51 protein-coding genes and 4 pseudogenes (2 of these 55 only partly in view) are annotated in these 56,100 nt (G+C 70.5%); 25 read left to right on the top strand and 30 right to left on the bottom strand.

All coding sequences use genetic code 11. The features are described from left to right. Window positions 1-684, bottom strand: the 5' end (the start) of a protein-coding gene (locus tag ACFV7R_RS30475; protein ID WP_385269144.1) for a SpoIIE family protein phosphatase. It extends 1,383 nt beyond the left edge of the window; only the first 684 of its 2,067 coding nucleotides appear in the window; the start codon lies at window positions 682-684; its stop codon lies off the left edge, out of view. 208 nt (window positions 685-892) lie between these two features. Between ACFV7R_RS30475 and ACFV7R_RS30470 the strand changes: the two genes are divergently transcribed. Both ACFV7R_RS30470 and ACFV7R_RS30465 read left to right on the top strand, forming a co-directional pair. Further along, complete coding sequence (locus ACFV7R_RS30470) at window positions 893-3,376, top strand: SpoIIE family protein phosphatase (RefSeq protein ID WP_385269142.1); 2,484 nt, start codon at window positions 893-895, stop codon at window positions 3,374-3,376. Between the two features lie 139 nt (window positions 3,377-3,515). Further along, the gene (locus tag ACFV7R_RS30465) at window positions 3,516-4,259 is read left to right on the top strand and encodes a class E sortase (protein WP_385269140.1); all 744 of its coding nucleotides are present in this window, start codon (window positions 3,516-3,518) and stop codon (window positions 4,257-4,259) included. A gap of 183 nt (window positions 4,260-4,442) precedes the next feature. Here ACFV7R_RS30465 and ACFV7R_RS30460 read toward each other — a convergent pair whose 3' ends face one another. From ACFV7R_RS30460 to ACFV7R_RS30440, 5 genes are all read right to left on the bottom strand, one after another. After that, window positions 4,443-5,288, bottom strand: coding sequence for a GNAT family N-acetyltransferase (locus ACFV7R_RS30460; RefSeq protein ID WP_385269138.1), 846 nt, complete (start codon window positions 5,286-5,288; stop codon window positions 4,443-4,445). Window positions 5,289-5,390: 102 nt separating this feature from the next. Further along, window positions 5,391-5,720: an antibiotic biosynthesis monooxygenase family protein gene (locus ACFV7R_RS30455; RefSeq protein ID WP_385269136.1), complete on the bottom strand. Its 330-nt coding sequence runs from the start codon at window positions 5,718-5,720 to the stop codon at window positions 5,391-5,393. Between the two features lie 66 nt (window positions 5,721-5,786). After that, on the bottom strand, window positions 5,787-6,239 hold the full coding sequence (locus ACFV7R_RS30450; RefSeq protein ID WP_385269134.1) for a YbhB/YbcL family Raf kinase inhibitor-like protein: 453 nt from the start codon (window positions 6,237-6,239) through the stop codon (window positions 5,787-5,789). 64 nt (window positions 6,240-6,303) lie between these two features. Next, window positions 6,304-6,921 carry a hypothetical protein gene (locus ACFV7R_RS30445; protein WP_385269132.1) on the bottom strand — a complete coding sequence of 206 codons (618 nt, stop codon included), beginning with the start codon at window positions 6,919-6,921 and terminating at the stop codon, window positions 6,304-6,306. Further along, window positions 6,918-8,039 carry a CapA family protein gene (locus ACFV7R_RS30440; RefSeq protein ID WP_385269188.1) on the bottom strand — a complete coding sequence of 374 codons (1,122 nt, stop codon included), beginning with the start codon at window positions 8,037-8,039 and terminating at the stop codon, window positions 6,918-6,920. The genes ACFV7R_RS30445 and ACFV7R_RS30440 overlap by 4 nt, the downstream gene beginning before the upstream one ends. Window positions 8,040-8,182: 143 nt before the next feature. Here ACFV7R_RS30440 and ACFV7R_RS30435 point away from each other — a divergent pair, with 143 nt between their 5' ends. The 3 genes from ACFV7R_RS30435 (at window position 8,183) to ACFV7R_RS30425 (ending at window position 11,062) form a co-directional block, all read left to right on the top strand. Beyond that, window positions 8,183-8,854: a dienelactone hydrolase family protein gene (locus ACFV7R_RS30435; protein WP_385269130.1), complete on the top strand. Its 672-nt coding sequence runs from the start codon at window positions 8,183-8,185 to the stop codon at window positions 8,852-8,854. A 122-nt stretch (window positions 8,855-8,976) separates the two neighbouring features. Next, window positions 8,977-9,735: an IclR family transcriptional regulator gene (locus tag ACFV7R_RS30430; RefSeq protein WP_385269128.1), complete on the top strand. Its 759-nt coding sequence runs from the start codon at window positions 8,977-8,979 to the stop codon at window positions 9,733-9,735. Between the two features lie 208 nt (window positions 9,736-9,943). Next, complete coding sequence (locus ACFV7R_RS30425) at window positions 9,944-11,062, top strand: PP2C family protein-serine/threonine phosphatase (protein ID WP_385269126.1); 1,119 nt, start codon at window positions 9,944-9,946, stop codon at window positions 11,060-11,062. Here the strand turns inward: ACFV7R_RS30425 and ACFV7R_RS30420 are convergent, their stop codons facing one another. Continuing rightward, a complete protein-coding gene (locus tag ACFV7R_RS30420) occupies window positions 11,063-11,446 on the bottom strand; it encodes an ATP-binding protein (protein WP_385269186.1) in 384 nt (127 codons plus the stop codon). It lies immediately after the preceding gene. 238 nt (window positions 11,447-11,684) lie between these two features. Between ACFV7R_RS30420 and ACFV7R_RS30415 the strand changes: the two genes are divergently transcribed. Then, a complete protein-coding gene (locus ACFV7R_RS30415; RefSeq protein ID WP_385269124.1) occupies window positions 11,685-12,452 on the top strand; it encodes an IclR family transcriptional regulator in 768 nt (255 codons plus the stop codon). Window positions 12,453-12,491: 39 nt separating this feature from the next. After that, window positions 12,492-14,006: a glycerol kinase GlpK gene (gene glpK, locus ACFV7R_RS30410; RefSeq protein ID WP_385269122.1), complete on the top strand. Its 1,515-nt coding sequence runs from the start codon at window positions 12,492-12,494 to the stop codon at window positions 14,004-14,006. A 143-nt stretch (window positions 14,007-14,149) separates the two neighbouring features. Here the strand turns inward: glpK and ACFV7R_RS30405 are convergent, their stop codons facing one another. From ACFV7R_RS30405 to ACFV7R_RS30390, 4 genes are all read right to left on the bottom strand, one after another. Continuing rightward, a complete protein-coding gene (locus ACFV7R_RS30405) occupies window positions 14,150-15,502 on the bottom strand; it encodes an erythromycin esterase family protein (RefSeq protein WP_385269120.1) in 1,353 nt (450 codons plus the stop codon). A gap of 27 nt (window positions 15,503-15,529) precedes the next feature. Then, complete coding sequence (locus ACFV7R_RS30400; RefSeq protein WP_385269184.1) at window positions 15,530-16,510, bottom strand: sigma-70 family RNA polymerase sigma factor; 981 nt, start codon at window positions 16,508-16,510, stop codon at window positions 15,530-15,532. Between the two features lie 385 nt (window positions 16,511-16,895). Continuing rightward, entirely contained in the window at window positions 16,896-17,717 is an 822-nt protein-coding gene (locus tag ACFV7R_RS30395; RefSeq protein ID WP_385269118.1) for a hypothetical protein, read from the bottom strand. A 4-nt stretch (window positions 17,718-17,721) separates the two neighbouring features. Continuing rightward, window positions 17,722-18,621 (bottom strand): alpha/beta fold hydrolase, encoded by a 900-nt coding sequence (locus ACFV7R_RS30390; protein ID WP_385269116.1) that lies wholly within the window; start codon window positions 18,619-18,621, stop codon window positions 17,722-17,724. A 142-nt stretch (window positions 18,622-18,763) separates the two neighbouring features. Between ACFV7R_RS30390 and ACFV7R_RS30385 the strand changes: the two genes are divergently transcribed. The 9 genes from ACFV7R_RS30385 to ACFV7R_RS30345 all read left to right on the top strand — a co-directional run bounded on the left by ACFV7R_RS30385 (window position 18,764) and on the right by ACFV7R_RS30345 (window position 29,946). Further along, window positions 18,764-18,997 carry a hypothetical protein gene (locus ACFV7R_RS30385; RefSeq protein WP_385269114.1) on the top strand — a complete coding sequence of 78 codons (234 nt, stop codon included), beginning with the start codon at window positions 18,764-18,766 and terminating at the stop codon, window positions 18,995-18,997. A gap of 10 nt (window positions 18,998-19,007) precedes the next feature. Beyond that, entirely contained in the window at window positions 19,008-19,637 is a 630-nt protein-coding gene (locus tag ACFV7R_RS30380) for an HAD family hydrolase (protein ID WP_385269112.1), read from the top strand. 290 nt (window positions 19,638-19,927) lie between these two features. Next, the gene (locus ACFV7R_RS30375) at window positions 19,928-20,614 is read left to right on the top strand and encodes a TetR/AcrR family transcriptional regulator (RefSeq protein WP_385269110.1); all 687 of its coding nucleotides are present in this window, start codon (window positions 19,928-19,930) and stop codon (window positions 20,612-20,614) included. A gap of 197 nt (window positions 20,615-20,811) precedes the next feature. Then, complete coding sequence (locus ACFV7R_RS30370; protein WP_385269108.1) at window positions 20,812-21,630, top strand: SDR family oxidoreductase; 819 nt, start codon at window positions 20,812-20,814, stop codon at window positions 21,628-21,630. Beyond that, entirely contained in the window at window positions 21,627-22,127 is a 501-nt protein-coding gene (locus ACFV7R_RS30365) for an enoyl-CoA hydratase-related protein (RefSeq protein WP_385269106.1), read from the top strand. Before ACFV7R_RS30370 ends, ACFV7R_RS30365 begins: the two co-directional genes overlap by 4 nt. Next, the gene (locus tag ACFV7R_RS30360; RefSeq protein WP_385269104.1) at window positions 22,114-23,343 is read left to right on the top strand and encodes an acyl-CoA dehydrogenase family protein; all 1,230 of its coding nucleotides are present in this window, start codon (window positions 22,114-22,116) and stop codon (window positions 23,341-23,343) included. The genes ACFV7R_RS30365 and ACFV7R_RS30360 overlap by 14 nt, the downstream gene beginning before the upstream one ends. 731 nt (window positions 23,344-24,074) lie before the next feature. Next, the gene (locus ACFV7R_RS30355) at window positions 24,075-25,061 is read left to right on the top strand and encodes a hypothetical protein (RefSeq protein WP_385269102.1); all 987 of its coding nucleotides are present in this window, start codon (window positions 24,075-24,077) and stop codon (window positions 25,059-25,061) included. A gap of 86 nt (window positions 25,062-25,147) precedes the next feature. After that, complete coding sequence (locus tag ACFV7R_RS30350) at window positions 25,148-27,004, top strand: HSP90 family protein (RefSeq protein ID WP_385269100.1); 1,857 nt, start codon at window positions 25,148-25,150, stop codon at window positions 27,002-27,004. Window positions 27,005-27,006: 2 nt separating this feature from the next. Beyond that, complete coding sequence (locus ACFV7R_RS30345; RefSeq protein WP_385269098.1) at window positions 27,007-29,946, top strand: hypothetical protein; 2,940 nt, start codon at window positions 27,007-27,009, stop codon at window positions 29,944-29,946. A 420-nt stretch (window positions 29,947-30,366) separates the two neighbouring features. Here ACFV7R_RS30345 and ACFV7R_RS30340 read toward each other — a convergent pair. The 10 genes and pseudogenes from ACFV7R_RS30340 to ACFV7R_RS30295 form a co-directional block, all read right to left on the bottom strand. Then, window positions 30,367-30,696, bottom strand: a pseudogene (locus ACFV7R_RS30340) (Tn3 family transposase); the annotation flags it as partial. A gap of 657 nt (window positions 30,697-31,353) precedes the next feature. Further along, window positions 31,354-32,085, bottom strand: a complete 732-nt coding sequence (locus tag ACFV7R_RS30335; RefSeq protein ID WP_385269096.1) for a hypothetical protein — start codon at window positions 32,083-32,085, stop codon at window positions 31,354-31,356. Window positions 32,086-32,220: 135 nt separating this feature from the next. Then, window positions 32,221-33,039, bottom strand: coding sequence for an alpha/beta fold hydrolase (locus tag ACFV7R_RS30330; RefSeq protein ID WP_385269094.1), 819 nt, complete (start codon window positions 33,037-33,039; stop codon window positions 32,221-32,223). Between the two features lie 15 nt (window positions 33,040-33,054). Then, a complete protein-coding gene (locus ACFV7R_RS30325; RefSeq protein WP_385269182.1) occupies window positions 33,055-33,153 on the bottom strand; it encodes a hypothetical protein in 99 nt (32 codons plus the stop codon). Between the two features lie 78 nt (window positions 33,154-33,231). Then, window positions 33,232-33,411: pseudogene (locus ACFV7R_RS30320) on the bottom strand (3-oxoadipyl-CoA thiolase); the annotation flags it as partial. 55 nt (window positions 33,412-33,466) lie between these two features. Next, window positions 33,467-33,907: pseudogene (locus ACFV7R_RS30315) on the bottom strand (CoA transferase subunit A); the annotation flags it as partial. Next, a complete protein-coding gene (catC, locus tag ACFV7R_RS30310; RefSeq protein WP_385269092.1) occupies window positions 33,907-34,191 on the bottom strand; it encodes a muconolactone Delta-isomerase in 285 nt (94 codons plus the stop codon). The pseudogene ACFV7R_RS30315 and the gene catC, both read right to left, overlap by 1 nt. 6 nt (window positions 34,192-34,197) lie before the next feature. Further along, entirely contained in the window at window positions 34,198-35,052 is an 855-nt protein-coding gene (catA, locus tag ACFV7R_RS30305) for a catechol 1,2-dioxygenase (protein WP_385269090.1), read from the bottom strand. 50 nt (window positions 35,053-35,102) lie between these two features. After that, window positions 35,103-36,206, bottom strand: a complete 1,104-nt coding sequence (locus tag ACFV7R_RS30300; RefSeq protein WP_385269088.1) for a mandelate racemase/muconate lactonizing enzyme family protein — start codon at window positions 36,204-36,206, stop codon at window positions 35,103-35,105. Further along, the gene (locus tag ACFV7R_RS30295; protein ID WP_385269086.1) at window positions 36,203-37,111 is read right to left on the bottom strand and encodes a LysR substrate-binding domain-containing protein; all 909 of its coding nucleotides are present in this window, start codon (window positions 37,109-37,111) and stop codon (window positions 36,203-36,205) included. Before ACFV7R_RS30295 ends, ACFV7R_RS30300 begins: the two co-directional genes overlap by 4 nt. A gap of 167 nt (window positions 37,112-37,278) precedes the next feature. On the opposite strand from ACFV7R_RS30295, the gene benA reads away from it, so the two are divergent. From benA to ACFV7R_RS30255, 8 genes are all read left to right on the top strand, one after another. Then, window positions 37,279-38,700, top strand: a complete 1,422-nt coding sequence (gene benA / locus ACFV7R_RS30290) for a benzoate 1,2-dioxygenase large subunit (protein ID WP_385269084.1) — start codon at window positions 37,279-37,281, stop codon at window positions 38,698-38,700. Further along, complete coding sequence (benB, locus tag ACFV7R_RS30285; protein WP_385269082.1) at window positions 38,697-39,203, top strand: benzoate 1,2-dioxygenase small subunit; 507 nt, start codon at window positions 38,697-38,699, stop codon at window positions 39,201-39,203. The genes benA and benB overlap by 4 nt, the downstream gene beginning before the upstream one ends. A 10-nt stretch (window positions 39,204-39,213) precedes the next feature. After that, window positions 39,214-40,257, top strand: coding sequence for a benzoate 1,2-dioxygenase electron transfer component BenC (benC, locus tag ACFV7R_RS30280; RefSeq protein ID WP_385269081.1), 1,044 nt, complete (start codon window positions 39,214-39,216; stop codon window positions 40,255-40,257). After that, window positions 40,254-41,027: a 1,6-dihydroxycyclohexa-2,4-diene-1-carboxylate dehydrogenase gene (locus ACFV7R_RS30275; protein ID WP_385269079.1), complete on the top strand. Its 774-nt coding sequence runs from the start codon at window positions 40,254-40,256 to the stop codon at window positions 41,025-41,027. Before benC ends, ACFV7R_RS30275 begins: the two co-directional genes overlap by 4 nt. A gap of 104 nt (window positions 41,028-41,131) precedes the next feature. Beyond that, complete coding sequence (locus tag ACFV7R_RS30270) at window positions 41,132-42,520, top strand: MFS transporter (RefSeq protein WP_385269077.1); 1,389 nt, start codon at window positions 41,132-41,134, stop codon at window positions 42,518-42,520. After that, window positions 42,513-45,293 (top strand): AAA family ATPase, encoded by a 2,781-nt coding sequence (locus tag ACFV7R_RS30265; protein ID WP_385269075.1) that lies wholly within the window; start codon window positions 42,513-42,515, stop codon window positions 45,291-45,293. The genes ACFV7R_RS30270 and ACFV7R_RS30265 overlap by 8 nt, the downstream gene beginning before the upstream one ends. Before the next feature lie 306 nt (window positions 45,294-45,599). Then, a complete protein-coding gene (locus tag ACFV7R_RS30260; protein WP_385269073.1) occupies window positions 45,600-46,016 on the top strand; it encodes an amidohydrolase family protein in 417 nt (138 codons plus the stop codon). A gap of 137 nt (window positions 46,017-46,153) precedes the next feature. Then, a complete protein-coding gene (locus tag ACFV7R_RS30255) occupies window positions 46,154-46,873 on the top strand; it encodes a GntR family transcriptional regulator (RefSeq protein ID WP_385269071.1) in 720 nt (239 codons plus the stop codon). Here ACFV7R_RS30255 and ACFV7R_RS30250 read toward each other — a convergent pair. Continuing rightward, window positions 46,840-47,109 (bottom strand): hypothetical protein, encoded by a 270-nt coding sequence (locus ACFV7R_RS30250; RefSeq protein WP_385269069.1) that lies wholly within the window; start codon window positions 47,107-47,109, stop codon window positions 46,840-46,842. The two genes, ACFV7R_RS30255 and ACFV7R_RS30250, sit on opposite strands and share 34 nt — an antisense overlap. Before the next feature lie 131 nt (window positions 47,110-47,240). Between ACFV7R_RS30250 and ACFV7R_RS30245 the strand changes: the two genes are divergently transcribed. Then, window positions 47,241-47,900 carry a phosphatase PAP2 family protein gene (locus ACFV7R_RS30245; protein ID WP_385269067.1) on the top strand — a complete coding sequence of 220 codons (660 nt, stop codon included), beginning with the start codon at window positions 47,241-47,243 and terminating at the stop codon, window positions 47,898-47,900. A 7-nt stretch (window positions 47,901-47,907) separates the two neighbouring features. On the opposite strand, the gene ACFV7R_RS30240 is transcribed toward ACFV7R_RS30245, so the two are convergent. The 8 genes and pseudogenes from ACFV7R_RS30240 to ACFV7R_RS30205 form a co-directional block, all read right to left on the bottom strand. Continuing rightward, the gene (locus ACFV7R_RS30240) at window positions 47,908-49,227 is read right to left on the bottom strand and encodes a glutamate-1-semialdehyde 2,1-aminomutase (RefSeq protein ID WP_385269065.1); all 1,320 of its coding nucleotides are present in this window, start codon (window positions 49,225-49,227) and stop codon (window positions 47,908-47,910) included. Window positions 49,228-49,234: 7 nt separating this feature from the next. Then, entirely contained in the window at window positions 49,235-49,786 is a 552-nt protein-coding gene (gene rfbC / locus ACFV7R_RS30235) for a dTDP-4-dehydrorhamnose 3,5-epimerase (protein WP_385269063.1), read from the bottom strand. Continuing rightward, window positions 49,783-51,015: a polysaccharide pyruvyl transferase family protein gene (locus tag ACFV7R_RS30230; protein ID WP_385269061.1), complete on the bottom strand. Its 1,233-nt coding sequence runs from the start codon at window positions 51,013-51,015 to the stop codon at window positions 49,783-49,785. The genes rfbC and ACFV7R_RS30230 overlap by 4 nt, the downstream gene beginning before the upstream one ends. Beyond that, the gene (locus ACFV7R_RS30225; RefSeq protein ID WP_385269059.1) at window positions 51,012-51,959 is read right to left on the bottom strand and encodes a glycosyltransferase family 2 protein; all 948 of its coding nucleotides are present in this window, start codon (window positions 51,957-51,959) and stop codon (window positions 51,012-51,014) included. Before ACFV7R_RS30225 ends, ACFV7R_RS30230 begins: the two co-directional genes overlap by 4 nt. After that, window positions 51,956-53,253, bottom strand: a pseudogene (locus tag ACFV7R_RS30220) (hypothetical protein). The gene ACFV7R_RS30225 and the pseudogene ACFV7R_RS30220 overlap by 4 nt, the downstream one beginning before the upstream one ends. Then, window positions 53,250-54,533: a DUF4910 domain-containing protein gene (locus ACFV7R_RS30215; protein WP_385269057.1), complete on the bottom strand. Its 1,284-nt coding sequence runs from the start codon at window positions 54,531-54,533 to the stop codon at window positions 53,250-53,252. Before ACFV7R_RS30215 ends, ACFV7R_RS30220 begins: the two are co-directional and overlap by 4 nt. Then, window positions 54,521-55,546, bottom strand: coding sequence for an NAD-dependent epimerase/dehydratase family protein (locus ACFV7R_RS30210; RefSeq protein WP_385269055.1), 1,026 nt, complete (start codon window positions 55,544-55,546; stop codon window positions 54,521-54,523). The genes ACFV7R_RS30215 and ACFV7R_RS30210 overlap by 13 nt, the downstream gene beginning before the upstream one ends. A gap of 3 nt (window positions 55,547-55,549) precedes the next feature. Next, window positions 55,550-56,100, bottom strand: partial view of a PIG-L deacetylase family protein gene (locus ACFV7R_RS30205; protein ID WP_385269053.1) — the 3' portion only. It continues 97 nt past the right edge of the window; 551 of the gene's 648 nt are visible here — the last part of the coding sequence; its start codon lies beyond the right edge, outside the window; its stop codon occupies window positions 55,550-55,552.

Raw genomic sequence — 56,100 nt, 5'->3', positions numbered from 1 at the left:
GTGCTCGTGGTCGGGATCGCTCCGGGGGCGGCCCACGTGGTACTGGTCGAGCAGCGGGGTGCCGGTGGTGAGCACCTGACGCAGTGCGGACTCGATGGTGTCGATGTCCGGCAGGGGGAGTGTCTCCCGCAGATGACGGCCGACGTGGTCCTCGGCGGGGATGCCGTCGATGCGCTCCAGCGCCGGATTGACCAGGAGATACCGCAGGTCCGGGTCCATGAGGGCCAGACCGATCGGAGACTGGTTGATCAGCCGCTCGCACAGGGCCAGATCGGTCTCGACGCGCTGGAGCAGGCTGTGGTCGGCCGCGATGCCCAGCGCGTAGACATCTCCGACATCGTCCAGCAGCCGCATGTTGCGGAACTCCGTCAGGCGGGTGCTGCCGTCCTTGTGCCGGATCGGGAAGGAGCCTGCCCAGCTCCGGCCCGTCTTCAGCACCTCTTCGAACAGCTTCACCACGGACTGGAGATGCTCGGGGTGGACGAACAGCCGCGCCGCGTACGTGCCGAGAGCCTCTTCCGACGTGTAGCCGAAGAGTTCCTCGGCCTGCGGGGTCCAGAACACGATGCGCCCGTCGACGTCGAGGACCACCGCAGCCACGCTCAGCACATCCAGCAGGCCGGTCGGCCGGGGCTGCTCGGGGCCGTACCCGTCACTGCGGGACTGGAAGGATTCGGCTTTCATCCCTGATCCTCCTCCGTCGGCCGACAGGACGCGCGTGCCTCTGTCGGCGTCGCCGCGCATCTGGCTCTGATACCCGGACTTCCCTGCTGCCTTCGGCCCACACGCGTCGGCGATCAGCACATCCGGAAGGCCGGTCCGGCCATCAGCCGCCGGGATCGTGCACATCGGGCGGACAAGCAGGACCATAGTCATGAAGAGGATGGGGCCAATGGATTCTGTGCGAAAAGGTTCCGATGTGCGCACGTCCGCAGGGCCGCGCGAGCTGTTCGACGCGTCCACCGACGCGGCAGCGGTGGTCTCCGCCGACGGCATCGTGGTCGGCTGGACCCGGGGCGCCGAAGAACTCCTCGGCTACCCGGCGCCCGAGGTGGTCGGCGGCTCCGCCGCGCGGCTGCTGGCGGTGCCCGGGGACCCGGTACGTGTGACCGGCGTCGCCGAGCGGTGTCGCACCGGAATGGGGTGGAGCGGTCTCCTCCCCGTACGACGCCGCGACGGCGGCCGTATCGAGGTCGACCTGCGGGTCTCGGCATCCTTCCGCATCGGCGGCGACGAGTGCTTTCTGATCTCGGCACGGGAGCAGAAGCCGCAGTGGACGATGGGCGAGTCCGTCCTCGACGGATTCCTCACCCGCTCGCCGGTCGGCATGGCGGTGATGGACACGCAGCTGCGCTACGTGTGGCTGAACGACACCCTGGAACGCTTCGGCGGTGTGCCCCGTGAGCAGCGACTCGGGCGTCGCCTGAGCGAGCTGCTGCCCGGGCTGCAGGCGGACACCCTCGAGGGACTGATGCGCAAGGTGCTGGCGACCGGCGTCCCGGTGACCGACTACGAGTACGTGGGATGGAGCTGGGCCGACCCACACCGCCAGCACGCCTACTCCACGTCCTTCTTCCCGCTCGTGGACGCCGACGGCTCCGTGACCGGGGTCTGTTACATGGTCCTGGACGTCACCGAGCGGTGGAACGCCCGCCAGCTGTTGTCGCTGGTCAACGAAGCCGGGACCAGCATCGGCAGGACCCTCGACGTGATGCGGACGGCTCAGGAGCTGGCCGACTTCGTGGTTCCCCGCTTCGCGGACTTCGTCGTCGTCGATCTCCTGGAGCCCGTCCTGAGCACCGAGGGGCACGGCGCGTGGCTGACCGATGCGGGGCCCGCACCGGCAAAGCCGGTGATGCGCCGTGCCGGGATGAGTTCGGTGCGGGAGGGCTGTCCGGAGGCCGTGGCGCGGGTCGGGGACCGAGTCGACTTCCTCCCCCCGCCGCACGACGTGAATCTGCTGATCAGCGGTGAGCCGATCCTCATCCCGGTCCTCGACCCGTCCGACGCCCTGTGGGTTGCCGAACAGCCCGCGAGGACGGCCAGCATCCGCGAGTTCGGGCTGCACTCCCTGATCTCCGTGCCGATGCGGGCGCGGAACACCGTCCTGGGCCTCACCACGTTCGTACGGTCGCTCAATCCCGTCTCGTTCCAGCCCGACGACGTCCTGCTGGCCGGTGAGCTGGTGGCACGGGCGGCGCTGTGCGTGGACAACGCCCGTCGCTACACCCGGGAGCACACGGCAGCGGTCACTCTCCAGCGCAGCCTGCTGCCGCAGGCCCTGTCGGGCGGCACAGCGCTGGAGGTGGCCTCCTGCTATCTGCCGGCGGGTCCGACGGGCGGGGTCGGTGGCGACTGGTTCGACGTGATCCCGCTGTCCGGTGCCCGGGTGGGCCTCGTCGTCGGCGACGTGGTCGGACACGGCATCCCCGCCGCGGCGGCCATGGGCCGGCTGCGGACCGCGGTGCAGACCCTCGCCGACATGGAGATGCCTCCGGACGAACTGCTGGCTCACCTGGACGACCTCGTGCTCCGGCTCAGTGAGGAGAGGACCGACGGGGAGGCGGACAACCAGAGCGCGACCGTTTTCCTCGGAGCAACCTGCCTGTACGCCGTCTACGATCCCGTCACGAGGCGCTGCACGATGGCCCGGGCCGGGCATCCGCCACCTGTCGTGGTCGCACCCGACGGGCACGTCTCCTTCCCGGAGCTCCGCGCGGGTCCTCCGCTGGGGCTGGGCGGGATGGCGTTCGAGACCACCGAGATCGAGCTCGCCGAGAACAGTCTGCTCGGTCTCTTCACCGACGGTCTCGTCCTCTTCACCGACGGCCTCGTCGAGGGAGCCGACCGCGACATGGAACTGGGCATGTCCCGGCTCGGCGCCGTGCTCGCCCAGCCGGATCCCCACCTCGGAACGCTGTGCTCGTCCGCGGTGCAGCAGCTCGTGCCCGTTTCCCAGCCCGACGATGTCGCCCTCCTCCTGGCGCGCACACACGCGCTGGGGGCCGACCAGGTCGCCTCGTGGGACGTGCCGGTGAACCCGGCCGCCGTCGCTGACGTCCGCGCCCGCGCGACCCGCCGGGTGGAAGCCTGGGGCCTGGGGGAGCTGGCCATGACGACGGAGCTCATCGTCAGCGAGCTGGTCACCAACGCGATTCGCTATGCCGCACCGCCCATACGCCTGCGGCTGCTCCGCGACTCCCGCCTGACCTGCGAGGTCGCCGACGCCAGCAGCACCGCCCCACGGCTGCGGCACGCCCGCAGCACGGACGAGGGCGGCCGCGGCCTGTTTCTGGTGGCCCAGCTCGCCCATCGCTGGGGTGCCCGGTTCTCGGCCGGCGGAAAGATCATCTGGGCGGAACAGGAGATCCCGTGAGGGTGCTGAGGTTGCCGTCACGTGTCCTGCACCACGACCGCTGTCATGGGTGAGGAATATGCTCGATCGTCCAGCTGTCCATTCGCGGCGACATCGCCTTTGCGGTGTCGGTTGTGACCGAGCGCCGGTCGGGAGTGCCATGGCCCTCACACGTGCCGCCAGCACACCTCTGGCCTTCGGACTTCTCCTTCTCGTCACAGGATGTGCCGGCGCCGACACGCTCGGCACCTCCCCGCCCGTTCCCCACCATGCCCCGGCCCGTACGTCCTCGTCGCCGGCCGTGACGCCCGAGGCGGCAGCCCCGTCCTTGCCTTCGTCCAGTCCGCTGCCGGACGCCGATCCGCGCTCCGACTCCGCCTCGCTGAGCATCCCTGCCATCGGGGTGCGGGACCTGGAGGTCGTTCCGTACGAAGGAACGACGGACGACGCACCGGGGACGCGCATCCAGGACCGCGGCGTCGCCGCCAGCCCCTACGGTGACCAGGGCGGTGTCGGACCCGGCGAAACGGGCAACTACCTCGTCACCGCCCACCGCCTGAGCGCCGGCGGCCCGCTGCGCGAGCTGCTCGAACTCGACAACGGTGACACCGTACGCGTCGAGTTGGGGAGCACCGTCTACACGTACAAGATCACCGAGACCCGGTGGACGTCCTTCCGTTCGGCGCGCTCACTCGCCGAGCAGCGCGCCGCCGTACCCGGCTCGCCCGGCGAAGTGCCCACCCAAGCCATGATCACCGTATCGACGTGCGCCACCCCCGAGGACAACGCGGCGGGGAACTTCTGGCGCGACGACAGGAACAATCCCGAGCACCGCATAGACAAGATCGGCGTACTCGCGTCGGCGGAGCGGTCGGCGGGCAGCAGCTCCGCTCCGCGGGGCTAGGGCCTGTCCGGCGGATCAGGTCGCGGAGAAGTAACGGTGACTGATCAACGCAGGTGAGCGGGGTCTGGTGCGTCCGGCTGCAAGGCGGAGGAGGGCGTCGACGCGGAGCGTCGGCAACCGACGACAACGCCGCAGCCGGGCGTGCCAGACCCCGCGTCCGCGGCATGATCCGCCGGACAGGCCCTAGGACCGGGCGGGCTGATTGGCGATCAGAAGAGTGGTCCCGGCCGGGCGGAAGCCGAGGCGGGTGTAGATGCGGGCGACGGCATCCTCCGCGTAGGCGAGAAAGACAGTATCCACGCCGTGGTTCCGGGCGTGGATCGCCAGCGCCGCCGTGACGGCGGCTGCCAGTCCTTGGCGGCGAGCGGTGGGGAGGGTGCCCACACCGCCGATCTCGGTGGTGCCGTGAGCGGGGTGGTGGTGGCCGACGGCGATCGGAGTGCCGTCAGGGGAGAGAGCAGCGATGAGCGTTTTGTGCCCGGCGCGGATGGCGGGACGAGTTGTTGCCGACGCGCCGTCCGCGGTCACCTCTGCGGCCACCCTCGCCAGTTCCGCGCGGCCCGCCGAGCCCACCGAGGTGCCTGCCGCGGCGAAGGCGAGGCGGGGGAGAGCGAGGGCTGCGGGCAGAGCCGGGTCGTCGGCGGTCAGCTCGCGGATCGTGACGCCGTCCGGCAGCGGCTGCGGGCGCATGGGGGACTGCGGGTCGAGGGCCATCAGCGGGCGTTCTTGCACGGGGAGGCCGGCGGCCTCGATACGGGCGCGCAGCGTCGGTGCCGCCTCGGCGAGCCACTCGAAGGCTTCCGGTACGCCGAGTTCACGCTGCCGGGCGCGGACCCGGGCGATGTCGGCGGCGGTGACGGTCGCGGCTCCTGCGGTGGGCTGAGCGTGGCCGGGACCGCCGTAGTACGGCGTGCCTGGTTCTGTGCGCACAAACAGCCGCAGTGGTCCGAAGTCCTCGGCGCCGGCGAACAGAAGCGGCACGGTGGCGTAGTACTTCTCGATGCGGGCACGCAGCGCTGCAACGCTCATACGGCGCATCCCACCACGCAGCGGCCCGGTACCGCATCCGAGAATTCACGGTCCGGCACCGCTGTGCCGGGGGCGGACCCGGCACGGCAGTGCCTGCGTGATCTACGCGTTCTTCGGTGCTGCCTGTTGCACGACGTCGAAGGACCACAGGGTGGAGTGGGTTGCCGCAGGCTGGGGGCGTTCGCCGCTGTCCGCGCCGGTGCCCTGGTGGGCTGCCTTCATGGGTCCCTCCATCCAGGCCCGGAAGGACTCCTCGTCGCGCCACCGGGTGTAGACGAGGTAGGTGTCGGTGCCTTCGACCGGCCGCAGGAGTTCGAACCACTCGAACCCGTCGGAGTTCTCCACGGCGTGGGCACGGGCGGCGAAGCGCTTTTCCAGTGTCTCCCGCTGCTCGGCGGGAACGGTCAGTACGTTGATCTTGACTACGCTCATGCTCCTCATCCTGCCGCACGGCGGGCAGGCAGACGGGGAAGGGGTGAGGCCATGAGGGCCAGTGGGTCAGCGCTGGTACAGCCCCACGAGGGTGCCGCTGGCGAGCTGCCGCTTCTCGACGGCCTCGTGCACCTGGTCGGCGCTGGGCGCGTCGGGGAGGACGCATGGTTCTGCCAGGGCGTAGAGCCGGAAGAGGTAGTGGTGCGGGTTGTCTCCCGGCGGCGGATGCGGTCCGCCCCAGCCATGGTCGCCGTAGCCGTTGACGAGCTCGGTGCCACCGGGCGGGTGCTGTCCGGTGCCGACGCCGTCGCTGTGGGGATCGATGCCGACGACGGCCCAGTGCACGAAGGTGCCCGACGGGGCGTCGGGGTCTTCGCACAGCAGGACCAGCTCCGCCGCGTCGTCCGGCACGCCGCTCCAGGTCAGCGGAGGGGAGGCGTTGTCTCCCTCGTACGCGTAGCGGCGCGCGATGAAGGATTGGTCACTGAATGCGCTGCTCTTGAGGTCGATGCCAGCCATATGGCCCGGGGTACCCAGGCCGGGGCCGGACATGCGTGATCGTCGCGCGAGCCGGCCGGCCTGCTCATGTGAACGGCACCGCATAGGTGCGGCCCTCGACGCCCCACTCCCCGCTCGGCGGTTCCGCCCCGTCGTCGATCGCCCGCAGTGTGGGCCGGCCGATATGGGCGTAGACCAACCGCCGCACCCCGTGCCGTACGGCCTGCTCGGCAACGGTGTGCACGGGTGCGTGGCCGCCGACACCGCCTCGGAACCGTATCGGCCGGTCCCACGCGGCGGCCTCGGCGAACATCAGGACCGCCCCCACGGCCCAGTCCGGGAACTCCCGGAATTCCGGCGCCCACACCACCCTCACTGCCCCCGCTTCGATCCGGTAGCCGTATGCGGGATGCGAGGTGTGGACCACCGGACAGCACCGTACGTACACGTCGCCCAGGTCCAGGTCGCCGGAGCGCAGCCGGACGCCCCGTGCGGCTGCGCTCCGGCGCAGCGCGGCCCGCAGTTCCGACTGCTCGTCGGTGACCAGCCAGCCGTCGAGCCGCCCGGGCGGCGGTTCGGCGCCCGGCCCGCCGTCGAAGGCCACGCGGTGACCGGCGCAGCGCAGCAGCAGACCGGCGGGCCCGAACCGCGGCGAGTTCATCGCCCCGATGCCGAGCAACGTCAGCCGCAGCCGGCGGGTCATCGGCCGGTCCGCGTGCCGGGACGCAACACCAGTGTCTCGTCGGGCTGCAGCGCCACGTGCACGCCCGCACTGATCCGGTCGAGCGTCGCGCACAGCCATACGCGGTCCTGGCCGGCCGCGGGTTCCAGCCGCATCCGCCGGGCCTGCAGGGGCACCATGCGCAGGCCGGCCAGCCGTCCGGTGTCCGCCGCAACCGTCACGAAGTAGGCGAGGCGGAGATCGTCGCGGTACTCCTCGTAGCCGGAGATGCCTTCGTAGTCGTCGATGAAGTCGCCGCAGCCGTAGAGAATCAGCCGGTCCCGGTACACCTCCAGGGGACGCGGATGATGCGAGGAGTGGCCGTGGACAAGGTCCACGCCGCCGTCCACCAGGACGTGCGCGAAGCGGACCTGGTCCCGGGGAACGTGGTAGCCCCAGTTGGAGCCCCAGTGCACCGAGACGACGGCGATGTCGCCGGGCCGCCTGGCCCTTCGTACGCGCTCGACCACGGCGTCGGCGGAAGCCTGCGAGAAGCCGGCCACGTACGCGACACCGGGCAGGCCCGTGGTCGCCTCCCAGTCGGACGGAATGCCGCTCGACGCCGCTCCGAGGGCGAACACCAGCACGCGGCCGGCGCCGTCGAGGGGCACCACCGCGGGCGCGTACGCCTCGGTGGCGTCGCGTCCCGCGCCCGCCGTACGAAGTCCCGCACCGGCCAGGGCGTCCAGGGTCTCCGCCAGGCCGGGGCGACCGAAGTCCAGGACATGGTTGTTGGCCAGGACGCAGACGTCGGGGCGGGCCACTGCCAGGGCGGGCAGGTTGGCCGGGTGCATCCGGTAGTGGACCGCCTTGTCGTGCGCAAAGCCGGCACAGCGGGTGATCGCCGTCTCCAGGTTGATGATACGAACGTCCGGAGCGGCTTCGTCGAGCACGCGCAGCGCCTCGCCCCAGGGCCAGGACGCGGAGACCGGCGCGGGGATCGGTCCGTTGGCCGCCTCCGCCAGCTCCACGTAGGAGCGGGCGTCCACCACGTAGCCCTCCCGCAGCGCCGGGTCGCCGGGGTGGGCAAGGATCTGGTCGACGCCGCGCCCGAGCATCACATCGCCGCACAGGAACAGTGTCACCAGGCTGCCGCCCATGTCCCCACCGTAGGCCGCCTCGCCGCGGGCGTCGTCCGCCACCGCGCCGGTGAAATCCGCGCCGCCCGGACGGGTACCCGGTCCGCAGGACCGACGGCGCATCGGCCATGGGGCCGACAGCCCTGAGGAAGAAGATGATGTCAATGATCTCCCAGGTGGTCACGGTGCCCGCTGAGGGCGCGTCGCTGGTGGGTGACCTGGTCGTGCCGGCGCCGGCACACGGCGTGGTGCTGTTCGCGCACGGCAGCGGCAGTTCCCGCCACAGCCCGCGCAACCGCATGGTCGCCGCCGAGCTGCGCACCGCCGGACTGGCCACGTTGTTGATGGACCTGCTCACCGAGCGGGAGGACCGATATGACGCGCTGACCGCCGAGCACCGCTTCGACATCCCGCTCCTGGGACGCCGAGTGGTCGCCGCGATCGACTGGCTGGAGCAGCAACCGGACGTCAGGGGACTGCCCGTCGCCCTGTTCGGTGCCAGCACCGGTGCGGCAGCGGCCCTGGTGGCCGCCGCCGAGCGGCCCGACCGCGTGGTGACCGTGGTGTCGCGAGGCGGCCGGCCCGATCTGGCCGGCGACGCCCTGGGCGCCGTACAGGCGCCGGTGCTGCTCATTGTCGGCGGTGACGACCAGCAGGTGCTGCGGCTCAACCAGGAGGCGGCCCGGCGGCTGCACGCCCCGCACACCCTGCACGTGGTGCCTGGTGCCACCCATCTGTTCGAGGAGCCCGGTGCGCTCGAGCAGGTCGCCGACACGGCGCGGGAGTGGTGCACAGAGCGACTGCGGTCCGCCCAGGAGGCCACGAAGGGGCGTTGAGCGGCGGGTGTCCGGGCCGTGGGCCGCCCATGGGTTCGCCGGAGGCGGCCGCGGCCTCGGACCGCGGAGCCGCAACGGGCCGCTGCCTTGCCTGCGCCTGGCACCTGGCGCAGGCTGGTCGCATGGGTGCTCATGACGGCCCGACGCTCATCACCTCCGTGCAGCGGGCCTTCCGCCTGCTGGAGGCGGCGAGCGCGCACGAGAACGGCGCGCCGGCGAAGCAACTGGCACGCGAGACGGGTCTGCCCCTGGCCACCGCCTATCACCTGCTGCGGACGCTGGCGCATGACGGATACATACGCAAGCTGGACGACGGCGGGTTCGTCCTGGGCGACAAGCTGCAGGCGCTGCAGACCGCGGGCAGCGGGCAGGCGCTGCTCAGCCGCGTCCGTCCCACACTCGCCGCTCTGCGGGACGAGTTCGCGACCGCCACCTACCTGACCTTCTACGAGGAGGGGGAGATCCGGGTCGCCGAGATCGTCGACAGCCCGCGGGCGCCCCGCGTCGACCTCTGGGTGGGATTCCAGGACGCTGGACACGCCACCGCGCTGGGCAAGTCCGTGCTGCGAGAACTGGACGACGAGTCGCGCAAGGAATACCTCTCCCGGCACACCCTCGCCGACCTCACCCCACGGACGATCACCAGCCCTTCGGAACTGCTCCGGCGGCTCGACACCTCACCCGCGGCCCCGGCCGTCACGGACCTGGAGGAGTACGCCCTCGGTACCGTGTGCGTCGCTGTGCCCGTCTACAGCGGGGACACGCTCGGCTCGCTCGGTGTCTCACTGCCGGTGGACCGGTTGTCCCGACTTAAGGAGATCCGGGCGCGGCTGCTTCCTACCGCGAGTCGAGTGACCAGGAGCCTTTCGCTCACTATCTGAAAAGCGTGGCCTTGTGACGCCCGAGCCGAACCCGTTTCCTGGATGAAGTCGGACAAGTCGGGAGCGCCCCTTGTCGCTCCCTCGCACAGGTGAGGATTGCGGACGAAGCATGCGTCATGCCCGGGACCATGGTGGCGGCCACTGGCCGATGAGGCCCTTCAGGAACCGAGCATCAGCCCACCGGCACGCCGCACAGCTGGCCGCCGGTATGCCCGTACTTCCCGTGCTGATCGTCTCGGTGGCCGTGTTGGTCGCCCTCTTCTGCGGCGCAGGGATGATCTGGCTGCCGCTGCTGGTGGCCGGGCCCGCGCTGGCCGCCACCACCAACGGGCCGCGCGGCGTCCTCTGTGTCGGTCTCCTCGCCCTGGCGCTGGGCGCCGCGCTCGGAGCCCGGGAGGGTGTTCCGGGCTCCGAACTGGCGGCCGTACTGTCCGCTGTGGTGATCGTCACCCTGGCGGGTGGCCTGGCCAGCGTGCTGCGCGGACGTCGTGAGCGCGTTCTTGCGGCCGTTCGCTCGGTTGCGGAGGCCGCTCAGCATGCGCTGCTCAAACCCGTACCGGAGACTGTCGGCCCGTTCCGGGTGGCCGTGCGCTACAGCGCTGCGGCGGCGGAGGCTCGTATCGGTGGAGATCTCTACGCGCTGGTGAACACGCCGTACGGGGTCAGGCTGATCGTCGGCGATGTGCGCGGCAAGGGGCTGCCCGCCGTGAGCACCGCCGCACTGGTGCTCGGTGTCTTTCGCGAGGCCGCCTACGACGAGCCCGATCTGCTTGCCGTCGTCGACCGGATCGAGCGCAGCCTGGCGCGCAACCTCGCCCATGACGACTTCGTCACTGCCGTGGTCGCCGGATACCCGCAGACCGGGCAGCTGGAGGTGGTCAACTGTGGACACGCGCCACCGCTGTTGGTACGCGGGTCGGGCAGTGTTGTGGCGGTGGAGCCCACCCGTCCGACGCCACCGCTCGGACTGCGTGCCCTCTCGGGCGAGGCCCCCAGCCTCCAGGTGCTGCCCTTCGCCGAGGGGGACCAGCTGCTGCTCTACACCGACGGGGTCACCGAGGCCCGCAACCATGGGCGTGAGTTCTACCCGCTGGCCGAGGGGCTTGCGCGACACGTGTGCGACGAACCGGCACGCACCCTCACCGGGCTCCATGACGAACTGCTGGCACACGTGGGCGGCCGGCTGCATGATGACGCGGCGCTGCTCCTGCTCCGCAAACCGGCCCTTGCCGAGACCGGCGAAGGGGCGGCGGACCCGGTGTCTCCCGCGCTGTGTTCATCCGGGGCCCCATCGGCCCCGCTCAGCCGCGCCGATCAGGCTCCGTAGTCACGCCGCGACGAGATCGGCCCACCGAGTGACCCCGCCGGAGTGGACGGACATGCCGTGACGGGTCGCCAGGGCGTGGACGATCTCCTCGCCCCGGCCGTGCTCGTCCGGGTCGATCTCCGCAGCCGACTGCCCCGCCGGACACGCGGGTCCCGCGTCGGTGACTTCGACACGCAGGGTGCCGAGTCCGTCGCCCCGGGCCCAGGACAGCCGCAGCTCCGCCGGGGGCAGGGCGTGGACGATCGCGTTGGTGAGCAGTTCCGACACCACGAGGAGACAGTCCTCGACGAGCTCCGGGAAGACGTTCCAGTCTGCGAGCAGCGCCCGCACGCGTCCGCGCATGACCGAGACCGCCCCCGGGGCGTGCGGGAGCGGGCAGACCATTGCGCATGCCGCCCGAGGCGATGTATTGAGCTGTACCGCCATCTGCTCTCCTCCGTGAGCGCTGTGGGCCGGACGCCGGGCCACAGCGCGCGCAGCCGGGCCTCGTTGCACGCTAAAGAGCAAAACGAGGCCGGTCAACGAATGACGGTCGGCATTACCGAACATCGACGCCCATCCGCTGATGAAGCGGCGCCCCGCACGTACAGCGGACGCCCCATGGCGGGGCTACGCTCGCTTTATGGCCGGCCCGGTTCAGTCGATCGAACGGGCGGCGGCGATTCTGCGTCTGCTCGCCGGTGGGCCCCGTCGACTCGGTCTCGGCGAGGTGGCGGCCTCGCTCGGGCTGGCGAAGGGCACCGCCCACGGCATTCTGCGCACACTGCAGCACGTGGACTTCGTGGAGCAGGACGAGGCGACCGGAAAGTACCAGCTCGGGGCCGCCCTGCTGCACCTCGGCACCAGCTATCTCGACGTGAACGAGCTGCGGTCACGCTCGATCAACTGGGCCGACGCCCTGGCCGCCCGCAGCGGTGAAGCGGTCCGTCTGGGCACCCCCTTGGAGGGCAAGGTCCTGATCGTCCACCATGTGTTCCGGCCGGACGACACACTCCAGACCCTGGACGTGGGCGCGCTGCTGCCCCTGCACGCCTCCTCGCTCGGCAAGGTACTGCTGGCCTTCGGGACCGAGCCCGTGGAGTCGGCCCTGGAATCCGGGCTGGAGGCGTACACCCGGCACACCCTGGTCGCCCGGGAACAACTCACCCGGGCGCTCGTCGAGGTCCGGGAACTGGGATGGGCCGCCGAGGTCCAGGAAATGAGCATGGGCGAAGCCGGCGTCGCCTCGCCGATCCGGGGGCACGGCGGTCTCGTGGTGGGCGCCATCGGACTGTCCGGCCCGGTCGAGCGGATCTGTGACAACCAGGGCCGACCCCGCTCCAGCCTGGTCACCCTGCTGCGCGAGGCCGCACGGGCGATCTCCAGAGACCTGGGCGCGGCCCGCTGGTAGTCCCACCGCCTCTCGATACATCGGAAGGAAGACCCGATCATGGTCGAACGGTATGTGATGTCCATCGACCAGGGCACCAACTCCACCCGATGCATTCTGTTCGACCACCACGGTCGGCTGGTGTCGGTTGCCCAGCGGGAGCATCAGCAGCACTTTCCCCGCCCCGGATGGGTCGAGCACGACGCTCTCGAGATCTGGCGCAATCTGCAGCGCGTCGTACCCGAGGCCTTGTCCGTCGCCGGTGTCGCCGCCGGAGACGTCGTCGCCATCGGCCTCGCCAACCAGCGCGAGACGACGGTGCTCTGGGACCGGCTCACCGGTGCCCCGCTGGGCAGGGCGATCGTCTGGCAGGACACCCGCACAGCACCGCTCGTCGAGGAGTTCAGACACCGGCCCGGAGACGACTTCTTCCTCGAGCGGTGCGGCCTGCCGCCCTCGACCTACTTCTCGGCGCTGCGCATCCGATGGCTTTTCGACCATGTCAACGGGCTGGAGCAGCGCGCCAAGGACGGCGAGGTGCTGTTCGGCACGATGGAGAGCTGGCTGATCTGGAACCTCACCGGCGGTGCGGACGGCGGCCTGCACGTCACCGACGCCACCAACGCCAGCCGCACCATGCTGATGAACATCCGCACCCTCGCCTGGGACGAGGAGCTACTGGCGTTCTTCGGGGTCCCCCGCCCCATGCTGCCCGGGATCCGGCCTTCCGCCGAGAGCTACGGCGATGCCCGCACCGTCCTTCCGGGGATCCGGATCACTGCCGCCCTCGGCGACCAGCAGGCCGCCCTGTTCGGCCAGACCTGCTTCTCCCCGGGCGAGGCGAAGTGCACCTACGGAACGGGCAGCTTCCTGCTGCTCAACACCGGTACCGATGTCGTACGGTCCCGGCACGGGCTCCTCACGACCGTCGCGTACAAGATCGGGGACCAGCCCCCCGTCTACGCCCTGGAAGGTTCGATAGCCGTCACCGGCTCGCTGGTCCAGTGGTTCCGTGACCGGCTGGGACTGATCAGCAGCGCCCCCGAGATCGAGACCCTCGCACGGACCGTCGAGGACAACGGCGGCTGCTACATCGTCCCCGCGTTCTCGGGTCTGTTCGCACCCCGCTGGCGCAGCGACGCGCGCGGGGTCATCGTCGGCCTCACCTCGTACATCACCAAGGGACATCTGGCCCGAGCCGTCCTGGAGGCCACCGGCTGGCAGACCCGCGAGGTCGTCGACGCCATGAACGCCGACTCCTCCGTCGCCCTGAAACAGCTCAAGGTGGACGGCGGGATGACCTCGGACAACCTGCTCATGCAGTTCGTCGCCGATGTACTCGACGTGCCGGTGGTACGGCCCATGGTCGCCGAGACGGTCTCCCTCGGCGCCGCCTACGCCGCCGGGCTCGCCGCAGGCTTCTGGCCGGATCTGGAAGTCCTGCGCCGCAACTGGCACCGGGCCGCCCAGTGGCTGCCGGACATGGACCCTGAGCGTCGGGAGTCGGAGTACGACAACTGGCAACGAGCTGTGGAGCGGTCACTGGGGTGGATCAAACCGCCGAGGCGCACTTGAGGGTGAAGGCGGTCCTCGGATGCTGTGTGCATGCGATCTGTACAGGTACCCGCGCGGCAGAAGGAAGCCGTACGCACTGTTCCAGCTGCTGCAGCGGCAGCACTGACCGACGCCGGAGTGACCCCCGAGACAGCCGTACGCGGCTACCAGAAGGTGCGCGAACCGGCCGGCCGGCCGAGCTGACGGCGGGCGTCGCCGGCCGACGCGGGGCCGGGGCGCAGGGGGGTGAGGGACTCGGTGCGGTCGAGGTAGCAGAAGGCGTCGTAGCGCTGGGCCAGGACGGTGGGTACGTAATTGCCCACAGGCTCGTACTGCGCCTGGTAGACGACGCCGATGGCCCGGTGGCCGCGCTCCTGGTGGAACCACTCGCGCCGGCCGGTGACGGGCGGCCTCTGCAACTGCACGTGGGGGAAGACGAACAGCGCCCGCTGTCCGGGCAGCGCCTGGTGCAGCAGGTCCTCCAGGCTGCCGGCGTGCGCGGCCGGAACATTCATGATCCTCGGCACGTCTCCCCACTCCTCCGCGGCGATCACGGTGCCGGAGTGCGAACCGAAGCCGACCAGCACCACGCCGTCGCCCATATGGCGTTCACGCACCAACTGGCCGACGTTGACCAGGCCCCTGTCGGCCATGTCCGTGGCGCGGGCGTCCCCGATGTGGGTGTTGTGCTCCCACACCACCGCCTTGGCGCCGGAACCGTAGCGCTCCATCAGACGGTCCAGGGTGTCGGCCATGTGGTGGTCGCGGATGTTCCAGGACTCGGGGCCGCTGCTGAGCATGGCCCGGTAGTAACGCTCGGCGCCGGCCAGCACCTCCGCGTTCTGCCGCGCGGCGAACTCGGCGAGGGAGCCGTCCGGCACCGCTGTCTGCGCGGTCCGCTGCCGCAGCTCGGTGAGCAGGGACACCACCTGCGCCTCGCAGCCCTCGGGCAGGATGCGGGTCGCCACCGCGTAGGACTGCGGGTCCTCGGCATACGGCTCGAAGCAGCGGTATGCCTCCAGCGCAGGGCCCACCCGGTCGGGGTCGTGCTCGCGCAGGTGCTCGAGCACCGCGTGCAGCGACTCCCACATGCTGTAGACATCCAGTCCGAGGAAGCCGACGCGCCGCTCCGGCGGCCGCTCCTCGTTGTGCCGGCGCAGCCACCGGGCGAAGGCGGCCACGTCCGTGTTGCCCCACAACCACGCCGGCCAGCGCCGGAAACCCGCCAGCACGTCTCCGGGATCCTCGGGCGAGCCCGGCGCCCCGACGACCGAGCAGTGCACGGCCTGGCAGTCGGGCCAGTCGCCCTCGACTGCCACGAAGGAGAAGCCCTTCTCCTCGATGAGCCGACGGGTCAGCACATCACGTACCCGGTAGTAGTCGGCCGTTCCATGGGAGGCCTCGCCCAGCAGCACATAGCGGGCATCGCCGATACGTTCCAGCAGCGGGTCCAGCGACGCCGCATCGGACAGGGGCAGGGCCTCGTCCCGGATGCGGACCTGGTCGGTGTCGGACACGGCTTGTTCCCCTTCCGCGCGCTTGTCCTATCCCGCCCATTCGAGGAGGGGCTCGTGGCGTTCGGGAGCACGTAGCTCTGCCAGCGCCTGCTTCTCGAGCTGGCGCACCCTCTCGCGGGTCAGCCCCAGGTGCTCGCCGATCTGCGTGAGCGAGCGCGGTCGGCCGTCGTGCAGGCCGTACCGCAGGGTGAGGATCATGGCATCTCTCGGCGGGAGCGTTCCGATGATCGCTCGCAGTTGTGCTGCGAGCGCGCGATACTCCACGACGTCGGCGGCCTGCAACACCTCGGTGTCCTCGATCAGGTCGCCGACCACGGTCTCGCCGCTCTCCCCCACAGGGGTGTCGAGGCTGATCGCCTCACGCCCCACACGGCGCAGTTCCGCGACCCTCTCGACCGAGAACCCGGTCTCCGCAGCGACTTCCTCCACCGTCGGCTCGCGCCCCAGCCTCCCCAGCATCCGGCGTTCGACGCGGCCGAGTTTGGACAGGTTCTCCACCACGTGCACAGGCAGCCGGACGGTGCGTGCATGCTGGGCCAGTCCGCGTTCGATGGCCTGCCGGATCCACCAGGTGGCGTACGTCGAGAACTTGTAGCCCTTGGTGTAGTCGAATTTCTCCACCGCCCGGATCAACCCCATGTTCCCTTCCTGGATGGTGTCCAGGAAGGGCAGGCCACGGCGCGCATGCCGTTTGGCCATCGCCACGACGAGCCGGAGGTTGGCGCGGATCATGTGGTCCTTGGCGCGCTGTCCGTCACGCGCCACCGCCTCCAGGTCCCGGCGCCACTCCGGGGCGAGTTCGCGCCGGTCGGCCTCTGCCTCCCGCAGCAGCTCATAGGCGTACACTCCGGCCTCGATACGCTTGGCCAGATCGACCTCCTCAGCAGCGGTCAGCAAGGGAATGGATCCGATCTGGGTCAAGTACTGGCGTACCAGGTCCGGCTCCTCATGGGGTTCGCCTGGTCGCGCCTGGCGACTGGTGGTACCAGCGTTCGTCTCGGGCGGCATGGTCATCAGCCTCCAAGGTGGAGCACCGCAATCGCCGTTCGGCTCCTGCCCATCATGAGTCCGCCTGATCTCCGGATACCCCGCCCAGCCCTTGTCACGCAGTACCACTCGTCGTACCGCCACGGGCGTGATGCGCAGGGTGGGCTCAGTCAGCCGGGTGCCGGATGATCTCGTCATGGGCGTTGAGGGCCGCAGTGCGCTGCCGGTCCTCGGCGCCGGCCAGGCCGATGGACTCGGTGCCGTGGGCGCCGAGCCGGTGCGCATGGCCGGCCAGGGGCCGAGCAGGAGGAACGACTCGACCAGGAGGCGGTTCGCGGGCAGGCCACGATCTGCGTGCCGGCGGCGGTAGAGGCCGGCGACGGCGGCCGGGGCGTGAAGGGCTCGGTCAGCCGATCTTGAGGAGGCCGGCATCGACGACCGTGCGGCCGAAGGGACGCGCCAGTTCTGCGAGGCGTTCGCAGTCGGCATCACCCAGGGCGGCGTAGGCGGGAAGGGCCAGGCGGTCGGTGCGGTCCTCGATGTGCCGGCGCAGACGTACGCCTTCCGGGCTGAGGGAGTCGCCGTCGAGAAGACCTCGGGTGCGCAGGGCCTCCTCGGTGTCGGCCCATTCCTCCTCGGGCCACGCGCGACTTCCCTTGAGGAAGTCGACGGGAACCTCACCGGTGGCAGCATGCAGAATCAGGGCCTCCAAGCCCCCCACGCCTTCGCTCAGCAAGCACGCGACATGGCCGTCGCCACGGAACTCCCGGAGCAGCGTCTGGGCGTGCCACAGCTGCAGCACCGGTTCCTGCGGCCAGGGCAGCGCGGTATGGGCGGCGAACAACGGGCGGCCCTGCGCCTGTTCGCAGGCCGCCTCGGCGGCCCTGCGTGTCAGGGCCAGAACCTCGTCCAGAGCGGGGAGTTCGTGGATCCCGGCCCGCCGTAGGGCCTCGCCCGCGGCGGCGTGCCGCGCGTCCAGCACCTGCTGCGGCGTCGCCGCGTCCCAGGCCCCGTCGACCGCCTTCCGTACGAAAGCGGGGTTGAAGTTGTAGAAGGTCGAGATGACCAGATCGGCAGATGCCCGGCCGAACGCGGCGCTCCGGGAGGCGAAGTAGCCGGCGCGTCCGCTGAGTCCGAGGTCCGCGTACCGTCGCCTTCCCTCGGGGACGAAGTAGATCATGGCGTGTACGGGCTCGAGCCGGCGCCAGGCTGCTCGGGCTGCCTTCATGGGGTCACCTCTTCGGAGAGTCGACAGACGGGGTATTCGCTTGGGTTCCGGCGGTCCCGGTGGTCCCGTACTCGCCGTGCGCTCGCAGATGTTCGAGCAGCAGGCGACTCAGCGTCTCGGGCGCTTCCTCGGGGACCCAGTGGCTGACGCCCGGGAGGGTTTCGAACCGGTACGGCCCGTTGACCCACTGCCCGGTCTCCTGCGCGGCCACCGGGCCGAACGCGCTGTCCTCCGTGCTCCAGACGTACAGCGTGGGCACATCGATGACGCCGATCGCGCCGTCGGGGCGGCCGGCCCTGTACCAGTTCAGCGCCGCGGTGAGAGCGCCCGGCTGGGACAGGTGCCGCACGTAGGCCTCGACACTGTCCTGCGGGATCTTTCCGGCATAAGCGGCGCGAAGCGCCTTGGCGTCGCCTGCGAGCATGCGCTCTTCGGTTGCGGGTGTTTCGCGCCAGTCGATCATGTAGTGCGATCGTTCGCGCTGGTCCGGGTCGGTGCGCAGGGTGGTGGCCAGAGCGCCGGGGTGCGGGGTCGAGACAACTGTCAGGGTGCGTACGCGGCCGGGGTGGGCATCGGCGGTCCACCATGCCACCGCGCCGCCCCAGTCGTGGCCGACCAGGTCGAACGACGCCCAGCCCAACTCCTCTGTGATTGCGACGACATCCTCGACCAAGACGCTGATGCGGTAGTCCTCGGGACGCTCGGGGCGGACCCCGGGGGAGTACCCACGCTGGTCGGGTGCCACCACCCGGTAGCCGTGCGCGGCCAATGCCGCGATCTGCCGTTGCCAGGCGAGGCCCGTCTGCGGGAAACCGTGCAGCAGCAGCACCGGGCGGCCCTCGGGCGGACCCGCCGCGATCGCGTCGAACACGCCCGCGGCAGTGGAGATGCTCAACTCGGTCATGATTCGACCTTTCATACCGACTGGTCGGTCAGCCTACCGTGCCGCGATTGAAATTGACGCCGGGTTCAACTATAAACGGTCGGGAGGTGAGGCGACATGAGAGAAGTGGCCATCGTTTCGACGGCAAGGGCGCCGATGGCGATTGCCACGGCCGCCAAGCAGATCGTCGGCGGCGGCATGCAGGTCGCTGATCGATTCGGAGCCGTTCAACGTCGATGGTGGAGGGATCTCGGTGGGTCGTCCATACGGAATGACCGGTGTCCGCATGGTGGGGCACGCCCTGATCGAGGGCAGGCGCCGCGGCATCCGGTACGTGGTGATCTCGATGTGTGCCGGCGGCGGAATGGGCGCAGCCGGACTGTTCGAGGTGGCCTGAGGTGTCGAGCGTGACGGAAAAGGCGCGAACCGCGGTCCTCGTGGACTTCGGTGGGGTCATCACCTCCAGTGTGTTGCAGGCTTTTACCGACTTCGGCGCCTCGCTCGGCGGCGATCCTCGGCTGCCGCTGGACCTCCTCAGCCGGGACCAGTCATCACGCACCCTCCTCGCCGACCATGAATCCGGCCGTATCGACGCCGCAGCCTTCGAGCGAGGGTTCGCCGAGCGCCTCCGCGCCCACGGCGCCGACGTACGGGCGGAGGGGCTCACGGCCCGGATGCAAGCGGGAATGTCGATCGACCATGACGTGCTGGCCCTGCTCGGCGATCTCCGCGCCGCCGGGTATCCCGTTGCGCTGGTGTCCAACTCGTTCGGAACCGGAACCTACGACGGCGTCGACCTCGCCGCTGTGGCCGACGCGGTCGTCATCTCCGCCGAGGTCGGGATCCGTAAGCCTTCCCGGCGGATATACGCGATCGCATGCGAACGCCTCGGCGTCGCCCCCGAGGAGGCAGTCATGATCGACGATCTGCAGCAGAACCTCGACGGAGCGGCGCGGCTCGGAATCGGGGGCGTGCTGCACACCAGCGCCTCCGACACCCGCCGCCGACTCGCCGAACACTTCGGGATCACCGCTTGACCGAGCGGCCGGTCGCAGCAGACCGGTTGTGCGGGATCCGCACCGCATCATCTGCTCACATCCCCGGAAGGGACCGCTCACGGCCGGTGTTCTCGACCCGGTCCGCCGCCATGCGTCGGCCCGGTGGAGCGGTACTTCCCGCGGCAGCGGTCGTCGAGCGCCTCGCCGGTGCGTACGCCGAGGCGAAGAGCCCGCTTCAGTGCTGGTAACGGTGTGCGTCACAACCGCACGAGCCCGTGCACCCGTGCGCACTTATGAGTCTGGCGTCGGATTCAAGTACACTTCCGGGGATGGACACCACTGCGCCCGAGGACAGCGAGCAGGCGCCGCCGATGGCGCCCCTCTCGCCGTTTCGCGAGCCGCCGACGACAAAGCGCGGAGCGCGGACACGTGCCGCTTTGGTGAAGGCCGCGCGGAAGGTGTTCGAGCGGGACGGCTACCTCGACACCCGCCTGGCCGACATCACCAAAGAGGCCCGATGCGCGGCGGGATCCTTCTACACCTACTTCGCCAACAAGGAAGAGGTGCTTGCCGCCGTCCTTCTGGAGGCGCAGGAGGACATGCTGCACCCCGGCATGGGCCGGGTGCTGGGCACTGACGATCCGTATGCGGTACTCGAGGCGAGCAATCGCGCGTATCTCGAGGCATACAAGCGGAACGCGAAGCTGATGGGACTGCTTGAGCAGGTCGCCCAAGTGCAGCCGGAGTTCCGAGAGTTCCGAAGCCGGCGCTCGGATGCGTTCATCCGCCGCAACGCCCGTGGCATCGCCGACCTGCAGGCGCGGGGCGTCGCAGACCGTGAGGTCGATCCGATGATGGCTTCCCGTGCGCTCTCGGGCATGGTCAGCGTCATGGCCTACAACGCCTTCGTGCTCGGCGAAGGGCAGGACGAAGGTGCGCCAGTGGACTTCGAGGAACTCGTGTCCACCGTCACCCGGCTCTGGGCGAACGCCCTGCGGTTCCCCGGCCACTGCTGACCCGGCCTTCTCCTTTCTCTCCTCTCCACCCTTTCTCTGCGGATGTGGCGGTCGATTGCGCCTTCTCCGTGTGGTGACGCCTGCCCAACAGTTGAACCTGACGTCAGTTTCAACTATACAGGTGGGCGGAGACCACGGCTGCAGCAGCGCGAGGGCCGTGGCCCGGCACCGCACACCCGCCACGGAGAGGGTTCGCTGTGAACGTTGCACAAAGAGTCGCCGTCGTCACCGGTGGCGGTGGTGGCATCGGCGGCGCGCTGGTCGCACGGCTCGCTCGCGAGGGTGCCCGGGTCGTCGTCGCGGATCTCGACGCGGACACCGCGCGGGCGGTGTCCACGACAGTCAACGCCGATCATCCGGGAAGCACCGTCAGCGCCGGCGCGGACGCGTCGGACACCGCTCAGATCCAGGAGTTGATCGACCTGGCGGAGCGCACGTTCGGTCCGGTCGACCTCTACTTCGCCAACGCGGGTGTCGCCGGGGCACCCGGCCTCGACGCGGGCGAGCAGGACTGGGACCTCTCGATCGACGTGAACCTGCGAGCCCACATCCGTGCGGCGAAGCTGCTGGTGCCGCGGTGGCTCGAGCGCGGCGAGGGCTACTTCGTCAGCACCGCCTCTGCGGCCGGGTTGCTCACCCAGATCGGCTCCGCCACGTACGCCGTCACCAAGCACGCGGCCGTCGCCTTCTCCGAATGGCTGAGTGTCACCTACGGCGATCGCGGGGTCCATGTCAGCTGTCTGTGCCCGATGGGGGTGAACACCAGGTTGCTGTATTCCGGGAAGGACTCCGGGGACGTCCTGGGGAGAGCGGCCACCCAGGCCGTCACGTCCGCGGGTGACGTCCTCGAGCCGGCCGAGGTGGCCGACGCCGTCCTCGCCGCGATCGAGGACGAGCGCTTCCTGATCCTGCCGCATGAAGAAGTTCTGGACATGTACCGGCAGAAGGGCTCGGACTACGACCGGTGGCTGCGCGGGATGCGCCGCTACCAGAGCTCTCTGCCGGCGCAGACATGACCGGCGCGCCGGGCGAGGGCATGGTGGAGGCGCTCTACTGCGACATCCGCTTCGGCTCGCCCTCGGCACGGTTCACCACGGCATTCGCGCAGCGCGGGCTGATCGCCGAGTACGGGATCTCCTGGCTGTTGCCGCGGCTGGTGGGGCACAGCCGGGCAACGGACCTGTTGCTGTCGAGTCGCATGGTGGATGCCGAGGAGGCACTGCGTATCGGTCTTCTCGACCATCTGGTCCCCACCGGCAGTGTGGTCGATGCCGCTGTCGCGTACGCCACCGATCTGGCGACGCGCTGCTCCCCGGCATCCATGGCCACCATCAAGAGCCAACTGCAGGCCGACGCGGACGGCACCTACGCCGATTCCGTCACCCGGGCGGAAGGCGTCATGCTCCAGGCCTTCCGCGGGGCCGACTTCGCCGAAGGCGTGGCCAGCCACCTCGACAAGCGCCCACCGAGTTTTGCCTCTCTACCCGTCAGGAGTTCGGATGTCCCTGTTTGAGATGTCGGACCGCGCCAAGAAGTACCAGGCGGATCTGCTCGAGTTCATGGATTCGCACATCTACCCCGCTGAGGCGGTGTACCACGAGCAGATGCGCGCGTCGGGTGACCCGCACTTCCAGCCCCCGATCATCGAGGAGCTCAAGGCGGAGGCGCGAAAGCGCGGGCTGTGGAACCTCTTTCACCCGCACCCCGAGTGGGGTCCTGGGCTGACGAATCTCGAGTACGCACCGCTGGCGGAGATCATGGGGCGCAGCCACATCGCCTCCGAGGCGTGCAACTGCAACGCTCCCGACACCGGCAACATGGAGGTGCTCACCCTCTTCGGCACCGACGAGCACAAGGAGAAGTACCTCAAGCCCCTGCTCGACGGGACGATGGCCTCGGCCTTCGCGATGACCGAGCCGCGTGTCGCCAGTTCCGACGCCACCAACATCGAGTTGCGGATGGAGCGTGACGGCGACGAGTACGTGCTCAACGGCCGTAAGTGGTTCGCCTCGAACGCGATGCACAAGAACTGCAGGGTGCTCATCGTGATGGGCAAGACCGACCCCACGGCGGCTCCGCATCGCCAGCAGTCGATGATGGTCGTCCCCATAGACGCCCCCGGGGTCACCGTGATCCGGAACCTCCCGGTGTTCGGGTACGCGGATCGCGAGGGGCATGCGGAGATCACCTTCGAGAATGTGCGGGTGCCGGCCAAGGACGTACTCAAGGGCGAAGGGGAGGGTTTCGCGATCAGCCAGGCCCGGCTCGGGCCCGGCCGTATCCACCACTGCATGCGGGCGATCGGCGCGGCCGAGCGGGCGCTGGAGCTGATGTGCCGGCGCGCCCAGTCCCGGGTGACGTTCGGCCGTCCGGTTGCCGACCGGTCCAACATCCAGGACTGGATCGCGGAAGCGCGTATCGACATCGAGATGATCCGCCTGCTCACGCTCAAGGCCGCGTATCTGATGGACACGGTCGGGAACAAGGAAGCGCGCACCGAGATCGCGGCCATCAAGGTGGCTGCCCCGAACATCGCGTTGAAGATCGTCGACCGTGCGATCCAGGTGCACGGGGGAGCAGGCGTCACCGAGGACTTCCCGCTGGCGATGATGTACGCGCATCTGCGGACGCTGCGGCTGGCGGACGGTCCCGACGAGGTCCACAAGCGGGCCATCGCCAAGCAGGAACTGCGGCAGCACCGCGACGCCGCCGCGGCAGAGGTGAGCTGAGAGGGCAGGACTCGATCTCACCGGTCGCACCGCCGTCGTCACCGGCGCCTCGCGCCGTATGGGGCCGGCGATCGCCCAGGCCGTTGCTGCGGCCGGCGGAAACGCCGTAAACGCGCAAGCCGGGCCCAGCCGTGAATCGGCTGAGTGAAAGGCGCCTGACGGGTAAAGCCCAGATCAGGCGCCTTTCTTCGGGTGCCTGGAAGAAGCCCGGCCTCTTCGGCGAGTACGACACCAGCAGATTCTTCGCCCGTTGGTGGTACACGAGCGTGATGCCCGATGACCTGACCCTGGCCGTACCCCGAGTGGTCCGCTGGGCGCTGCACCCGCAGCTGGTTGGGGTGCTCGGTCGTGCGGCGCTCGGGTCACCTCGCTTCAGGACGGGCGTGGGCCAGTGCGTCGCCCCCCCCGGCGCGCAGAGACCCGATCATGGGAATGACGAAGTACGTCCGCCGCCGCACAGCCTTTGGCTTCATGCCGCTCGCCCGGACCGCGGCGGCCCTGGCTTCGAGGACAGTCGTGCCCTGCGCCGTGTCGTCTCCGGTTACCCGTCCACGTGCTCGGCCGCCAGGGCCCACAACAACTCGATCAGGAACCGGCCGGGGACCGGAGGGGCGAGGGGACGGGATCGGGCCCGGCACCGTGAAGCGCCGGTGAAAACCCTGTGGAAGCGGTGTCGGTGGGGCCGTTTATGCTGCACCGGACGATCACGCGGGACCAGGGGAGGGCGCGGCATGTTGGGCAAGCTGTTCGGTAGAGGTGCGGAGAGACCGGCGGCGGATCCGCACGTCCTTCCCGTCCCGCGCAGGCAGAGGAACGGGATGTACACGCTGCGCGCGCTCGGGGACGCGCGGGTGCTCGCGCTGGTGGAGGCGGCCGACGCGGGTGACTGGGAGGCGGTCAAGGCGGCGCTGGCCCCTTTCGATCTCGGCCGCCACCACCAGGTCCTGGGTGAGCTCGCCGATTTGGACGGTGTGCAGGACTGGATCGGCCGGGCCGTCGAGGAGGACAAGGAGCACCGGGCGACGGCCCTGCTGATATCCGGGACGCGCTACATCAGCTGGGGCTGGGAGGCGCGCACCGCCGAGCGTGCCGTGAACGTCACGCAGGAGCAGTGGCGTGTCTTCCACGAGCGGCTCCGCATCGCCGAGGAGCAGCTGCTCGAGGCCGCCGAGTTGCGGCCGGAATGGGTCACCCCGTGGCGCCACCTCCTCACCTCCGGTCGCGGCATGTCGCTGGGCTCCGCCGTCAACCAGACCCGGCTCGACGCCGCCCTGCGTCGCGACCCGCTGGACCTGGAGACCCATCTCGCGTGGGTGTCGCAGTTGCAGCCCCGTTGGGGCGGCGAGCCGGGGCAGGCGCTGGCGTTCGCCCAGGAGGCGTTCGCCCGCGCCCCGGAGGGGCACCGCCTCGGCTGCGTGATCGCCATGGCGTACATCGAGGAATGGGTCGAGGCGGAGCGCGGGGACTACCTCGAAACCGACGAGATCCGGGCACAGTTGCGGGAGGCGGCGGACCACAGCATCCTCCACCCCGCCTACGTGTGGCGCCCGGGCTGGCAGCACGACTTCAACATGTTCGCCATGGCCCTGTCGCTGGCCGGTGAGCGCCACACGGTCCGGCGCGTCTTCCAGACACTGGACGGTGCGTACACCAAGTGGCCCTGGACCTACTTCGCGGAGCCCGAGAAGCAGTTCGCGCGCGGGCACCGCCGCGCCTGAGCGCACACCGGCACCGCCGTGCCCGAGCACACACCGCCTGCCGGTCCCGAACGCCAACTGCCCCTCCTTGCACCCCGGACTGCCCGATGACTCTGCCCGACACCGCCACGAACCCGGCCGGCGCCGACCGCACCTTCCAGGTGGATCTGCGCGGCCTCGTCGATCTCCTCTCCCACCACCTCTACTCCAGCCCCCGCGTCTACCTGCGCGAACTCATGCAGAACGCGGTGGACGCGCTGACCGCCCGGCACGGCCTCGAACCGGCCGCCTCCACCGCCGCCTTCGGTGTCCGCCTGTACGCCGACGGTTCGGTGGTCCGCGTCGAGGACGACGGTGTCGGTCTCACCGAGGCCGATGTGCACAGCTTCCTCGCCACCATCGGCCGCAGCAGCAAGCGCGCCGAACGGCTGGCCGAGCAACGCGGCGACTTCATCGGCCAGTTCGGAATCGGCCTGCTCTCCTGCTTCCTGGTCGCGGACGAGATCCACGTCCTGAGCCGCTCCGCCCGCACTCCCGACGCCCCCGCCGTGGAGTGGCGGGGACGCGGCGACGGCAGCTACACCGTCCGCACCCTGCCCGCCTCCGCCCGCCCCCGGCCCGGCACCACCGTCACGCTGACACCGCGCGCCGACGCGGGCGAGTGGACCCGCCCCGCGCAAGTGCACGCGCTGGCCCGCCACTTCGGCTCCCTGCTGCGCCACCCGGTGACCTTCGACGACGGCACAGGCGGCCCGGACGCCCCGGGCGCGTCCGTCAACCCCGAGCCCGCCCCCTGGGCGCGTACGTACCCCACGCCGGGAGCCCGATCCCGTGCGCTGGCCGCGTACGGCGAGGAGGTCTTCGGGTTCACGCCGCTGGACACCATCGAGCTGGACCTGCCGGCCGTGGGCCTGAAGGGCATCGCGTGCGTGCTGCCCGAGACGGTGCCGGCCGGGCGCCGCCACGGCCACCGCGTGCACGTCAAGGGCATGCTGCTGTCCGAGCAGGCCGAGGAGATCCTGCCCGAGTGGGCCTTCTTCGTCCGCTGCGTCGTCGACGCCGAGAGCCTGCGCCCGACGGCGTCCCGCGAGTCCCTGTACGAGGACGACACCCTCGCCGCCGTCCGCGACGCCCTCGCCGAGCGGCTGCGCGCGTGGATCGCCCGGGCCGCCGCCAGCGACCCGGACCTGCTCGCCCGCTTCCTCCGGGCCCACCACCTGGCCGTGAAGTCGCTCGCGGTGCACGACGACGAGATCCTGCGGATGCTGCTGCCCTGGCTGCCGTTCGAGACCACCGCCGGGCACACCACCCTCGACGAGTTCGCGCGCACCCATCGCACCGTGCTCGTGACGTCCAGCGTGGAGGAGTTCCGGCAGGTCGCGGCGATCGCCTCGGCCGCCGGGCTCGGCGTCGTCAACGGCGGCTACACCTACGACCGTGAACTGGTCCACCGGCTGCCCGAGATCAGGCCCGAGGTCAGCGTTGCCGACCTCGACCCGGCGACCCTCACCGCCCACCTCGACCCCGTCGACCGGGAGACGGAACTGGCCGCCGCGGCCTACCTCGCCCAGGCCCGCGACGCCCTCGCCGTCTTCGACTGCGACGTCGCGCTGCGCACCTTCCAGCCCGCCTCCGCACCCGCCCTCCTCGTCGACAGCCGCGAGGCCCGGCACGAGCGCACCCGCTCCCAGCTCGCCCGTGAGCAGGAGGGCGGCCTGTGGGGCGACATCCTCGGCGCCCTGCGCCAGGAGGCACCGCGGGCCCAGCTGATCCTCAACCAGCTCAACCCGCTGGTCCGCACCGCCGTCGCCATCGACGAGCCCGAACTGGCCCGTACCAGCGTCGAAGCCCTCTACGGGCAGGCCGCGATGCTGTCCCGGCGCCCGCTCAGGCCCGCCGAATCGAGCCTGATCAACCGCTCCTTCCTCGACCTTCTCGCCCACGCCCTCCGCAAGGACAGCTGACGATGCCCACCGCACCCCATCCCCAGAACACGGACGAGCTGTACCAGGCGCTCCAGGAGAACGACCGGCGCCCCTACGGCCGCACCCGCACCGTCACCGCCGAGGAACTCGTCGACGCCGCCGAGCAGTTCGCGGAGCCCGTCCCGCTCGTCCACGCGCTCCTCGAACTCCAGGAGGCCTACACCTACGGCTCCGAACCCAGAAAGTCGCCCGTCGTCTTCGCCCGCCTGCTCACCCTCTTCGACGAGCAGCCCGACGTCTTCGACGACCGCCTGCGCCACATGCTGTTCTGGCGTTTCAAGTGGGTGGGCCACGCCCTGCGCCAGCTGCCCGAGATACCGCTGGCCAGCCTGCGCCAGTGGCTGACGGAGATGCGCGACCGGTACGAGAAGGCCGGTCTCGGCCTCCAGCCCTACTACGGACAGGCGTACCAGCTCGCCGCCCACGTCGGCGAGGACACCACCCTCGCCTACGAACTGTGGGCGGGCCGCACCCGCACCCGGCTCAGCGACTGCGAGGCCTGCGAGATCTGCGAACGCGCCCTGTACCACCTCGCGGCGGGCGACGACGAGCGGGCGCTGAGCGCCTGGGAGCCCGTCCTGGCCGGGAAGGAGTCCTGCCAGGAGGAGCCGGCCCGCTCCGTCTCGTACGCGCTGCTGCCCCTGCTGCGCACCGGCCGCACCGACCGGGCCCGCGAACTGCACCTCGTCGGCTACCGCAGCTGCCGCCGCAACCCCTCGATGTCCCAAGAGGTCGGCCGGCACCTGGAGTTCTGCGCGCTGACCGGCAACGAGGCACGCGGCCTGGAACTGCTCGCCGAGAACCGGAGCCTTTTCGACGAGGTCGACTCGCCGCTGGACCTGCTCGGCTTCCTCACCGGCGTGGAGGTCCTCCTCCAGCGCGTCGAGCTCCTCGGCCACGGCGAACTGCCCGCCGCCGGGTACGCGGGCCGCACCTGGACGGTGGCGGGCCTGCGCGCCGAGGTGCGCGGCCGCGCCGACGACCTCGCCGCCCGCTTCGACGCCCGCAACGGAACCACGGCCCACACCGACCGCCGCAGGGCCCGCCTCGACCGTGCCCCGCTCCTGGACGCGCTGGAACTGACCCTGCGCACCCGCGGCCTCGACGACGTGGCCCCGGCCGCCCCGGTTGCCACCTCCGCTGCCCGCACGGCTGCCGCCGTCCCCGAGTCGCTGCCCGAACTCATCCTTCAGACAAGGAGGTTGGAGGAGCAGGGCCATCCGGACGCACGGGCCTGCTGGGCGCGACTGCGTACGCTCGTCGCCGCCCGCGACTACACCCACCCCGACGATCCCGACGTGGGCCCGCTCGTACAACTGCGCGCGGACCTGCTGGCCGACGAGGCGAGCCGGGCGGGCGACAAGGACGAGTTCGCCGACTCCGCCGTCCTCTACGAGGAGGCCGCGGCCCTGTACGACGACGCCGGCCTGCCGGGTCATGCCGCGGTCGCCCGCGCCGCTGCCCTGTTCGCCACCGCCGAGATCCCCGCCGAGGGCGCGGAAAGGGCCGAGGCGAAGGCCGCCGCGCTGACCGCCGCCCACGCGTCCATGGTCCGCCTGCAGGAGGAGACGCCCGGCCTCGCCCCGCACCAGGAGTCCCGCCTGCTGCGGATGAGGGCGACCGCGCTCGGCCTGCGCCTGCAGACCTCGGGGAGCGAGGAGCACGCCGCTGCCGCCTTCGCCGAGGTGGACCTGCTGCACGCGTTCGCCACCCGGCACGACATCGTCGGGCAGATCTCCGGCGCCCTGCTGCTGCGGGCCGGCACGTACGCCATCTCCGGCGACCTGCCGACCGCCGCCACCGAGATCGACGCCCTCCTCGACCGGCTGAAGGCGCACGGCCCCGCCTGGCACCTGCCCCGCACGCTCGGACTGCGCGCCCGGCTCCAGCTCGGCCTCCGGGCCGCGCAGACCGCGCACGCGGACCTGACGGAGGCTCTGCGGCTCGCCACCGACTGGCCGGCCGACACGGTCGACACCGCCCGTCTCCACGGTGAACTCGCCGAGGTCTGCATGCACCTGGGCCGCCCCGACGAGGCGCTGCGGCACCTGACGCGCTCGGCGGAGCTGGACCTTCGCCACGGCAGCCGTACAGACGCGTTCTGCACCTACAGCAACGCGGCCCAGCTCAGCCTCGACCTGGGCCGTGTCGAGGACTGCATCGCTCTGCTCGACTCGCTGCTGGCCGAACCGGACGTCGCCGCCGGGGAGATGGACGACCGGCTCGTCGCCCAGCTGCGCCTGACCCGCGCCCGCGCGCTGCACGCGGGGGAGGACCTCAAGGCCGCCACGGCGGAGCTCGTCGCCCTCGCGGCCGAGTCGGCCGGCTGGGACGACGACCCGGGCAGCCACGCCATGATCGCCGCGGAGACGGCCGTACTCCTCGGCGAGTCCGCTGAGTTCGGCCGGGCCCGTGAGGCCGCGGACCAGGCACTCGCCGCCCACGCCCGGGCCCCGCGCTACGAGCAGCTCAGCAACTGCCTGCGCGAACTCGCCCGCCTCCAGGCCCAGAATCAGGGCCCCGACGGCCTGGCCGACGCCCTTGCCTACCTCGCCGACGCCGGCCGGATCGCCGAAGAGGCCCGCGCCGCCGCATACGAGGCCCACGGCCGCTCCCTGGACACCGCCCTGGCCTACGAACACGGGCGGGTCAACGCCTACGCCGGCGAGTACGAGGACGCCCTGGCCGCCCTGGAGAAGGCCCTCGCCCTGCTCGGCGAGCCGGGACCGGATGACGACCGCGCCGGCGAATGGGCCGAGTGCGTCCGCCTCGCGGGTGCGGTGGAGGGCATCTACCTGGAACGCCCCGCCCCCGCCCTCACCCGCCTCGACGCGGCGGTCTCCAGCCTGACCGCCCTGGGCCACACCGAGGAGACCGAGCCGCTGATCTCCTTGGCGGCCCGGCTGCGCGGCGAGGAGTGACGCGGCGGTGCCGGGGCGACAACCCGCCCCGGCACCGGGGCCCACTTCTCCGGGCCATCGACGACGAGCACGCCCTGGAGCCGGCGAAGCCGCGTGTTTCGACTCGCTGTTCAGGTGCGCGCCCAGAAGGGCGCCTGACGGGCATCTGCCCTGGTCAGTCGCCCTGCGTATCCACGACGGCGCGTTCTCCGCCATGGACCTCACCGCACGCCACCCGCGTACCGGAGAACTGCTGTCCACCGTGAAGTTCATGGTGCAGACCCTCGCCGCCGCCGGCGAACTCCAGCGGGACCTCCAACGGGAGCTGACGCACGACGGACTACGCGCCGCCGAAGCCAAAGGCAACAAGGGCGGCCGCCCGGTTGTCACGGCAGCGAAGGCCGCTGCCGTGCGCGCCGCATACCTGGGCGGCCGGTCCATCGCCGAGTCGGCGTCCTCTGGGACCAGGCTGACCACCGTGGCCGCCGCGCTGGACAGCGCGGCCCGGGGCGCGACCTCCTCCAGCGTCCTCCACAGCGCGGCCACCTCGACATCGCGGCCGGTCTCTTCCAGCAGCTCCAGCTCCTCGATGAACACCTTCGAGGCCCTGGCCACGATCCTCGACGCCTTCTCCGGCTGCGGCAGGGTGGACAGGCGTTCCTTGTCCGTGGCCCGCTTCGTGGTGCTGATCAGCCTCGTCGCCATCAGCACCTCGAACAGGTCCGGGGCGTCATCGATCGCCGTCGCCTCCAGGTGCCGCATCACCGCGGTGCACGACCACCGAAGTTTGGTGGTCGACTCCGAAGCCGACTCCACGTATCGGTGGGGAGGCCGCGTCGAAGGTCTGCGGCGTAGGTGCGGCGATGCTGCCGGGGCAGGCGGGGGACTCCATCAGACCCGGAGCGGTTCGACTGGAACTGTCCCCGCACCCGTTGGTGCTGACGAAGCGCCCTGTCCGGCGCAGCCGGAACGTGGCGGAGCCCGGGAGTCGTATCCAGCTCCCGGGCCCCTGGGGATGCCACCCAATTGCGCACGCCGGCGGCGTTTAAGAGGACGGATCAGTCATCATGCCGTCGTGTTCTTCCTTTGAACTACCGCACCGCGCAAGAGGTGCAGGCGAGAGTCGAACTCGCATCCGACGGCGTTCGTCCGGCCTCGGTCGATCCGGCGATCGGCGGCGATGCTGAGACTGGAGCGAGAGTCTGAGATTGATCGTGGCTGCCTCTGCCATGTTGGGCTACCCCGGCCCGGATGGGTGTCGTGATGCCGGGGGAAGGACTCGAACCTTCACTGTCACCGCTTCTTCAGGCTGAACTTCAGTGTCAGCTTGCGCTCATCGCGCGAACCGGTCCTCAATCCGGCCCGCGCCTGTTGCGCACCCCCGCGCTCGCACGCGGGGGCGATCGTGGATGCTACCCGTGGCCGGCGTCAGCCGAACAGGTAGCCGAACACCGCGTCGCCGACCCGCTGGTCGGTGACCTCTGTACCGTTGGCCTCCTCGCGGGCGAACTTCACGGCCTGCTGAAGCTTCTCGACCCGCTCCACCAGTTCATTGACCCGCCGCGCCGGAAGCGCCCCGGAGAACTTCACGGTCGTCCAGTAGCCGATGGGCACGTCCTCGTAGTACACCTCGACCTGCGCCGGGTGCTTGTCGGTCGCCTCCGCCTTGACGTGGTTGCGCGGGACCTTCTTCGTGCGGATCGTGCGGACCGGGTCCGTCTTCCACCAGTCCGTGGACGGATCGTGGGACCAGGACTCGGCAGCATCGAGCGTGGGGAGCTTCTTGACGAAGGTGTGCAGGTCGGTGAGCTGCTTCTCCAGGAAGAGGAGGTAGCTGACCGGAACGTCGGCGACGATCGCCCGCCCGTCGACCGTGACGTCGGCGCGCGCCGTGCAGTTGGCCCAGTCCTTCGTGGCGGTCACGTCGAACAGCCGGGTCAGCGACGCGGACATCTCACGCAGCACGTCCTCTGCCTGCACCTGCACGCGCGTGGACTCCGGCGGCAGCTGCTCGCCCTCCTCGTCCTTCGGCTGGTACGTACGCGAGATACCGGCCAGCAGCGCGGGCTTCTGCACCTTGTGGTGCGCCACGGTGATGTCCTGGAGCGACTTGCTCTTGACACCCTTTTCGACAGCGATGATCTGGTTCAGCTTCGCCACTTGGTCCCCCTTCGAACAGGCAGAAACGTACCTCACCAGCTCGAACGCCCGCACTCCTTTTATGGTTGGTTGAACAGCGTGCCTTTCGTGGTAGGCGCCAGGACTTGAGTGGGGCGAAGGCGTCGTGCTATCTGCTCAAGGATTCAAAGGGAAGTTCGATACGTCCCCGGCGGGGGAGGCGGGCAGATGAGAGGCGAGCGCGGCCTGCAGGGCCTGGGGCTGCTCGGCGGCGAGGTGTCCGCAGCCGATGACCTGCAGGACGGCATGCGGGATGCCCGCCGCGAGTTCCCGGGCGTGCTCCACAGGAGTCGCCACGTCGTGGGAGCCCCCGACGACGAGGGTGGGCGCGATGATCCTGGCCAGGCCGGGGCGTAGGTCGTACGAAGCAAGGGCATCGCAGCAGGCCGCGTAGCCGACCGGGTCGGTCTCGGCGAGATTGCCGATCAGTCTGCGGCCGAAGGAGGTCTTGGCGATCTCCGCGGTGGCGAACCAGCGGTTCGGGCTGGTCACCAGCAGGGGAGCGGTGCCCTTGAGCCGTACGAGTTCCGCGCGCTCGTGCCAGGGTTGCGCCGCCCCGAAGTGCGCGGAGGAGCAGACCAGTGCCAGGGACGCGACACGTTCGGAGTGGTGCGCCGCCAGGTGGGCGCCGATGGCTCCGCCCAGGGAGATGCCCGCGTAGTGGAAGCGGTCCCAGCCGTGGTGGTCGGCGAGTTCGAGCACCAAGGACGCGAGGTCCTCGACCGTCGTGCATCCGGGCTTGGGATCGCGCAGCAGCCCGGTGGTGGAACCGTCATGTCCGGGCAGATCGAAGCGCAGGACCCGGAAACGGCGAGCCAAGGAGGGCAGTTGGGGTTCCCAGACAGCCTTGGAGGTGCCCAGGGACGGGCCGAGGACCAACGGCGGTGCGTCGGCCGGACCGACCAGGTGGTGGTTCAGCACGTGTGGTGTGGGCACAGCGGCTCCTGGGGATTACTGGCGTTCGAGGACGAGGGCAAGGCCCTGGCCGACGCCGATGCAGAGGGCGGCGATGCCGGTGCCGTTGCCCCGGCGGGCGAGCTGGTGAGCCATGGTGCCGACGAGACGGGCACCGGAGGCGCCGAGGGGGTGGCCGAGGGCGATGGCGCCGCGGCACCCGGTACGGAGGTGGGCGCCGTTGGCGTTGCCGAAGCAGACGTCCTCGATGCGGGGCGGGTCCAACTCCGGTGTGCGGGCGAGGAGTTCACGGATGGCGTGGGCGCCCAGGTCGTCGGGGCGCACCGAGGCCAGGCCGCCGTTGTAGCGGCCGATCGGGGTGCGGACCGCGTCGACGATGTAAACGGGGTTCACAGCAGGTCCTCCGCGACGGTCAGCTTGGCGTCGGTCTTGGCGATGACGCCGTCCACGGCGACGCCAGCGCGACCCCGCCGTCACCGTCGTAGCGCCATGGCAGCCCGCCCTCGGCGACCTGCGTCCCCACCCCGGCCGGGGTGTAGAAGGCGGGGACACCGGCCCCGCCCGTTCGCAGCCGCTCAGCAAGCGTGCCTTGCGGGATCAGCTCCACCTCCAGCTCCCCGGCCAGGTACTGACGGGCGAACTCCTTGTTCGCCCCGATGCAGGAACCCATCACCCGGTCGATCCGTCCGGCGGCCAGCAGGATTGCCAACCCGGTCTCCATCGCCCCGCAGTTGTTGGAGACCACACTCAAGCCTGCGACACCGCGCTCGTACAGCGCCCGGATCAGCACGTTCGGCACACCGCTCAGCCCGAAACCGCCCACCGCGAGCGACGCGCCGTCCGGCACGTCGGCCACCGCCTCAGTGGCTGTGGCGACCACCTTGTCCATCACGCGGCCGCCAGATCCGAGGGATGCTGTGCCAGGGGAGTGACCTCGACCTTCATGTAGGGGAAGAGCGGCAGGTTCCACAGGATCCGGTGCAGTGCCTCGTTGTCGGCGACATCGAAGACGCTGATGTTGGCGTACTGCCCGACGCACCGCCAGATGTGCACCCACTCACCGGACTTCTGCAGGTCCTGGCAGTAGGCCTTCTCGCGGGCCAGCAGGTCCGCGCGGACCTCAGGGGCGAGGTCGCGCGGAATGTCGACGTCCATGCGTACTGCGAACAGCACCGTTCATCACGCCTTGTCGAGGACGAAGTCGTACGTGACCTCGCGGCCGCTGCCGTCCGCCGCCGGGCCGGGGTCGAGGATGAGTTCCGGCTTCACGGCGGAGGCGATGTCGTCGGCGACGTGGTTGTCGCCCTTGAAGTACAGCTGGGTGGTGATGAGCTGATGTCCCGGGGCCGAGACCTTCAGGTGCAGGTGGGCGGGGCGCCAGGCGTGCCAGCCCGCGGCGGCGATGAGCCTGCCGCAGGAGCCGTCCGTGGGGATCTGGTACGGAGCCGGCTCGATGGTGTGGATCCAGAAGTGGCCGGTGTCGTCGGCGACGACCGCGCCCCTCAGGTTCCACTCCGGCAGACCGGGCGCGAACTGTGAGTAGAGGCCGTCGTTGTCGGCGTGCCAGATCTCGACGAGCGCGCCCGCCAGCGGCGCGCCGTCCACACTCGTCACCTGGCCCTGGAAGAGGAGTGGGGTGCCCTCCTCGGTCTTGCGCGTCGGCAGCTTCGCCTCGGCGGGCAGACGCGGGGCGTCGGGAACGTAGTAGGGGCCCTCGATGGTGCCCTTGCTGCCCTCGCGGTTCTCGTTCGCGACCTCCTCGACGACGTGCTCCAGCCACACATCGAGGAACAGCGGCCACTCGCCGTCCTCGCCGACCTGGATCAGCCAGGACTTCAGCACGTCGTACTCGGCGTACGTCACCTTGTGACGGCGCATGATGTCGTGCGCGGCGGCGAGGAGTTCGGAGACCAGCGTGTCGACACGCTTGGTGTCGACGTCGGCCGCATCCGTCCGCTGCTTGGAGCGGAACTGCTCGGTGGCGGCGGCTCCCGACGCGGCTGCGGTGGCCTGCTCGATGGTGGTGTCGGTCATGGTCGTCCCGTCCCTTGGATGAGTTCTGCGGATGAGTTCTTGACGGCTCGTCAGCGATCCTGGCGGTAGCGCGCCAGCTTGTCGGAGTCGATGTCGATGCCGAGTCCGGCGCCCTCACGGATGCGGAGCGTGCCGTTCTCGATGGTCAGCGGTTCGGTGAGGAGGTCGTCGGTCATGTCGAGGAAGTTGGACAGCTCGCCGGCCTGGCGCGAGGAGGAGCGGTGCGCGGCGCCGAAGGCGACCGAGCACAAGGTGCCGATCTGGCCGTCGATCTGGTTGCCCATCACGACCTCCACGCCCAGTCCCTCGCACTCGTGCAGCACGCGCTGGGAGGCGGTGAAACCGGTGCGGGCGGTCTTGATGCTGATGGCTGTGGCGGAGCCGCCCAGGAGTTCGCGGGTCACCTCCGCCGGGCGGGTGGCACTCTCGTCGGCGATGAAGGGGACCGGGCTCTGGGCGACCAGCCAGCGGCGGCCCAGGACATCGTCGGCGGGGCAGAGCTCTTCGGCGAAGGTCAGCCCCAGGTCGGCCATCTCGCGCAGCGCTCGTGCGGAGTCGGAGGCCGTCCAGCCGCGGTTGCCGTCGATGTAGAGCTCCACGTCGCCGCCGAGGGCCGCGCGCAGCGCCCGGCAGGCCGCCACGTCCTCCGTATAGGGCTGCCGGCCGACCTTCACCTTGAAGGTCGTGACGCCGTACGTGTCCCGGATCCGTTCGGCCTCCGCCACCATCTCCTCGGCCGGAGCGAAGCCGACCATGTGGCTGACCCGCATGCGGTCCGTGTAGCCGCCGAGCAACCCGGACACCGACATCCCGGCGGCCTGGCCGAGGACGTCCCACAGGGCCATGTCGAGCGCCGCCTTGGCGGTCGGGTTGCCCACCGTCCGGTCCAGCCGCGCGTGCACTGCCTCCCGCTCCAGCGCCGACAGACCCAGAAGTTGCGGCGCGAAGATCTTGCCGATCACCGCGATGATCGACTCCTGGGTCTCCCCGTAGGTGTACGGGCGGGGTGGTGCCTCGGCCGTTCCGACGATCCCGTCGTCGGTGTGCACTCGGATCAGAACGTGGTCGGCGGTGCGCACTTCGCCGCTCGCGAATTTCAGCGGTTTCGCATAAGGAATGGCAAAGGGAATTGCCTCCACCTGGACGATCTTCATGCCACTCCTTCAAGTCCTTCGATAAACACGTCGTTCCGCTCGAGAACACCCAGCAGATTCCGCAGCAGCGGCGACTCGTCGTCCGCGCGCCAGGCCAGCACCAGCGGCACGGTCAGCGCTCCCTCGATCTCCTTGCACATCACTCCCTCGCGGGGCGCGGAGCGAACGGAGTCCGGCAGGACGGCGATGCCCAGGCCGGCGGCGACCAGCGCGAGGGCGGCCGAGGTCTCGGTGATCTCGTACGCGCAGTGCGGATAGAAGCCGGAGGCGAGGCAGCTGCGGACCACGGCGTCGTTGACGACGGAGCCGAGCGTGGCGCCGTACATGATGAAGTCCTCGTGGCGCAGCTGTTCGACCCGGACGGTGTCGGCCTCGGCGAGCCAGTGTTCCTCGGGTACGGCGACGATCAGCGGCTCGTTCGCCAGCGGGCGATGGGCGAGGCCTTCCTGCCGGATCGGCGGGCGCAGCATGCCGACGTCGAGACGCCGCTCGATCAGCCCCAGCTCCTGGGCGGGCGTGAGCATCTCGGTGTGCACCTCCATCATCACGTGGGGCATTTCGTGCTTGAGCAGCCGGGCGAGTACCGGCAGCTGGCGGTAGGAGGCGGAGCCCGTCAGGCCGACCCGCAGCACCCCCTCCACCCCGGAGGCGAAGCGACCGACCCTCGCCGCCGCCTCGTCGACGGCCTTGAGGATGCGCTCCACGTCGGTGCGGAACACCTCGCCGGCGCCGGTCAGGGCGACCTGCCGGGTGGTGCGGATGAAAAGGTCCACGCCCAGTTCCGTCTCCAGGCGACGGATCGCCTGGGAGAGCGGGGGCTGGGCCATGTGCAGGGCTTGTGCGGCCTTCCCGAAGTGCCGGGTCTCGGCGACGGCCAGGAAATACCGAAGATGCCTGAGCTCCATCGGGCTGCCCCTTTCGATTCCGGGGCCCTCGAATGCGCTTCAGCGTAGGCAGCGGACCCGATATCCCACAAATATCTGGTTCCAGCATATTGAGACGATCGAGATATCAATACCCCCCTGGGTCAACCCTGGGGGAATGCCTGGGGCCGACTCTTCACCGCACTGTCATGGTGCTGAAAAGCAATGGCAACGACATCGCCGAGCAGGTCGGACGGCTCGGTCGAGGCGAAAGGGACGGGATCATGGCGGAGGACTTCAGCCGTGCGCGGACCATCCTCGAAGACGCCCTCGTGGAGGACCCGGACAACGGTGTGTACCGGGTCCGGCGGAGTGTCTTCACCGACGAGGAGCTCTTCGAGCTGGAGATGAAGTACATCTTCGAGGGGAACTGGGTCTATCTCGCCCACGAGAGTCAGATCCCGGAGATCGGGGACTACTTCACGACGTACATCGGCCGCCAGCCCGTCGTCATCTCCCGGGACAAACAGGGCGAGTTGCACTGCCTGATCAACGCGTGCAGCCACCGCGGCGCGATGCTGTGCCGCCGGAAGACCGACAACCGCACCACCTTCACGTGCCCGTTCCACGGCTGGACGTTCAACAACAGCGGGAAGCTGCTGAAGGTGAAGGACCCGCGCGAGGCCGGCTACCCGGAGCAGTTCAACACCGACGGCTCGCACGACCTGAGGAAGGTCGCCCGCTTCGAGAGCTACCGCGGGTTCCTGTTCGGCAGTCTCAACCCGGACGTCAAGCCGCTGCGTGAGCACCTCGGTGACGCGGCGGTCGTGATCGACATGGTCGTCGACCAGTCGCCAGAGGGCCTGGAGGTGCTGCGCGGGTCGTCGACGTACCACTACGACGGCAACTGGAAGCTCCAGGCGGAGAACGGCGCCGACGGCTACCACGTCTCAGCCACGCACTGGAACTACGCCGCGACCCAGGCGCGCCGTACGTCGGGCGAGTCGAAGAACGACGCCAAGACGATGGACGCGGGCGGCTGGTCCAGGCAGAAGGGTGGCTTCTACTCCTTCGACCACGGCCATCTGCTGCTGTGGACGAAGTGGCTCGACCCCGCCAACCGTCCGCTGTACGAGAAGCGGGACGAGCTGGCGGCCGAGTTCGGGGCGGAGAAGGCCGACTGGATGATCGGTGTCTCCCGCAATCTGTGCCTGTACCCGAACGTCTACCTGATGGACCAGTTCAGCTCGCAGATCCGGCACTTCAGGCCGATCTCCGTCGACAAGACCGAAGTCACCATCTACTGCATCGCCCCCAAGGGCGAGCCGGCCGAGGACCGGGCCCGCCGTATCCGGCAGTACGAGGACTTCTTCAACGCCACCGGCATGGCCACCCCGGACGACCTGGAGGAGTTCCGCTCCTGCCAGAAGACCTACCTGGCCGAGTCCATGCCGTGGAACGACCTCAGCCGGGGCGCAGTGCACCAGATCGACGGCCCTGACGAGGACGCCAAGAAGATCGGCATCAACCCGATCGCCAGCGGTGTGCGCACCGAGGACGAGGGGCTCTACCCCATCCAGCACGGCTACTGGGCGCAGACCCTGCGTGAGGCTCTGGAGGTGACCAAGTGACCACGGCAATGGATGAGTTGACTCTCGAAGGCGTCCGCCAGTTCCTCTACCGCGAGGCCCGCTACCTCGACGACCGCGAGTTCGAGAAGTGGCTGGAGTGCTACCACCCGGACGCCGAGTTCTGGATGCCGGCCTGGGCCGACGACGACGAGCTCACCCGCGACCCGCAGCGCGAGATCTCCCTGGTCTACTACCCGAGCCGGGCCGGCCTGGAGGACCGCGTCTTCCGCATCCGCACCGACCGCTCGAGCGCCACGAGCCTGCCCGAGCCGCGCACCGGCCACAACATCACCAACGTCGAGATCACGAGCCGCGACGGCGATGTGGTGGAGGTGCGCTTCAACTGGTTCACGCTCTACTACCGCTACCAGACGGTCGACACGTATTTCGGCACCTCGTTCTACACGCTCGACGTCTCCGGACCGGAACCGCTGATCACCCGCAAGAAGGTGGTCCTGAAGAACGACTACGTGCACCACGTCGTCGACATCTACCACGTCTGAACCTCTCGAAATGAGCTCCCGTATGTCCTTCCAGGTCGCCCTGAACTTCGAGGACGGCATCACCCGGTTCATCGAGTGCCGACCGGACGAGACGGTCGCCGAGGCCTCGTACAAGGCCCGGATCAATATCCCCCTCGACTGCCGCGACGGCGCCTGCGGCACCTGCAAGTCGCTGTGCGAGTCCGGCAGTTACGACGGCGGCGACTACATCGACGAGGCACTGTCGGAGGACGAGGCGGCGGCCGGTCACTGCCTGCCCTGCCAGATGACCCCGCACAGCGACCTCGTGCTGCGCATCCCGTCATCGTCCGCGGCCGCCAAGACCGGCGCTGCCACCCACACCGCCACCGTCGTCGACATCAAGCGCCACTCCGACACCACCGTGGAGTTCACGCTCTCCGCCGACAACCGGGAGGCATTCGACTTCCTGCCCGGCCAGTACGTCAACGTCGCCGTGCCCGGCACCGACCACACCCGCTCGTACTCGTTCAGCTCAGGACCGGGTCAGCGGCACCTTTCCTTCCTGGTCCGCATCGTCGAGGGCGGGGCGATGTCCGGCTACCTCACCGAGCGCGCCCGGGTCGGCGATCGCCTGGAGTTCACCGGCCCGATGGGCAGCTTCTACCTGCGTGAACTCACCCGCCCCACCCTGCTGCTGGCGGGCGGCACCGGCCTGGCGCCGCTGCTCTCGATGCTGGAACAGCTGGCCCAGCAGCCGCCCGGCCACCCCGTCCACCTGCTCTACGGCGTCACATCCGACCAGGACCTCGTCCACCTCGACACCCTGGAGGACTACGCCGACGTCATCCCCGGCTTCACTTTCGACCACTGCGTGGCCGACCCGGCAAGCACCGCCTGCAACAAGGGCTTCGTCACCGGGCTGATGGACTCCGAAACCCTCCACGACGGAGACACGGACGTCTATCTGTGCGGCCCGCCCGCCATGGTCGAGGCCGTACGCGCCCACCTCGCGTCGCTCGGCGTGACCCCGGCGAGCTTCCACTACGAGAAGTTCACCCCGGCCGCCGTGCGCGAGACGGCGGAGGCGGCATGATCGCGCACAGGGAGAGGTTCGCCGGCAAAAGGGCCGTGGTGACCGGAGCCGCGCAGGGCATCGGCCTCGCAGTCGCCCGCCGGCTCGTGGCCGAGTCCGCCGAGGTCGTCCTGGTGGACCGATCGGAGACCGTCCGGGAAGCCGCCGACGACCTCAAGGGCCACGCCGTCCTCGCCGACCTGGAGACGTACCAGGGCGCGCAGTCCGCCATCGCCGAATCCCTCGAACTGCTCGGCCGTATCGACGTCCTCGTCAACAACGTCGGCGGCACCATCCGGGCCAAGCCCTACGAGCACTACGCACCCCACGAGATCCAGGCCGAGATCCAGCGGTCCCTCTTCCCGACCCTCTGGACCACCCGTGCCGTCCTGCCCCACCTCATCGAGCAGCGCTCCGGCACGATCGTCAACGTCTCCTCCATCGCCACCCGCGGCATCCACCGCATCCCCTACTCGGCGGCCAAGGGCGGCGTCAACGCCCTCACCGCTTCCCTCGCCATGGAGGCCGCCCCGTACGGCATCCGGGTCGTCGCCGCCGCGGCCGGCGGCACGGAAGCGCCGCCCCGCCGGGTGGGCCGGGGACCCGCTCCCCGGACCGAGCAGGAGAAGGCCTGGTACCAGCGGATCGTCGACCAGACCATCGACTCCTCGCTGCTCAAGCGCTACGGCACCCCGCAGGAGCAGGCTGCCGCGATCTGCTTCCTCGCTTCCGACGAGGCCTCCTACATCACCGGCACGGTGCTCCCCGTAGGCGGCGGCGACCTCGGCTGACCGCTGAACCCCACCCCAGTACGCCGCTGCCCGGCCACCTCCCCTTCACGCGGCCCGGCCAGCGGAGCACACCCATCCGCTCACACGAACATGGGGTCCCCTCAATGAACACTCAGGAGCACGGCACCGCTCAGGAACACAGAGCCACCGACCCACGGCACCGCGCCACGCTGCGCTGGATCGTCGCCATCGCCACGGTCGCCCTCGTCTTCGACGGCTACGACCTCGTCGTCTACGGCACCGTCGTCCCCGTCCTCCTGCGCGACCCGGGCCAGCTCGGCACACTGACCGTGGCCCAGGCCGGCGCCCTCGGCTCGTACGCTCTCATCGGCGTCATGGTCGGCGCCCTGATCGCCGGTGCTGTCGGCGACCACATCGGGCGGCGGCGGATCATGCTGACCGGCATCGTGTGGTTCTCGGTCGCCATGGGACTGAGCGCATTCGTCACCGACCTCACCGTGTTCGGCGTCCTGCGATTCCTCACCGGCATCGGGGTGGGCGCGCTGGTGGCCACCGTCGGAGCCCTGATCGCCGAGTTCGCCCCGCCCCACCGCCGTAACGTCTACAACGCGATCGTCTACTCCGGTGTCCCCGCGGGCGGCGTCCTCGCGGCCCTGCTGGCGCTGCTCGCCTCCGACGGCGATGGCTGGCGTGCCCTGTTCCTCTTCGGTGCCGCGCCGCTGGTCGTGCTGCTGCCGGTCGCCCTGGTGCGGCTGCCCGAGTCGCCGAAGTGGCTGCAGGCCCGCGGCCACACCGCACGGGCCCGTCAGGTCTCCGAACGCACGGGAGTTCCCTTGCCCGAGGCGGCACCGGACCCGTCCGAGAAGCAGGCCAAGGTCGGTTTCGCCGCCCTCGCCACCCGCCGCTACGCCCTGGCCACCCTCCTCCTGGGCCTGACGAGCTGCTCCGCCTTGCTGCTCACCTACGCCCTGAACACCTGGCTGCCGGAGATCATGGGCCAGGCCGGCTACGGCAAGTCGTTCTCGCTGGTCTTCCTTCTCACCCTCAACGGCGGGGCCATCCTCGGCGGCCTGACCGCCTCACGGGTCGCCGACCGGTTCGGCCCGCAGCGGGTGATCGCCACGACGTTCGTCCTGGCCGCCGTCTCCCTGGCCCTGCTGACGCTGGGCCTGCCGCTCGGCGTGCTCCTGTTCCTGGTCGCGGTCGCCGGTGTGGGCACGATCGGCACCCAGGTGCTGATCTACGGCTTCGTGTCCCACTACTACGACACCGTGGCCCGCGCCGCCGGAGTCGCCTGGTGCGCCGGGTTCGGTCGGATCGGCGGCATCGGCGGTCCCGTGGTCGGCGGGGCCCTCATGGGCGCGGGGCTGCCTCCTGCGTACGCCTTCCACGTCTTCGCCGGCGTCGCCGTCCTCGGCACGCTGGTGACCATCCTCGTCCCGCGCCGGGCCGCCGCATCCGCCCGCGCCCCCGAGGCCTCCGCTCCGGGGGCCCTGACCGGTGGTGGTGCTAGCGTGCTGGCACATGAATAACCGCCCTGAGCTGCAGCGAAGCCTGATCGGGCGGGTCGGCGAGGTCGCCGCGCTGGCCCGCGCGATCGACGCTGCCCGCTCCGGCCGCCCCGGGCTGGTCGTGGTCGGGGGCCCGGCGGGCATCGGCAAGACGGCACTCGTCGAGCACGTCCTCGCCCGGCACGGATCCGACGCGGAGGTGCTGCACGTCGCCGGGGCGTCCTGGGAGTGCGACCTGCCGCTCGGCATCGCCGGCCAACTCCTCCACGGCAACGGCACCGCCCTGCCCGACGCCACGGCACCCGAGGCCGTGCTCGACACCGGCCGCCTGCTGGGGCGCCAGTGGGCGGCCCGGCAGGAGCGGCAACCGGTGATCGTGGTCGTCGACGACGCCCACTGGGCCGACGTGGAGAGCCTGCGCGCCATCCGGTCGGCGCTGCGCAGGATGTCCACGGAGCGGGTGCTCGTCGTCCTGGTCGCGCGGGACGAGCCGGGCGAGCTGTACGAGGTGGGACCGGCGCCCGAGGGACTGCCGTTGTCGGTCCTGCAGACCCTGGAGTTCCTCGACGGCTGCCAGGGCGACGCCGTACGGCCCGGGCCGCTGAGTCCCCAGGACGTCAGGACCCTCGCTCGTGAGGTCCACGGCCTCGCTCTGGACCTGCCCACGGCACGGCATCTGTGCCGCCACACCAGGGGCACTCCCCGGTACGTTGCACAACTGCTGCGGGAGCTGCCCACGGAGACCTGGCAGGACTGGCGTCCCGAACTCCCCGCGCCGGCCCGCTATGCCGCGGCCGTCCACCACCGGCTCACCCACTGTGGTGAAAACGCCCAGCACCTGGTGGAGGTCTGCTCGGTTCTCGGCGACGACGCCTCCCTCGCGGAAGCCGCCGAACTGGCCGGCCTCGACGAGCCCCTGGCCGCGGTGGACGAGGCGCGAGCGGCCGGCCTGCTCACCGCCACCATCGACTCCGGGCGCGCCCAGCTGACTTTCACCCACCCGCTCGTCCGCGCCGCAGTCCTGACCGGCATCGCACTGACCCGGCGTGCCGAGCTGCACGGCCGTGCGGCGGAGATCACCGACAACCACGGACGGCAGCTCGGCCACCGGGTGGCCGCCACCACGACGGCCGACGAGACGCTCGCAGACGAACTCGACCGGTATGCCGGCGAGCGCGCTTCAGCAGGAGAGTGGTCTGCCGTCGCCGACGCTCTCGTCCGCGCCGGCAGGCTGAGCACCGGGCGCGGTCCGCGGGAGGACCGACTGCTGCGTGCCGTCGACGCGATGATCGGAGCCGGGGACGTACCCCAGGCCGCCGCGTTCGCCGCAGAGCTGGAGAGCTTCCCCGCAGGCACCCTGCGAGATGTGGTCCTCGCCTATCTGGCCATCATGCGCGGACGTCCTTCGGAGGCCGAGGCCTTCCTGACCGATGCCGAGGAACGCTGCGACACACAGCGTCAGAAGGACCTGATGGCCAGGATCTGCCAGCGCCGGGTGCTGCACGCCCTGGGCCGTTGGGACGGCCGCGATCTGGTTTCCTGGGCCCGCAGGGCACTGGAGCTGGCGAGGACGGACGACCCGTCGGGCATCGAGGCGGAGGCCGTGCTGGGCTTGGGACTCGCGATGACGGGTCGTTCCGAGGAGGCCCTGGCCGCGTACGAGGCGGCCGCCGCGAAACTGCCCCGCGGAGCCCAGCCGCAGCGCTTCCAGGTCGGCCGAGGCTGGATCGACCTGGCGATGGACCGACCGGAGGATGCCCGCCGCAGGCTGGAGGCTGCCGTCCCGACGGGCTACCGGATGGGATCCACCCGTATCTCGCTGTGGGCGCAGGGTTGGCTGGCCCGCACCCAGTTCGCGCTGGGGGCGTGGCCGGAGGCGCTGGAGACGGCGCAGCGCGCCGCGGCCAGACTCACGGAAGTCCGCATCGAACTGGTCCGTCCCCTGGTGCATTGGACCGGCGCTCAGATCAGCGCTCTGCGCGGGGACTGGGCGGCGGCCGACCAGCATGTGCGAGAGGCGGCGGCCGACCGCCATCACTACGAGGTCATGCTGGTCCCGTCCTGTCTGGCCCGCGCCCAGGTCGCCGAGGCCCGTGGCGACTACGAACGCGTCGTCGAGGCCCTTTCCCCGGTGGTCCAGCTCACCTCACGCGAGTCGATCGACGAGCCCGGGTTCTGGCCCTGGCCGGACCTCTACGCGAACGCACTGGTGATGACCGGCCGCCTCGACGAGGCCGACACCTTCCTCGCCCCGAACGAGGAACGGGCGATGCGCCGCGGCCGCCGCTCCGCGATGGCGCGCCTGGGCCTGGCCCGCGGCCGGCTCACCGCCGCGCGTGGTGACATCGACGGCGCCCGCAAGGAGTTCGAGCAGGCCCTCGTCCACCTCGAGAACCTTCCTCTCCCGTATGACCGCGCCCGGGTCAACTTCGCCTACGGCCAGACCCTGCGCCGCGCCGGCAAGCGGCGCGAGGCCGACAGCGTCCTGAAGAACGCGAGTGACGCCTATGCCACCTTGGGCGCTCGTACGTACGTCGAGCGCTGCGAACGTGAGTTGCAGGCGGGCGGTCTGCACATCCCCCGTGCCGTTTCTGGCATGGCCCGGCTCACCCCGCAGGAGCAGGCCGTGGCACGGCTGGTCGCTGCGGGGGCCACCAACCAGCAGGCCGCGCTGGAGCTGTTCATCTCGGTCAAGACCGTGCAGTACCACCTGACTCATATCTACTCCAAGCTCGGCATGCGCTCTCGCAGTGAACTGGCGGCACGATTCAGGGAGTCGACGCCTGCCGAGTAGGCCCATGAGCTCGTCGGGGCCGGCATGGCGCAGCTCGGTGCCGACGTCCCAGGCAGTGTGGGTGCAGCCGGCCACGAGCTGGGGCTTGCGCACCCGCCCGTATACCGGTCAGCACTTGGCGCAGGACTCGGGATGCCGCTGCATTGATTTCCTATACGATTCTGGGACTCAATCCGAGTCGATGATGCTGATCGGTGGATCGACGTGACCGGTTCTGGTGTGTCTGCGTCACTTCTGATCGACTGTCTTGCGAGGCTGTGAGCTGCTGTGTCGAGGCGATCGTCATCGATCGTACGGTCAGGGGGGTTGACGGCGGCGGCCTGCGCCATCAAGTCCTCCGATGCGTCCTCGGATACTCAGGCCCAGACCCCCGCATCCGGCAAGGCCGGTACGGGCACTGCCGAGTTGGCCGACGGGTCGGGCGCCAAGGTCGCCCTCGTGCCCGGCGGTGCCCATCCGTACTTCCAGCCCTGGAAGACGGCGGGGGCCGCCGCGAAGAAGGAGTACGGCCTCGGGGACGTGACCTTCGCAGAGACGGTCCTCGCCGCCTTCGGACCGGACCGGGTCATGTACGGCTCCGACTGGCCCGTGTGCTCGGTGGCCGCCGACTACGCGGAGGTGCTCGGGGCGGCCCGTGCTCTGACGGCCGGGCTCAGCGTGGACGACCGGGTCGGCGTTTTCGGCGGCACGGCCGTGCGGGCCTACCGGCTGCGCGTGCCGTGACGCCGCCGATGCCTGGAGCCCACCGGGAGTGGCAGGGGCAGGTCTTCGCCGCAACCGAGGCGGCGCCAGGCGGCGTTCTCACCTCGGTAAACTGATCCCGTCCCGACAACCCTGGAGCAGCAGGAGCAGGAGAACGGATGCCACCGCATGACAGTTCCTCTGCCGGGACCCTGGAGTCCGAAGGAAGAAGCCAATCCGCCGGTCCTGGCCGCCAGGTCCTTTCGGACAGTGTCTACGAGCAGATCAAGGCCATGGTCATGGACCATGAGATCGCTCCTGGTGCACGCGTGGGGATCGAGGCGCTGTCGCGTGCTCTCGGTGTCTCGCCGACGCCCGTCCGTGAGGCGCTTGCCAGGCTCGAGTCGGACGGACTCGTGGTGAAGAGGTCGCTCTCCGGGCACCGGGCGACCGAGTTGCTGACTCGCGAGGGCCTCGAGGAACTCTTCGAGATGCGGCTCCTCCTGGAACCGAGAGCGGCGGCGCTCGCCGCCCGCAACGCCACCGAGGAGCAACTCGACGCCATCGAGCGGCTTGTGGAGGAGATGCAGACTCACCCGGGGCCGACGGGGCGGTACGCGGACTACCGCGACTTCGCAGCTCTCGACCAGCGCTTTCACGACGCGATCGCAGTGGCCTCGCAACGTACACTTCTCGCCGACGCGGTGGAGCGGCTCCATTCCCATCTGCATGTCTTTCGACTCAGGAGTGTCAGGAGCGCCGACGACCCGACGCTGACCGAACACGAACGTGTCGTACGTGCGATCCTGCGCCGCAAGCCCGACTGTGCCGCGGAAGCCATGGCGGAGCACCTCACATGCAGCCTTCAGCGCCAGCTCAGCCAGGAGCCGAAGTCCTGACCGGCGTCCCGGAGCTCCGACACCTGCGCCGTATGGGCGAGCGCTCGGCGCCGAACCGCAGAGCGGCTCGCCCGGCCGAGGGAGTCGACGTAGGCCGTGGCGTGCCCGGACTTACGGTCACCGGAGTCGTCCGGAAACAACGCCCCGTCGTCGTGGGGCGCGGTCGCCGGCGCGGGCATCAGCAGGTCGATCCGCCGGTCGCTGACCGGCTCGTGGTCCCACGGGGACCGGGACATGAACCACTGCTGCGCATGGCAGACAAGAAGGTCACCGAAAGCAGGCCGGGCAGTCCTCAAGCAGTCAAGATCCGGAACACCATCTACCGATCACGGCAGAGGACCGCAGGTCGACCGGACGCGGTGGGCGTGTGACCGGCCGGTCGTCGCCCGCGGTGCTGCCCCCATCGCTGCGCGGGTGGCTCGGGCTGATTGCGGCCCTCGCCGCCTTGGTGGTCGTCGTGCTCGGGGTCCTCCATGCCGACGACAGCAAGCCCGGCATGGTGGACGCGCGGATCTGGACGGCGGTGGACGGTGTGGAGCCACCGTGGCGGTACGTCGCTCTGGCCACGGACTTCCTGGGTGAGCCCGTGGGAGCGGCGACGCTGGTCGCGGCCACCGTGACGGGCTGTCTGTTGCTTCGGCGTCCTCGCGGGGCGGTGCTCGTCGTCGCCGGCGCCGGGATGACCGTGGCGACGACGAAGCTGCTCAAGCCCCTGGTGGGACGCACCATCCACGGCGACGGCAACCTGTCCTACCCGAGCGGGCACACCGCCTTCCTCACCGCGCTCGCCCTCGTGGTGGCGCTGCTCGCGACCGGCCGGCTCGGCCTCGGCAGGACGGCCGGCACGTCACTCGTGCTCGCCGCGGCGCTGGTTGCCGGCGCCGCCATGGGCTGGGCGCAGGTCGCCCTGGGCGCGCACTACCCGACCGACGCCCTCGGCGGCTGGTGCACCGCGCTGGCGGTGGTACCGGCGACCGCGTGGCTGGTCGACCGGATGGCCGACGCCGGTCGGCGGGAGCGCCGCTGACGTCACGTCACGCCAGGCGGCGGAACACGGGCTTCACCGGTCGCCCGCCCAGCCAGGGGGTGGGGTCGGCGGCGTCCAGTGCCTTCCGGTACACCGCACATGCCTGGGCCACCACGTCCACGGTGTGGTCGATGTCGGCGTCGCTGAGCGCGCTGCTCACCACGAACGACGGGGCCAGCACCCCGCCCGCGAGGAGCCGGCGCAGGAACAGGGTGCGGTACTGCTGCGACGGCTGCCGGTTCTCGTCGAGGGTGGCGAAGACCAGGTTGCTCGCCCGGCCCCGGACGACGACGTGGTCGCCGACACCCATGGCGGCCGCGGCGTCGCGGACACCGGCGGCCAACCGCTCGCCGAGGGCGTGCAGTTGCGCGGTGACGCCCTCCTCGACGTAGGTGGTCTGCACGGCCATCGCGGCGGCCAGCGAATGAGTTTCCGCACCGTGCGTGGTGGACAGCAGGAACACCCGGTCGCCGGAGTGACGCAGCCCGCCCCGCTCCATCAGCTCGCGGCGCCCGGCCAGCGCGGAGACGGCGAACCCGTTGCCCAGCGCCTTGCCGAACGTGGAGAGGTCGGGGACGACGCCGTACAGGCCCTGGGCGCCCGCCTCGGACCAGCGGAAGCCGGTGATCATCTCATCGAAGACCAGTACGCAGCCGTGCCGGTCGGCCAGCTCGCGCAGGCCGGCGAGATACCCGGGCGGCGGCTCGGTGTGGGTGGCGGGTTCGAGGATCAGGCAGGCGACCTCGTCCTGGTACCGGGTGAGCAACTCCTCCGTGGCGGCCAGGTCCCCGTAAGGGAAGGCCACGGTGAGCTCGTTGGTCGCCGCCGGAACACCGGCGGACATCGGCGTGGTGCCGATGAACCAGTCGTCGACGGAGAAGAACGGATGGTCGGCGCAGAGGGCCACCCGCAGGCGCCCGGTGGCGGCGCGGGCGAGGCGCACCGCGGCGGTGGTGGCGTCGGAGCCGTTCTTCGCGAACTTCACCATCTCGGCGGTCGGCACCGTGGCCAGGAAGCGTTCCGCGGCCTCGACCTCCACGATGGACGGCCGGACGAAGTTGCTGCCGCGGTCGAGTTCCCGCCGCACCGCCTCGGTCACGCGTGGGTGGGCGTGGCCGAGGCTGACCGACCGCAGGCCGGAGCCGTACTCGACGTAGCGGTTGCCGTCGATGTCCCACACGTGCGCACCACGGCCGTGGCTGATGACCGGGGCCAGGTTCTCGGGGTACTGGTCGTCGCCCTTGGCGTAGGTGTGCGCGCCGCCGGGGATCAGGGCGTGCAGCCGTTCGTTCGCCGCCTGTGACTGGGGGAGGAGGAGCTCTTCCACGCCGACTTCATCCTTCCTGGTGCTTCAGGACCTCGGCGAGGCTCGGCGCCTCCCGGTCCCGCTGGGACATCGATGTGACCGGCAGCGGCCAGGGAATGGCGAGCTCCGGGTCGTCGAAGGCGATCGTCACGTCCTCGGCCGGATCGTGTGGGCGGTCGATCCGGTACGAGGTGTCGGCGATTTCGGTCAGCGCCTGGAAACCGTGCGCGCACCCCGCCGGGATGTACAGGGTCACCTGCGTTTCGCCGGACAGCTCGAAGAAGGCCACGTTGCGGTAGGTCGGCGAGTCCCTCCGCAGGTCCACGACGACGTCGAAGATGCTCCCGTACGAGCACCGCACCAGCTTGGCCTCGCCGGCGCCGGAGCGCAGGTGCAGGCCGCGCAGCACGCCCCGGACCGAGCGGGACAGGCTGTCCTGAACGAAGGCGTCCGGGTCGAGGCCCACCGAGCGGACCACGTCGGCGTCGAAGGTGCGGCAGAAGAAGCCGCGTTCGTCGGCGTAGGGCGTCGGCTCGAAGAGGAACGCGCCGGCGACCGCCGGGACTTCGGTCACTTTCATGGAGTCTCCTGCCGGGCGTGGGCGTGGTCGGTCGCCGGGAACAGGGCTGCGGTCAAGGCGGTGAATTGGTGCTCGAGTTGCCGGGAGGCGACCTGGTTCCGCTCGGTGAGGGTCTGCCGCAGCTCCGGCGATCGCTTCTCCAGCGACCGGAACTGCTCGAGCAGCCGGTCGGCGTCGACCTCGCGAGCCGGATGGCAGTACGCGGCGAGGCCCATCTGCGCCATGAGTGCGTCGCTCTTCGCCGCGTAGCTGAGGGCGAGCGTCGGCGTGCCGACCTTCAGCGCGCAGATCAGGTTGTGGTAGCGGGTCGCCACCACGGTGTCGGCAGCCGCCATCTCCTTCATCAGGTCGGCCAGCGAGGCCGCCCCGGCGGCGGTGACCAGCGGCGAGTCCACCGCGTCGAGGATCGCGGCGACCACCGGCGCATCGCACGCGTCGCCGGTGAGCAGCCGGACCGGCCTGCCCTCCTCGACCAGCGCCCGGACGAAGCGGGTCGTCCCGTCGAGGTAGCGCCGGTGGATCTCCTCGGCCCGGGCGCGGTCGTCGTTGCCGCCGTGGAAGTCCATGACGCCGACGCAGACTTGGCCCGGCGGGCCCGAGGACGTGCTCGCCGGCAGCGTCGGCAGGGCGAATGCGAGGTCCGGGTAGACCTCGTCGCGCGCGGTGTCCACGCCCATCGCCCGCATCGCGTCGCGGGACAGGGTGTCCCGGTACGACCGGTACGCGGCCAGCCGCGCCGACCAGCGCACCAGGGTTCGGGTCGGCCGGTTGCCTATCGGGGCGGCGCCGACGCCGACCAGCGCGACCCGGGTGCGAAGCAGCCGGCCACTCGCGCAGAGCAGGAACAGCGAGTACGGGAAGCCCCACGGCCGCAGCGGCAGCGTGGCCTCCAGCACGCCCATGCCCGGCACGATCACCACGTCGTGCCGGCGCACCCAGGCAGCGGTGCGGACAGCGTCGACGAGTTTGCCCAGACCTTTGGCCACGATCGCGCCCGCACGCGACGCGGTCCGGTACTCCCCGCGGTACCAGTGCAGCCGCGTCGCGGGGATCCCGTACCGGGCCGCGACGACCTCGGGTCCGCCGCACAGCGCGTCCACGACCGCCTCCGGGTGCTCGGCGCGGAGGTACCCGAGCACGGCCTCGAGCGACCCGTCGTTGCCGAGGTTGCCGGAGCCGAGCAGGCCGAACACCCCGACACGCACCGGAGTTTCGTCCGCGGATGTCATGCCTGCCTCCCCTCACGGCCGGCGACGAGGGCGTCGACGGAGACAGTGAACCGGTCCGGGTCGACCGGGGCGCGGTCCTCGACCCGCTCGCCGGCGCCCGGCCGGATCCGGCTGGTCATCCATGCGGCCAGGTGGCGGTAGCACGCGCGCCGGTCGGCCGGGGACAACGGCGCCCGCCGGATGGCCGCGACGAAGCCCCAGACGTACTCGGTGAGCAGCCGGGGTGTCGGGTGCAGCGGGCCTGCTCGGCGCGGGTCCAGGTTGACGCACCGGGAGCGCTTGGACGGGTTCGCCCGCTCGGCTCGGGTGGGGTGGTCGCGGCGGAAGTACAGCAGCTCCGGCACCTGGTGGAAGGGACCGTGCAGGGTGATCTCGGCGACGAACGTGCGGTCCGCGTGGTGGTAGCTGTCGTGCGGCTTCACCCGGCGCAGCACGTCGGCCCGCATCACCCCGTAGAAGTCGTCGCCACCGGGCTCGAACAGCAGACTGCGGAAGCGCTCCGGCGCGTGCGGCGAGTCGGTGGCGAGTCCGTACTCGTACGGGACCTTCACCTGGCCGTCGCCGTCGATGACCGCCTGGCTGCTGTGCGCGAGGATGACGTCCGGCCGCTCGTCCAGCGCCTCAACGCAGCGCAGGAGCAGGTCCCGGGCGTACAGGTCGTCGTGCGAGGCCCACTTGAACAGCTCGCCGCGGCACTCGGTGAACACGTAATTGTGGTTCGGCGCGGCGCCGATGTTCCGGGGCAGCCGGAGGTACCGGATGCGCGAGTCCTGCGCGGCGTACCGGCGGCAGATGTCCTGGGTCCCGTCGGTCGAGGCGTTGTCGGAGATGACCAGCTCGAAGTCCTCGTAGGTCTGGCCGAGCAGAGCGTCGAGCGCCTCGGCGAGGTACTCCTCGCCGTTGTAGACGGGCAGGCCGATGCTCAGCCGGGGATGGGCGGTCATGGAGTCCTCACTTCGGGGATGGAATCGTGGTGGCGCTCGCGAGGGCGGACCGCAGGTGCAGCCACCACACGGCCGAGCCGCAGACGGTCGCGGCGGCGACGCCCCAGGCCGAGCCGACCGTGCCGCCCACGGCCGCCCCGCCGAGCCCGCCGCCGACATAGCAGGCGGAGGCGAACAGCTGGGAGCGCAGGCTGCGCCGGGCCGCGCCGAGCGCGCGCAGCCCGGCCGCCGCGCCGGTGCCGAGGCCGGCGCCCGCGACGCCGAGCGTGGCCGGCACGATGAGATCAGAGGCGCCGTGCCAGACGTCGCCGAGCACGAACTCGCCCAGCTGGTCCGGCATCAGCAGCAGCGCCCCGCCCCAGAGCAGCGCGGCGACGGCCTGTCCGCCGCCCAGCAGAAGGCAGAACTTGCCCAGCCGGTGCGGGGCCCGCCGCAGCACCCGTGCCGCCTCCGCGACGGTGACCAGCGAAAGGCCCATCAGCACGGCGAGGAACGGGCCGAGCAGCAACTCGGCGCCCCGGACCACACCCACCGCGCTGACCCCGACGATCGCGCCGAGCCCGTACGCCCGCAGCTGGCTCGCGCCGCTGACGCTGGTGTTCTCGACCAGGTACCGGTAGCCGAGGTCGCGGTGCTCGCGAACCCACTCGCGCACTCCGCCCATGTGGGGCCGGATCCCGGACTGGAAGCAGCCGTACACCGCGGCCACCGCGGCGGACCCGCCCCAGGCGAGCAGATACGCGGCCACGCTGCCCACGCGCGCCGCCACCACCATGGCCGGGACGAGCGCGACGCCCCACACGAGGTCGTTGACGAACGCCTTCCGCCCGGCGCCGGCGGCGAAGAACGAGTACCGCCAGGCGTCCTGCAGCAGCAGCCCCGGCAGCATGACGCCGAGGCAGACGAACGCGGGCCCCACGCCGCCGCCGAGAGCCGGCCCGACCACCAGACACGCCGCGCCGACGGCGGCACCGACGCCGAGCGCGGTACCCGACGACCGGGCCACCGCCCCGCGCCAGGAGGCGTCCGACACGCCGCTGAAGCGCACCACGAGCGGATCGGTGGCCAGCCCGCGGGAGACACTGAGCACCACGCCGTAGGTCACCCAGGCCAGGCTGAACACGCCGAACGCGGTCAACCCCAGCGAGCGGGCCACGTAGATACCCACCACGAAGTTGCTGATGCTGGAGGCCGCCTGGTCGGCGAGCCCCCAGGACAGCCGGCCGGCGATGGCCCGCCGGGCGGAACCGGCCTGTGCCGTCGTCTTCTCCCTCTCGGTGGCCATCCGCGTCATGCCTTGATCAGCCCGGCGCCGTGCAGGGCGCCGGCCGCGGCGGCGACGGTGTCGAACGGCAGCCCGGACCGCTCGGCGACATCCAGCAGACTGTGCTCGCCGTCGGAGAGACTGAGCACCCAGAGCATGGCCATCTGGGCCTGCTTGGTGTCGCTGCGGCCGCCGAGTGCGTCGTACAGCCCGCGCCGGCCCAGCTGTGGTTCGCCGTAGGGGCTGAGGTTGACGTACGTGCGGTTGCGGTCGAGGACGGCGAATGCCTCGCGGCACACGGCGAGCGTGTCCGCCATCGCCTCCGGGGAGACGAAGTCCAGGTTGTCCGCCGAGGTGTGGTACTCGGGGTAGCCCGCGTACGGGGTCCGGCTGAGCGAGCCCACGCCCAGGTTGAATCCCGGCGAGCAGAACTGCCGCTCGTCGTAGCCGTACGGAGTGAACTCGACGACGCGGTGAGGGCGTTCGGAGGCGGCCAGCACGTGCCGCATCACCCGGTCGATCTCCGCGTCGCCGCGTCTGCTCTGCTTGTACGTCAGTTGACCCGGGTCGCCGGCGCAGGCGAGCACAAGCCCGTGCTTGACCCGCTCCACCCGCTCCACATTGCGGGCCAGCCAGGTGATCGCCCCGATGGTGCCGGGCGCGAAGATGAACCGGTAGGTGTAGTACGGCGTTTGCTCCGCCAGCGCTCGGGCCAGGAAGGTCGCCACCGCGATGCCTGCCAGGTTGTCGTTGGCCAGCGACGGGTGGCAGACGTGGCAGGAGACGATCACTTCGTCGGGGACCTGCCCGGGGACCACGTGCTCGGCGTAGGTGAGGTGGCCATCGGTGAGCGTGGAGTCGATGCGCACCTCGTACTCGCCGTCCGGCAGCGCGTCCAGAGTCTCCTGGGCCAGGCAGAATCCCCATTCCGGCTTGTAGTAACTGGTGCGGTACGGCACCCAGTTCGGGTGGTCCGGCAGGGTGTGCAGGTGCGCGCGAAGCTCGGCCAGCGGCATGCTCGCCGACACCGGCACGCTGTAGCCGAGCACGTGCAGGCTGGACGCGGCGAAGTCGACGACCCGGTTGCCGGCGGTGTCGGCGATGTACGCGTCCCGGATGTTCCACTCCTGCGGCACCGTCCAGTCGAGCACTTGCGTCCCGGTCGGCACCTCGTGCACCTGCAGCGGGACGTACTCGCCGACGATCTCCAGGGTGGCGCGCACACCGTCGCCGGTGATGCTCCGGCACAGCGGGTACAGCCGCTCCACCAGGGCGTACATCTCTTCGCCGGGCACGGTCACCGGCGCCACCGCAGGGTGTCGTCGACGGTGCCGGCGTCGGACGCCGCGCGCAGCACGGCAAGCCGGGTGAAGCGTCGCTCGAAGTCCTCCCGGGTCAGCCCGTGTTCGCGGTAGGCGTCGGCGAGTTCGAGCGCGCCCTGCTTCACCGTCCACTCGCAGTCGAAGCCGGGCACCGCGGCGCGGAATCGGGAGAAGTCCACCCGGTAGGAGCGCGGATCGGCGCCCGTCTCCCCGGTGATCACCACCTTCGCGCCGGACACCGCCTCGGCGACCTGCCCGGCGATCTCGGCGACCGTGACGTTGTTGATCTCGCTGCCGATGTTGAACGCCCGGTCGTGCACCGCTTCCCGCGGCGCGGTCAGCGCGGCCGCGAAGGCCCGTGCGATGTCGGCGGCGTGCACCAGCGGGCGCCAGGGGGTGCCGTCGGAGAGCACCAGCACCTCGCCGGACAGCAGCGCGTGGCCCACCAGGTTGTTCAGCACGATGTCGGCGCGCAGCCGGGGCGAGTAGCCGAAGGCGGTGGCGTTGCGCATGAACACCGGGCTGAAGTCGCCGTCGGACAGCGCGTGCAGGTCGTCCTCCACCCGCACCTTGGACTCCGCGTACGGCGTCACCGGGCGCAGGGGGGCGTCCTCGGCCACCAGGTCGTCGCCGCCGGCGGCGCCGTAGACCGAGCAGGTCGACGCGTACAGGAAGCGCCGCACTCCGGCGTCGCGGGCCAACTGGGCAAGGCGTACGGACGCGTGGTGGTTGATGTCGTAGGTGAGCTCCGGCGCCAGCGATCCCAGCGGGTCGTTGGACAGGGCGGCCAGGTGGATCACGGCGTCCACCCCGGCCACGTGTTCGGCCGTGACGTCGCGCAGGTCCACCCGCTGTCCTGGCGGGTCAGCGGGCGACGGGCCCAGCACGCAGTCGGCGAACAGGCCGGCGTCAAGCCCGACGACCTCGTGCCCGGCGGCGGCAAGGACCGGGGCCATCACGGTGCCCAGATAGCCCTGGTGTCCGGTCAGTAGTACGCGCAAGGTTCAACCCCCCAGGTTGAGCGTGAGTTTGGTGACGGCGAACGCCTCGGCGTAGCGCGCGTGGCATTCGATGCCGCGGATCCGCGCAAGGCCGAGGAAGGCCTCCCGGTCGTACCAGGGCCGGTGCCGCTGCGAGGGGTAGTGCTCCTGCAGCAGCCGCACCTTCTGTTCGGCGATCTCCGGCGACAGCGGCTGGTACGCCGCCGGACGGCCGAGATCGCCGTCCCACTTGACGATCTCGTAGCCGAGCACGAGGTGGTCGCGGAAGGCGGTGGGTATCAGCTTCGCCAGGCCGCGGTGGTCCTGGTGCGCGTCGTCGGTGCGCGGGGCGAGGATCAGATCCGGGTCGGTCCGCTCGCGCAGTTCCTCGACCGTGGCCTTGGCCTCGTCCCAGTGCACGGGCATCCGGCCGTCCGGCAGTTTGAGCACGGTCAGCCGCAGATCGGCGTCCGGGCAGAAGGCGGTGAGCGCGGCCCGCTCCTCCTGCTCGCGTTCGCTGCCGCCGCCGGAGAGCACCAGTGCGTCGATACGGAGACCCGGCCGCGCGTGGCACA

The sequence above is a fragment of the Streptomyces sp. NPDC059866 genome (genome assembly GCF_042731325.1).
In the GTDB taxonomy this organism is placed as follows: Bacteria; Actinomycetota; Actinomycetes; order Streptomycetales; family Streptomycetaceae; genus Streptomyces; species Streptomyces flavusporus.
Note: the sequence above shows the minus strand (reverse complement) of the source record. Positions and strands in the feature narration are given on the sequence as shown.

What these genes read in the sequence shown, in the direction of transcription:
- ACFV7R_RS30470 (WP_385269142.1), top strand. Translation starts at nt 893, where the DNA reads ATGGATTCTGTGCGAAAAGGTTCCGATGTGCGCACGTCCGCAGGGCCG.
- ACFV7R_RS30465 (WP_385269140.1), top strand. Translation starts at nt 3,516, where the DNA reads ATGGCCCTCACACGTGCCGCCAGCACACCTCTGGCCTTCGGACTTCTC.
- ACFV7R_RS30460 (WP_385269138.1), bottom strand. Translation starts at nt 5,288, where the DNA reads ATGAGCGTTGCAGCGCTGCGTGCCCGCATCGAGAAGTACTACGCCACC.
- ACFV7R_RS30455 (WP_385269136.1), bottom strand. Translation starts at nt 5,720, where the DNA reads ATGAGCGTAGTCAAGATCAACGTACTGACCGTTCCCGCCGAGCAGCGG.
- ACFV7R_RS30450 (WP_385269134.1), bottom strand. Translation starts at nt 6,239, where the DNA reads ATGGCTGGCATCGACCTCAAGAGCAGCGCATTCAGTGACCAATCCTTC.
- ACFV7R_RS30445 (WP_385269132.1), bottom strand. Translation starts at nt 6,921, where the DNA reads ATGACCCGCCGGCTGCGGCTGACGTTGCTCGGCATCGGGGCGATGAAC.
- ACFV7R_RS30440 (WP_385269188.1), bottom strand. Translation starts at nt 8,039, where the DNA reads ATGGGCGGCAGCCTGGTGACACTGTTCCTGTGCGGCGATGTGATGCTC.
- ACFV7R_RS30435 (WP_385269130.1), top strand. Translation starts at nt 8,183, where the DNA reads ATGATCTCCCAGGTGGTCACGGTGCCCGCTGAGGGCGCGTCGCTGGTG.
- ACFV7R_RS30430 (WP_385269128.1), top strand. Translation starts at nt 8,977, where the DNA reads ATGGGTGCTCATGACGGCCCGACGCTCATCACCTCCGTGCAGCGGGCC.
- ACFV7R_RS30425 (WP_385269126.1), top strand. Translation starts at nt 9,944, where the DNA reads ATGCCCGTACTTCCCGTGCTGATCGTCTCGGTGGCCGTGTTGGTCGCC.
- ACFV7R_RS30420 (WP_385269186.1), bottom strand. Translation starts at nt 11,446, where the DNA reads ATGGTCTGCCCGCTCCCGCACGCCCCGGGGGCGGTCTCGGTCATGCGC.
- ACFV7R_RS30415 (WP_385269124.1), top strand. Translation starts at nt 11,685, where the DNA reads ATGGCCGGCCCGGTTCAGTCGATCGAACGGGCGGCGGCGATTCTGCGT.
- glpK (WP_385269122.1), top strand. Translation starts at nt 12,492, where the DNA reads ATGGTCGAACGGTATGTGATGTCCATCGACCAGGGCACCAACTCCACC.
- ACFV7R_RS30400 (WP_385269184.1), bottom strand. Translation starts at nt 16,510, where the DNA reads ATGCCGCCCGAGACGAACGCTGGTACCACCAGTCGCCAGGCGCGACCA.
- ACFV7R_RS30395 (WP_385269118.1), bottom strand. Translation starts at nt 17,717, where the DNA reads ATGAAGGCAGCCCGAGCAGCCTGGCGCCGGCTCGAGCCCGTACACGCC.
- ACFV7R_RS30390 (WP_385269116.1), bottom strand. Translation starts at nt 18,621, where the DNA reads ATGACCGAGTTGAGCATCTCCACTGCCGCGGGCGTGTTCGACGCGATC.
- ACFV7R_RS30375 (WP_385269110.1), top strand. Translation starts at nt 19,928, where the DNA reads ATGGACACCACTGCGCCCGAGGACAGCGAGCAGGCGCCGCCGATGGCG.
- ACFV7R_RS30365 (WP_385269106.1), top strand. Translation starts at nt 21,627, where the DNA reads ATGACCGGCGCGCCGGGCGAGGGCATGGTGGAGGCGCTCTACTGCGAC.
- ACFV7R_RS30360 (WP_385269104.1), top strand. Translation starts at nt 22,114, where the DNA reads ATGTCCCTGTTTGAGATGTCGGACCGCGCCAAGAAGTACCAGGCGGAT.
- ACFV7R_RS30355 (WP_385269102.1), top strand. Translation starts at nt 24,075, where the DNA reads ATGTTGGGCAAGCTGTTCGGTAGAGGTGCGGAGAGACCGGCGGCGGAT.
- ACFV7R_RS30350 (WP_385269100.1), top strand. Translation starts at nt 25,148, where the DNA reads ATGACTCTGCCCGACACCGCCACGAACCCGGCCGGCGCCGACCGCACC.
- ACFV7R_RS30345 (WP_385269098.1), top strand. Translation starts at nt 27,007, where the DNA reads ATGCCCACCGCACCCCATCCCCAGAACACGGACGAGCTGTACCAGGCG.
- ACFV7R_RS30325 (WP_385269182.1), bottom strand. Translation starts at nt 33,153, where the DNA reads ATGGCTCACCAGCTCGCCCGCCGGGGCAACGGCACCGGCATCGCCGCC.
- catA (WP_385269090.1), bottom strand. Translation starts at nt 35,052, where the DNA reads ATGACCGACACCACCATCGAGCAGGCCACCGCAGCCGCGTCGGGAGCC.
- ACFV7R_RS30300 (WP_385269088.1), bottom strand. Translation starts at nt 36,206, where the DNA reads ATGAAGATCGTCCAGGTGGAGGCAATTCCCTTTGCCATTCCTTATGCG.
- ACFV7R_RS30295 (WP_385269086.1), bottom strand. Translation starts at nt 37,111, where the DNA reads ATGGAGCTCAGGCATCTTCGGTATTTCCTGGCCGTCGCCGAGACCCGG.
- benA (WP_385269084.1), top strand. Translation starts at nt 37,279, where the DNA reads ATGGTGCTGAAAAGCAATGGCAACGACATCGCCGAGCAGGTCGGACGG.
- benC (WP_385269081.1), top strand. Translation starts at nt 39,214, where the DNA reads ATGAGCTCCCGTATGTCCTTCCAGGTCGCCCTGAACTTCGAGGACGGC.
- ACFV7R_RS30275 (WP_385269079.1), top strand. Translation starts at nt 40,254, where the DNA reads ATGATCGCGCACAGGGAGAGGTTCGCCGGCAAAAGGGCCGTGGTGACC.
- ACFV7R_RS30270 (WP_385269077.1), top strand. Translation starts at nt 41,132, where the DNA reads ATGAACACTCAGGAGCACGGCACCGCTCAGGAACACAGAGCCACCGAC.
- ACFV7R_RS30265 (WP_385269075.1), top strand. Translation starts at nt 42,513, where the DNA reads ATGAATAACCGCCCTGAGCTGCAGCGAAGCCTGATCGGGCGGGTCGGC.
- ACFV7R_RS30255 (WP_385269071.1), top strand. Translation starts at nt 46,154, where the DNA reads ATGCCACCGCATGACAGTTCCTCTGCCGGGACCCTGGAGTCCGAAGGA.
- ACFV7R_RS30250 (WP_385269069.1), bottom strand. Translation starts at nt 47,109, where the DNA reads ATGTCCCGGTCCCCGTGGGACCACGAGCCGGTCAGCGACCGGCGGATC.
- rfbC (WP_385269063.1), bottom strand. Translation starts at nt 49,786, where the DNA reads ATGAAAGTGACCGAAGTCCCGGCGGTCGCCGGCGCGTTCCTCTTCGAG.
- ACFV7R_RS30230 (WP_385269061.1), bottom strand. Translation starts at nt 51,015, where the DNA reads ATGACATCCGCGGACGAAACTCCGGTGCGTGTCGGGGTGTTCGGCCTG.
- ACFV7R_RS30225 (WP_385269059.1), bottom strand. Translation starts at nt 51,959, where the DNA reads ATGACCGCCCATCCCCGGCTGAGCATCGGCCTGCCCGTCTACAACGGC.